Here is a 42,391-nt window from a genome sequence, read left to right on the forward strand (position 1 = left end):
GTTGCCAGACAAGAGTCTTTTACGCAGCTTATTGAAGTCCTTTCCTAAAGAAGATCAGTTGAAAGCTTTTGAGTTGCTCAATGAAGTAGGTTTGGAAAAGAAGCACTTGATGCGCAGAGCTTCGGAGCTTTCTGGAGGTCAACAGCAACGTGTTGCGATAGCCAGAGCATTTGTTTCCAGCCCGAAAGTGGTATTAGCAGATGAACCTGTTGCCAGTTTAGATCCTGCGATGAGTCGTAGTGTTTTAAATAGCTTAAAAGCTGCTGCCAAGCATCACGGTGCGACTGTCGTTTGTACCTTACATCAGTTGGATTATGCCTTGGAGTTTGCCGATCGAATTGTCGCGTTGCGTGCCGGTGAGGTGTTTTTTGATGGCTCGCCTGCTGAATTAGACAACCAAACACAACGAGCGATCTATGCCTTTACTCAAACGGAAGGGCAGGAGAAAAGCGAGCTTGCACTTGAAGAGGTAGCCGCCTGATGCAATCAAAGCAACGCCAATGGCAAGAGTGGCCCTTGCATCAAGCCGTTACGCCAAAACGTATATTTATTGTTTTCGTCGCTTTCGTGATCTTGTCTTTGTCGGCACACAATACCGAAATGGACAAAGCGGCAGTCGAAACTTCAAAAGCCATTGCATCAGCTATAGGCATCGGTGATTCGCAAGTACTAGACGGCGCTGTTCGTTTTGCCAGTAAAGCATTTCCGGTTCAAATTTCTGAAAGAACAGAAATCTCGAGAATCGATGAGTTTGATAAGGATAATCTTCCATGGTTTGCCTATACAGAAAAAGGTGAATTGAGAGAATATGACGCATTAGAAGATACATGGACGGTCGAGGAAACCGAGTTTCTGGTTGAACCAATCGGTTATTTACAGAAAGTGCTTTTCAAAATGTGGGAAACCATCGAAATGGGTTTTTGGGGCACCCTGATCTCAATTATGATCTCCCTTCCTTTGGGGGTTCTCGCAGCGAAAAACTATGCCCCTCACCGTATTTTCTACACCATTGCCCGTTTCTGGCTTAGTTTCCATCGAGCAATGCCAGAGCTAATTATCGCGCTGTTTCTCGTGCTGATGTACGGCTTTGGCCCTATCGCTGGTGTATTAGCCTTGGCTATTCATACAAGCGGTGTCTTGGGTAAGTTTTTTGCCGATGAAATTGAGAATGCACCCACGGGGCCTCAGCTAGCGCTCAAATCAGCGGGTAGCGGAAGCCTTAAAGTACTGCGTTACGCTGTGTTTCCTCATGTTCTGCCAGCTTGGATTGCGTATGTTCAGTATATCTTTGAACGAAATATTCGAACGGCAACAGTGCTTGGCATCGTCGGCGCCGGAGGTATTGGAATGGAATTAAAAGGTCGTTGGGATTTGTTTGATTACGACCATGTATCGACCATTCTTTTGGTCATTTTTATCACCGTTTTAATATTGGAATATGGCTCGCAAAAGCTGCGTAAAAAGACATTGTAGTTGGGCCTAACAACGAGCAAAAGCTTTCTTTTGCCTGGTGTTGTCTAGATATCTAGAAGAGAAATGCAAATGAGAAAGAACTTAGAACTGCCTAGATCAGAATGGATTAAAGCTTTAAGCAGGATTAAACGATCTGACTTAGTCGAGCAAGTCCAGGGTCTTGCAAAGGACTGGTTAATTAAACCGGTCAGTCCTCCTCAGTCAGGTTTAGGGGCATTGAAACTGAAAGAAAGCACATTATCTGAAGCCTTCTTTCTTGGCGAGTTTCCGCTATCAAGCGTATGGATAGAAATCACGACTCAGTCAGGTCAAGTTGTACAGGGGGCCGCCAACGTAATGCATGATGATATTGAATACGCAGAAACGCTGGCTATTTGTGATGCGGTCTTGGCGGAGGAGCTAGTCGGATTTGATCTCGTTGCTGCTTTGCTCGATGAAGGGCAGCGTCTGTTCGAAGAAAGGGAGTCAGCTCGTAGAAAAATCTTGTCGAGTACGCGCGTTGACTTTTCGCTTCTTGAAGATGCTTTAGATACTAATGACGAACCAGGCTATCAAGCTTCTGATAGGAAGGAGGAAGCATCCAATGTTGCAAGTTGATTCCTTGTGGCTGCCTCAATTACAGCAGCAACAATATCGCGAGTTACTTAATGCCATGTCTCGACCAGGGCAGCAAAACACGCTTCTTTACGGAAGGTCTTCTGAGGCTTCTCAGGTTGATTCAAGACAGACAGTCGGTGGCTTTTTGCCCTTGTTGGCGACATTGGCGGATTCTCAAGTATCGGTGTCAGATCCTGAGTCCTTAATCTCGGAAAGTGACTGGCGAATGTTGCAGGCAGATAAAACAGACCTTGAGACTGCCGACTTCATCATTGCGAAGGGGCAGCAATGTATCGTCCACGACCCTAAGTTAGGTTCACTCGCTAATCCGGAGCAATCAGCCACGCTGATCATCAATGTAACGGCCATTGGTCGAGGTGACTTAAAGCTGCAATTGATGGGGCCAGGCGTGAACGGCAAGATAACACTAGAGATTGATGGACTTGATCAGGCCTGGCTAGAGCGAAGAAATAGTTGGTGTTCCGCCTTTCCTCTCGGTGTCGATATTATTCTATGTGACCAGGAAAGCTTCATTGCATTACCACGCACGACACAAGTGGAGGTGATTTAATGGCATATGTTGCAGTAAAAGGTGGCGGCCAGGCACTTAGAGGTGCTGAAGGTGCGTTCGATTACCTTAGAGCGAGGCAAGGAGAGCAGGCGATTGATTCTGAATCGATTCGTCATCAACTAAGACTTCTGCACAGCCGCGTTATTTCTGAAGGAGGGATTTTTCACCCAGACTTAGCTTCGTTGGCAATAAAGCAGTTTCATGGCGATACACTTGAAGCATCTTTTGCGCTCAGGGCTTATCGATCAACAGTTCCCAGATTATTAGAAACACCGTTAACCGATACTAGCAGAATGCGTGTTACGCGTCGAATTTCGTCTGCCTTTAAAGATATTCCAAATGGTCAAATGTTAGGTGCCACCACCGACTATCAGCTTAGATTAATGCGAATGGAAATGTTTGATGAGTCGCCTGAAACCTTTCAAACGATTGCCAAGAAATGGTTTGCCGATATACCTGAGGCAAATGTACCGGATACCTTTCCAAAAGTGCTGGATGAACTGAGAAAGCAGGGGCTTCTTCCTCCTGAATCTGAACAGCATAGTTCTAATGATCCTTTTGATATCACGCGTGAGCCGCTGGTTTTTCCAGTTCCGAGGTCCGCGGCATTAGCCACAATGGCTAGGGCAGAGCAGGGCTCATTACTCGCCATGGCCTATTCAAATATGCGAGGTTACGGCGATATACATCCTACCGTTGCGGAATTACGTGTGGGTTATGTGCCTGTGATGCTACCTCACCCGATTACCGGTGAATTGACTGAAATTGGCGAAGTGGAAGTGACTGAATGCGAAGTCGTGGCCATGTACGAGGATGAGCAAGATGGGCAAAGGGCCAATAAGAAGGCCATGTTCACCTTAGGCTATGGCGCGTGCTTTGGGCACAATGAAGTGAAAGCAATTAGTATGGCGATCTTGGATCGTGCGCTTCAGAAAGGGATGCGAGACGGCCCATCAAATCCATCAGAAGATCCTGAATTTGTATTGCTGCATGTCGATGGCGTGGACTCTATGGGCTTTTGCTCTCATTACAAAATGCCTCACTACGTGACGTTCCAGTCAGATATGGATCGATTGAGAGCGACCCAAAATAAGCAAAGGGAGGCTGCAGAGTCATGAGTCAATACAATTTTGGATTTCTCGACGAGCATGCAAAGAAAGAAGTCAGGCGCTGTACCCTAAAAGCCATATCTATTCCTGGTTACCAAGTACCGTATTCAAGTCGGGAAATGCCAATGGGAAGAGGTTTTGGTACCGGCGGGCTGCAACTCACATTATCGCTGATTGGTGAAAACGATACCCTTAAAGTGATTGACCAGGGATCAGATGATTCAGTTAATGCGGTCAATCTTCGTGAATTTATCCAAATGACCTGCCCAGGTATCGACACAACGACGGATACAGAAGAGGCTGATATTGTTCAGTCTCGTCATCGTATTCCGGAAAAAGAGCTACGTGAGGATCAAATATTGGTCCTGCAGGTACCATATCCCGACCCGCTGGTAATTGTTGAACCCTCCGAAGACAAACGCAAGCAGATGCATGGAGAGGGTGATTACTCACGCTTGTTAGTTAAGCTATACGAAGACTTAGTGAAGTATCAAGAGATTACGATTTCACATCGATATCCTACTCGTATTAATGACTGCTACGTGATCGACCCGTCACCGATACCTCGTTGGGATGTTCCTAAGATACACCAATCAAAATCACTTATTTTGCTAGGAGCGGGTCGTGAGAAAAAAATCTATGCCGTCCCTCCTTACACAAATGCTGATCCTCTGGCTTTTGACGATGTGCCGTTTCGTGTAGAAGATTTTGATGACGAACACGGAAACCGTCGCGCCTGTAAGAAATGTGGTTCGACCAGCAGTTTTCTTGATGAATTTGTGGACTCTACAAATGGTCAAAAAGTCTATCAATGTTCAGACAGCGATTATTGTGAAAAGTTTGCAGCAGCTCGTGCCGCCAAGAATGAGTGTAGGCAAAAGGAGGCGGTGAATGGATAAGGTACTAGAAGTCAGAAATTTATCGAAAGTGTATGGCAATGGTTGTTCTGATTGTTTTGAACTAACGGGGCCTGAGGCGGATACCAACATATGCCCTAGTTGCGGGAGTGTTGTTGCGGCTCATGATCTTTCTTTTGATCTATATAAAGGCGAAATCTTAGGGATTATGGGCGAATCTGGTTCGGGCAAATCAACCTCAGTGAAGTGTCTTTATTTTGATGAAGAACCTAGTTCAGGTAGCGCTGTTTTTTATGATGAAGGTAAACAATACGACTTATTCAATTTGAATTCCGCTCAGCAACGTCAACTGGCTAGCCTGCGTTTTGGTATGGTTTATCAGAACCCCTACTTGGGATTGAACTTTGATATTTCAGCGGGTGGCAATATTGCTGAACGTTTGTTGATGTCTAGTGTTAGTAATTACAGCCATATAAGAGAGCGTGCAAGATCACTATTGCATCGTACTGAGGTGCCGACAGCAAGAATCGATGCATTGCCCAAAACCTTCTCTGGCGGTATGCAGCAGCGAGTTCAAATCGCCAAAGCCTTGTCGACGTATCCTCCACTGTTATTTCTTGATGAGGTGACAACGGGATTAGACCTATCCGTACAAGCGGCCATTCTCGACTTGATTATGGAAATACAGCAAGAGATGGAAACCGCCATGATTGTGGTGACCCATGACCTTGGCGTTATTCGTCTGCTTGCTGGGCGAACACTTGTGATGAAATACGGTCGAGTGATTGAGTCGGGCTTAACGGATCAAGTACTCGAAGACCCACAGCATGCCTACACGCAACGTCTTGTTGCCTCGGCACTATAGTAGGGGGGCGGATATTATGATCAATACTTCAATTAACCCTAATAACGACTGCTTACTTCGTGTTCAACGTTATGCAAAGAAGTTTGTCTTGCACGAACAGGGGAAAGTTATCCCGTCTTCGCAAAATGTAGAGCTTTCTGTTTATAAAGGGAAGCTTACTGCGCTTATCGGTCCGACTGGTTCAGGTAAATCAAGTGTACTCAAGGGAATTTATCGAACCTATTTACCTACCTATGGGCGAATACTCTATCAAACAGCGAAGGGTCATAAGATCGATTTAGCGAAAGCCAATGAGCACCAGATACTACAGCTAAGGCAGGATGAGATTAGTTTTGTCACGCAGTTTCTTCACATATTACCGCGCAAACCTAGCGAGTTTATTGTCGCTCAATCTCTTTTGAAACGTGGTGCAAGCATGCACGAAGCGCTGGATAGTGCTCGCGATATGCTGGCACGTTTGAATTTACCTGAACGGTTATGGAGTTTATCTCCGGCAAACTTTTCCGGTGGCGAGAAACAGCGAGTCAATCTAGCACGAAGCTTGGTAGCCAAGCCCAGATTGCTGCTGCTTGATGAACCTACCTCCAGTCTAGATCCCATTACGACCGACGTGGTGCTGGGTGAATTGCAGAAGTTGAAAGAGCAAGGCGTCGCCATGCTGGCTATTTTTCATGATCCAGCACTGGTTGAAAAAATGGCGGAGCACGTCGTTGAACTCCAAATTCCTAAATCCGTAGACCAATTACTAGAGATGACTCACGCATGAAGACACTGCTTACGAACGCTTCAATCGTACTACGCGACGAAATATTAAACGATGCCTCTTTGCTGATTGAAGACGGTTTTATTCACTCGATTAATCCTGATGAAGTCTCTGTGGAGCAAGTGATCGATTTACAGGGAGATCTCTTGATGCCTGGCATGATAGACATTCATTGCGACGCTCTGGAAAAAGAAGTTGAACCGCGCCCGAATGTTCACTTTCCTCTAGATTTTGCCTGTGCTCAGGCAGATAAACGCAATGCGGCTGCCGGGATCACGACTGTTTATCATGCCTTGTCTTTTGCGCATGAAGAACTTGGCGTGCGAAACAATGACTTTGCTGCAAATGTTGCGCGCGCTGTGCATGAATGGCAACCACATGCTTTGGTGGATAATCGTGTTCACTGCCGATATGAAATTACAGACGAAACCGGTGTGCCAATTCTCAAGAAATTGCTTGAGGAGGATGCGATGCACATGATTTCAATGATGGATCATACGCCAGGTCAGGGGCAGTTCAAGGACATGGCAGCTTACAAGAATTATTTGAGTCGCACGTATAAGAAAACTGAAGCCGAAATTGATGATATTGTTGAACGCAAGGTAAGCTCGGCTGCTGGAGCGTTTGAACGTATGAAAGAGCTCAGTACGCTTGCTCATCAACGTAATATTTCAGTGGCTAGTCATGATGATGAATCAGTTGAACGAGTAGCGACGATGAGAGAAATTGGCGCAGATATCTCAGAATTTCCGATTAACTTGGAAGCGGCCAAAGCTGCTAAATCAGCTAATATGGCAACCGTCTTTGGCGCTCCTAATATTTTGCGAGGAAAGAGTCAGTCAGGTTCAATGAAAGCGATCGAAGCCATAGAGCATGGCGTGGCTGACTGTCTGTGTGCAGACTATTCTCCTGCGGCTTTGATTGTGGCTGTGTTTGAGATTCCTAAACTAGTCGACATGTCATTAGCGGAGGCAATTAAACTAGTGACTTACAATCCGGCCAAGGCGGCAAGGCTGGAAGACCGTGGTGAAATTGCTTCAGGAAAAAGGGCAGACCTCATTGCCGTTGGGCAGCCCGGTGGTCTTCCCCAAATTTCACGTACTTGGAGCGCGGGAGACCTGGTTTTTCAGGTGCAATATGACCATGGCTAGGTTGTTTTATATCATCGGCCCTTCCGGTGCGGGTAAGGATTCTTTAATCCACTACCTGCGCCAACGCTGTCGTCCTGAGCACGGTATCGCCTTTGCTCACCGTTATATCACGCGACAAGCTGATGCTGGGGGGGAGAACCATGTCGCTTTATCGGAGGATGAATTTATACATCGCAAAGAAGCGGGATTCTTTTCTATGGATTGGTACAGTCATGGCACACACTATGGTATCGGCATTGAGGTGGAAAAGTGGTTAAGCCGCGGGATTAGTGTAGTGGTTAACGGCTCTCGCTCGTATTTATCTGTAGCGCGCAAACGTTTCGATATGCTGTATCCGATATTGATTCATGTTGATACCAACATACTGCGAGACCGCCTGGTTTCCCGTGGCAGGGAGTCTGAAGAGCAGATTGAAAAACGGCTTGCTAAAGCACAGCAAGACGAAAATCTTCTTCTATCCCAGAGCATTCCTTATGTTGAAAATAATCATTCTTTGGAGAAGGCGGGTGAGAAACTATTTGAAATGATTGTGACAAGGAAACTTTGTGCCAAAGAGGCTGCATCACTATGCAAATAACGCTCTTGGGCACGGGGGCGGCAGGCGGAGTTCCGCTGTTTGGTTGCCAATGTTCGGTTTGTAGTGCAGCGAAATCAGATCCTTCACTCAGGAGAAGGCCAGCTAGCGCATTGCTGGAAGTTGAAGGTGCGGCTTACCTTATCGATGCAGGAATCATGGATATTGGCGAGCGATTTGAAGCGTCTTTTCTGAATGCAATATTTCTAACACATTTTCATCCTGATCACGTACAGGGTTTGTTTCATATCCGCTGGGGGAAAGAGCCCAACATTTCGGTATTTTGTCCCCCCGATAAGGATGGCTGCGCTGATTTGTACAAACACCCCGGCTTGCTCGAGTTTATCCATCAAAAGAAATACGCGACTCTAAAATTGGAAAATCTTGAGGTGACTTCATTACCTCTAATTCATTCAAAACTCACCTATGGGTATTTATTCCAGTGTGCCGGGAAATCGGTGGCGTATTTCACCGACACAAAAGGCTTACCGCCTAAAGTGCTTGAATATCTCACTTCTACCGATTTGGAGTATCTGATTATTGATACAAGTTCTCCACCTGATGTTGACAATAGAAACCACAACAATCTCAACGAAACTTTGGCCTTACACGATTCTATTGGACCACGAAAGACGATCATGACTCACATTGGGCACGACTTTGATAGGTGGTTAAAGCAGCACGGAGATAAGCTGCCTAGTGATGTCATTGCTGGCTATGATGGCATGACCTTAACGTTATGAGCACATTCCAAGCACATAAACGGGTCAACTAGGGAGTAGCCCATGATCGATAATGCCTTCGCATTGTTGACGCTATCGGTTCTAATGCATGTCGCATGGAACGTAATGACTCGTTTAGCGGATCCGCGCGCAAATTTTTTGTGGTGGGGCTTATTGGCCCATACGCTTATTTTTGCGCCTTGGGCAATAACCAGTTTGGTTATCGAGGCTCAATGGAACGCTGAACTCATAATCGCCCTTTTTTTTTCCGCAGTAGCTAATGTATTTTATTTCTTCGCTCTTAGACGTGCCTATCACCTGGCTAGCGTATCGTTTGTTTATCCAATTGCCAGAAGTTCTCCAGTTTTAATAGCGCTTTGGGCATGGTTACTATTTGATGAACAGTTAGGCTTATGGGGCATGGCGGGCATTTTCCTTAGTATTTCTGGATTATGGCTATTAGCTAAGGTTGACCCGGGCGAGCGCACTGTCCCAGCGATGAAATGGGCATCACTTGCGGCGATAGGTACGAGCATTTATTCGCTGAGCGACAAAGTAGCAGTCAACTATCTACCCAGTTTTAGTGCTCAACTTGGCTATATATCGGTTGGGTATTTCGCTTCTTTCGTTTTTTTGTCAATTCAACAATTTAGAAGTATCGACACTTTTGTGCCAGAGAAAAGACCGCATTCGATATTGGTTGTATTGGGTGGTCTTTTTATTGGTGTTGCATATGCGCTTGTTGTTCGGGCTATGATCAGTTTACCTGCCTCATCGGCGGTAGCCATTAGCAATTGCGGTATTGTCTTAGCAACGGTCATTTCAATATTGGTGTTTAAGGAAAAGCAATTGGTTTTAAAGCGTTTAATATGCTCTGTATTGATATCGATTGGAATTGGCTTGGTGGTTACCGATCTATGAAATATCTCATCTCCCAGGAATTAGCAATAGCGATGTTTCCTTTATACTGATCGATAAAATCTGTTATGACACATAGTTCTCTTTAGTTGTTGACCGCATTCTAATTTTAAGCAATGAAACTACTTTTGTTGGTTTTGTCTGAATTCTTTTCGTCAGGGTTTATGCGATCTGAGGATTGAAAGAGTCGGTTCAAACAGATCTCAAAGGTTCGCTATTCGATCTAAATTTAATTGATCGTCGCAACACTCTATTTTTATATCTAAAGATGGAGGCAAAGCGATATGGTTTACAAAACTAGAATTTTTCATTCTGAAGAAATTAAAGATTTTATCTGGGATAGATACAGCGAGGGAGAATCAATAACTTCAATTAGTCGATCATCTAGCTCTGTATACAATATTTTTTCACCGACAGGAAGCATCAGACAGTCTGAGCGCAAAAGATCGCCGTGCGCCTTGTCAAAATAACAAATGGAAGAAATCTCTAAAGGTATAGTTGCCAAGTTATTCATCAGTCAAATTGCGCACAACCTTAATCGTTCCCCATCAACAATTACTCGCGAAGTTAATCGTTATGGAGGAATTAAGAAGTATCGTGCGGCGAAGGCTGATAGTCGTGCTTGGGAGGATGCTAAACGACCTAAACTTTGTAAGTTAAAAGAAAATCCTCATTTAGTACCCCCCCTTGAAAAGAAATTAGGATTGAAGTGGTCTCCTGAACAAATATCGTGCGGGCTAAAAAAGGCTTTTCCAAAGGTTGAATCGTACCAAGTGTTGCATGAAATGATCTATAAGAGCTTATTCATACAAGCTAGAGGCGCATTAAAGAAAGAGCTCCAATTGCTATTGAGATCAAAGAGATTAATACGCAGAGCAAGAACTTCATCATTAAAAGGAGAAGGTCTTGGCGGGATACCAAATGCAGTCTCCATCCTTGAACGACCTGTTTCGCTCGAAGACAGGGCTTTACTAGGTCACTGGGAGGGAGATTTAATACAAGGAAAAAAACTACGCTTTTATAGCGACGTAAGTAGAGCGTCACACTCGCTATTCAATACTCGTTAAGGTTGCTGACAGAAAATCAGATACGGTGATCAATGCGTTAATCGAGCAAACTAAAAAGTAACCTGTTGAGTTGTATAAGCCACTGACTTGGGATCGTAGCCATGAGATGAGCTCACAACAAAAACCTACGCTAGCGACCGACATTCAGATTTACTTTTGTAATCCTCAGAGCCTTTGGCAAAGAAGTAGCAACGAGAATACTAATCGCCTACTGAGAGATTATTTTCTGAAAGGCACAGACCTGCCAGTTCACTCTTAAAAAGAACTGGATAACATTGCTAGAGAGTCAAACTCTCGATACGAAAAACATTGGAGTCTGATACCCCTGCAGACCGATTTAATGAGTGTGTTGCAGCGATCCATTGAATTCAGCGATATTACAGGACCTTGTATTAAGCAATTAGGAATCGTCAGGGTTAAGCACCTGCATTACCCGAAATCTTAATCACAATCCTGCCTTGTTTGCCTTTAGCCCGCAGTCGATCAAAAGCGCTTTGGTAGTTTTCAAAGGCATACACGCTATCGACATATGGCTTTAGCTTTCCTTCTTTAACCTACTCGGAAATTTGTGTTAACTGTTCATGATCACCTCTATCCACCATCAGATAATTGGTTTTCTTAGCAGTAAAGAAACTCGCGACTATATTCAACAAATGCTTATTCGGCTCAGCCGGTATAAATCGTCCTTTTGCTTTCAGAAGATGCTTAATCTCTTTGAATAGTTTTTGATTGGACAGATCTAACAGGACATCAAAGGTTTCCGTTAAGCTTTCGATTGGCTGTTCGTGATAGTTGATGACCTTATCCGCCCCCAGTGAATTTAAGAAGGTCTCCTGCTCTGCTCCAGCGATGGCAGTCACCGACGCACCGAAGATCTTCGCCAACTGAATGGCATACACCCCCAAGCCGCCTGATGCACCATTGATTAAGACTCTCGAGCCTTGAGTTAGACCACCGATGTCTCGCAACGCGACTAGGCTAGTCAGAGCGCCCAAGGGCAATGCCGCTGACTGCTCAAAGCTCAATCCATCTGGTATGAGCGCGATATAGTCTTCACTTACTGAAATGTATTCCTGATGTGCCTTTACGCCCTTCATCAAGTTCACGTAGCCAAACACCTTATTACCTTGTTTGAACTTACCACATCCCTCTACCACGATACCTGAAAACTCAATACCCGTTTTCACCGGATAATTGCTGCCCAGTATCTTAAGTAAAAAGTCATACTTCCCCTGAATATTTTCGGCATCCAATTGATTGACGGAAGCGCAGACGACCTTAACCAGGAGCTCATTGCCTTTTGTTTTTGGCAATCTCAAACCCTCTTTAAGGCTGATACTTTTATTCTCCACAACAAGCGCTTTCATCTGTTCTCCTTTATATTCAATCAAAGAACTAGGTCATACGACCTAGTTCTGGAAAATATAGGTCGAACGACCTAAAATATCAACAATTGATTTAAAGAACTAACCGGATTCTAAAAGTGAAGCTAAACGCAAAAACTGAGAAAATAATTGATGTAGCATTGGAGATGCTTAAAAACCAAGGCAGCTTCGGAGTGACCATGCGCCAAGTGGCAAGTCATGCCGACATGTCACTCAGTAATGTTCAGTATTACTTCAAGAATAGAGACGAACTGTTAAAGGCCATGGCAGACCGATACTTTGAACAATGCTTAGATGAACTCAGAAGCATCAACACTTTAAAAGATCGGAATAGCCTAGAGGAAAAACTTTCACCTTTGATCAGCGCATTTCTAAGCCAGGGCGTCCATCTCTCTGACATGTGTAGAATCTTCAGAGAATACTGGGCAATCTCTAGTCGCAATGACGCCATCAAAAAATATATACTTGAGTACTACAAAGAAATGGCCAGTATTCTCATGGCCAAATTACTCCCCGTAGCACACAGTGAAAAAAGTGCTGCCGAAACGGTTTCATTAATTATTCCTTACATTGAAGGGTATTCAATTGCTGGGATGGCTATGCCAGAAGGAATTGAGAGGATGACAGAACTAATGGTTGTGTTTTGTGTTGGAGTGATAGATGGAGAGTCATGAAGGCCAGTATTATATACACCGTGAGAAGAATCAGGTTTGTTCAGCAATAACCATATCGCTAACGTCACCTAACCTCTTGAAGCGGGTATAGTGATCGGTGCGACACTTAGGTCGGCTAATGTCTACAAGTAAACCTCACAAATAGACAATATCGGACCTTAAGTTCGGACATCAGAATGGAATTCTGAGTATTCACTTTGTTCGAAAAGCAGACATTTATTTATAAAAGCTATCGTTCAAATAGGCTCGAAAGTAAATAGATAAATACTCGGTCAAAATGGACTAATTGCCGTTATTCCAACTTGAGCTGATAAAATCCGATTTTACGAATAGTAGCTGTCAAGTCAGACTCAATTTAAGAATTTTTCCTTTAGATCCATTTACCATCAAGTAAAGTTTTCATTCACGCTCTCCCACAACACTTTTTACCTTGATGAATTCGTCTTTGTTGTAAACTAGCCATTCACCCAGATCATGCTGCAATTCCTCAATCGAACCATAGAATATACGTCTCCAAGTAGGTTGATTGAGCTTCAACAAGATCGTTTTATGGAACCTTTCACATATTCCGTTCGTTTTTGGATGGCAGATTTTAGTTTTGGTGTGCTCAATGTCAGCACCAATAAGTACGAAAGTTTTTCGCACAAGCAGCGCGCTATACGGTGAACAGTAAATCGGTCCGAATAATATATTTGGTTCCTTTAGAGATGGGCTGAGAACTGTGTAAACAATGCAAAGGATGATGCCCGTGTGGAAAACAAAGGACACCACCAATAGGTGTGCGGATATCAACTTCCTTAACCGATGCATTTCCTCGTGCTGGCTGCGTTGAATCTTCTAAGTTCACCAAAAACCTTGTTGCGCCACCTTCAAAGTCTTCGTTAAGTAAGATGAGAAATGTCATCTGACTATATCGATCTGGATAAGCGTTATGAATAAGCTCTTCATTGACCACTCGTGAGCCAGGCCACGCTCCATCGATATGATTCTTAAAAAAGTCGCCCTCGCTATAGCGGTAAAAGCGAAATCGTGCATTAATCCCAACAGCCTCTTGGTTATCAAACATCTCTGGATTATTGTTGGTTAAGTGCTTCACACGTTCCCAGATAAGCTGATCGGTAGCCTCATCAGTCACCCAAGTAAGATTATCGTTATGTCTGATTTCTCTAGGTAGAGACACCGCCGCATCTTTTAAATAGCCTAGCGTCTCGGTAATCTCGATAAATCGCTTACACTCTTTCTCAGTAAAAACATTCAGCAGCTGAAACGCGCCTGGAACCTCTGGTATGTCTTTACGCTTCACCTTGTTAATCTCAAATAAGGTATCCAAATTAATTGGATTTGATTTACGGTTAGCCCAAGTTGGTAATGAAGGGTTTTCTGCACCCGCTTCACGCGCCACCACGTAAAAGTCACTATTCATTTCTGTACTCATTCGCAATTCTCCGAACTTCAGTCTTTACCAATCTGATTTTTTAGTAGCTCATTACTCGAACTTGAGTAAACTGACGATTCCCAGCTTTTGAGCCGTGGAAACCGAAGCCACTTTGTTTCGCACCCACCCACGGTGAGTCTCCCATTCCACCGACACCTTGGTTAACGGATACCATGCCTGCCTCAAGCCTCTCTGCGACCTCTCTGGCATTTGCACCGCCAAACACGACGGCTCCTAATCCATATACCGAGTCGTTTGCTCGCTTAACCGCTTCATCAATTGAATCAAACTCTGCAATGGCGACTACTGGACCAAAGGTTTCTTCATTCTCCAGGCGCATTTCTTTACTAAGGTTTGAGACAACTGTTGCTTCGATATAAGGCGCTTTCTGTCGAGCATATCCAAGCAAAAACCTAGCGCCGTTCGCCTCAGCATCAATTAACTGATCTACAATTTTTTGATGTTGATGAGGGTTTACAATGGGGCCAATATTTACACCAGGCTGATTCCACGGACCTGTTTGATATTGACTGGCAACCGCAACAACCTCATGTTCAAATGCTTTAGCAATACTTGCATCAACATAAACCCGCTCCGTAGAGGTGCACATCTGCCCAGCATTTTCGAATGAGCTTGCGACAGCGAACCTAGCAGCAGCTTTAAGATCAGCATTGCGCATAACAATCATTGGATCATTACCACCAAGCTCCATTACAAGCCTTTTCAGATCTAGCGCAGCACCAGCCATTATGTTTCGACCAGCCTCGAGCGACCCGGTAAAAGCGACCATATTTATCTCCGCTTTAACGAGTGCTCTACCCACTTCACCAGCACCATGAACAATTTGTACTAGGTTCTCAGGCAAGCTTTCCTGGAGCGCTTTAACAAACAAGTCCGCTACCAAAGGGGTATGTTCAGAAGGTTTGAGTATCACACTATTACCGGCAACCAATGAGGGGATAATCAAGTTATTAGCCATCGCCAGCGGGTAATTCCAAGGAGAAATTACTGCAACCACTCCTAATGGTTGGTATTGAATCTGGCTTCTTCCTCCTAATGATTCCGGTCTAAATGCATCCAGTGCACTATTGATAAAATATTCCGCGTTATGAAGCACGCCTCTTACCTCAAATCCTGCACGACGAGCATCTTTTCCCATTTCCAAACTAATGAGTTGTGATAACTGCTCCAAATAAGGACTTAACTTTGCATAAGCGCCTGTAACTGCCTCAGCTCTCTCCTTTAAAGTTTTACCTGCCCAACTTCTTTGAGCGGCTCTACTAAGTGATACCTTTTCATGTAGCTCGGTATTCGATGTAATACTGACGTGTCCTATAACCTCTTGGTTAAGGGGGTTACGAGATTCCAATAACGACATGCTTACTAATCCTCAAAGAAGGCGATTGTTCGTAATTCAATGCTGTTGCGTGCGTTTCTATATTCCTTTTGTACTACCTCGTCGGCCGCGGAGTGAGGAACACCATTTAGATCTGACGGCATTTGACTATCAAACACCTTAAGCAGAAGTGCTTCTCCTGGCTCCATATGTGAAAAATAAATCCATTGATGCTTCGGGTTATAAGAAATCGCCGCCAGCTCACCCGTTCTATCCGGGTAGACTAGTTTCAATGGGTGATAGTCTTCTCGACCAACAGTGCGCATATCCACCATAGCGAGCGGAGATTCTTCAACTTTGTGATGAACGGGAATCCACAAATTAATGAATTTGTAGCGCTTGGACCTTAACCCAAGATCTAACTTGGTTTCTTCTAAGCGTCGATAATCAGCAGATTTTGACGTGTAATCGTTATGGACTGTCTTTACCGGTGCACGATTATGAACGCTTAGATCATTTCTATTCATAGAGCGGTAAGTATGATCGAACACTTTTACAACGTTGGCGCCATGTCTTGATCGCAACCACTCTGCAACCTTTGGATATAAGACACTTTGTATAGCCTCATCATTCTCATAGTCAGAGAATCCAAGCTCAAGATTCGTTAACTCGAAACCGTTTTTGTCTAATGAGTAAGTTTCGTTTTCCAGACGCCCATCTTTTACGCTTACCACCCTGCGATCGATAGAATCAATTAACTGTTCACTACCGGGTCCAAGGTGTGTTTGATCATATACGTGATCAATTCCAGGTGTCGCATAGTTCACTCGGTATTCAGCATGCATGGTTTGAACCTCAAACAAGAAATAGATGATGCGAGTTTAAGGATCTACAGATACAATTAGAAACAAGACCTTCCGATGAGTGATACAAGTGAAACCTTTAAACAGAATCGATATCCGACAACTGCAAGTATTAAGAGCTCTGTTACAAGAAAGAAATTTGTCTCGCGTGGCTGACCAGCTGGGAGTCACGCAACAAGCCGTGAGTGATCAACTCCGTAAGTTACGCGATACGCTAGATGATCGCTTATTTGTGCGAACCAGTAACGGCGTGATCCCCACGCCATTTGCAGAATCACTCCAGTTAAAAGTGGAACACATTATTGAGTCAATTGAAGCGTTATTAGAACCTGAAACTTTCGAGCCTAAAACTGTTACACGAACTTTCACTTTGAGTTCAACGGACCTTGAACAGAAAGTGATATTGCCTCAGCTATTAAGAATAATTCGCCTAGAGGCGCCAGGTGTAAAGCTATCAGTCAGGAAACTTGAGATCGATCAGATCACCAATGCCTTATTAACCGGAGAAGTAGACTTAGTCATTAGCAACCCTTCCTTCGTACCATCAAACCTACCAACGCTTAATTTGTATCCTGAAAGCTACACCTGCGTGGCTTCAAAGAATAATGCGATGGTAAGTAAGAAAATGGCTATTTCTGACATTGCAAAAATCCCCCAGCTAGTTGTCTCGCCTTCACGCGGTGACTTTGTAGGTGCAGCAAATGATTGGTTTGAACAACAGGGGCATCCGCGAAACGTTGTATTGTCTGTACCTACGTTTACCGCCGCAAAAGCCTGTATAGCTGAGAGTGATTTGTGCGGCTTTATTCCATCTCGACTACTACCTGATAACGACCTAAAAGTAATTGAGCTTGATAGGACAATTCCAGGGTTTGATGTCATTGCGGCCTGGCACCAGCGTAGTAATCAAGACCAGCTACATAAATGGATTCGCAATAAGTTAGTTAGTGTCTGCTCCCGATAAAATTGGTCATTGCGTGCTAGGTCACCAAAAAGTAACTAATTGTTTTTCTGTCGAAGCCACCAATAATAGTTTTCACTAGTCATCATTATTGGAGGCCAAATTCATGAGCACATACAAGTTTGAAGCTGGAGCAACTTTTCCATCGATCACCAAATCAACTCTCGAAGGCACAACACGGGACCTAAGCAAACCTTTAGAAGGAAAAGACTGGCAAATGCTTGTCGTGTACAGAGGTAGACACTGCCCATTGTGTACACGTTTCCTCAATCAATTGACGGTATATAAGCCACGCTTAGAAGCAATAAATATCGATCTGGTCGCTATATCAGGTGATAGCAAAGCGCAGTTAAAGGAGCACACGAGTAGGCTGGATGTAGATTTCCCGATGTTCTACGGCTTATCTTTAAAAGAAATGAAATCTCTGGGGCTTTACATCTCACATCCCCGCTCAGATCAGGAAACGGATCACCCGTTTGCTGAACCGGGGCTCTATGTCATTAATGAACATGGAACGCTTCAAGTAGTGGACATATCGAATAATCCTTTTGTACGTCCTGATTTAGATAATCTTATTTCGGGCCTAGAGTGGATTCGTAGCAATAACTATCCGATTCGCGGAACCTTTTCTTACGATAACTAACACCTTATTGCCACACACAAAGACTTAGAAAACAACATGTGGCTGCCTGATTTGCGTCATCCTAGGCCCCTACATGTTGCGTATTAGAGAGCAATTTTCCTATGGCATTACAAGATCACCCAATGTGGCGAAAGCCCCAACACCATCATGATTTAGATCATGCTCATGACCACGTACATTGGGTAGAGCTGTTCTATGACTTGATTCATGTGGTCACAATCTTTCTTCTCGGAAATTACTTATCACACCATTTGAACATAGATGGCTTCTTGGTGTTTTGTGGAATCTTCATTGCATTGTGGTATGCCTGGGGTGAGCTCAGTATTTTCAACTCTATTTATGTCAGCACGGATATTTGGCATCGTATCATTATGTCAGTAATGATCTGTACATTGATGTTTATGGCCGCAGCGATACCCGCAATTGAAGGGAAAGGATGGGCTTTCTTTGCACTGGGATTTGCCGCGAATCGAGCAATGCTCGCCATGCTATATGTAAGAGCTCGGCGAAACAATTCAGAAACACACTCGATGTGCAATGAGCAGATCCGAAACTTATCAAGTTTCGCCATTATATTTGCCATTACGGCATTTCTGCCAAAACCCTATGCTTTCTGGGCCTTTGCGGCGGCTCTGGTTGCCACGCAAACGCTTTACATGATTCCGAAAGTCTCTGTACTACGCCATGAACGTTTTGCTCCTCGACTCGGTCATATGGCGGAACGCTTCTCTCTACTCACACTTATCATTCTCGGCGAAGGCTTTTTTAAGTTAGTTATTACACTTTCCGAAAAAGGTATCTATAAAGTTTCCTCCGACGTGCTTGTCAATTTCGTTATTGGCGGAATATCCATGTTCATCATGTGCTGGATCTATTTTGATTTTGTCGGCAACGGAAAGACCAAGGACGATAAGCTTTCGACATTAGTCAAATGGTGGCTTGCGCATTTAACACTCATGATTTGCGGGGTAATGGTTGGCGTAGCACTCGCTGCCGAAGTAAAAGTTGGTTTCTGGGAACCCTACCCAACCAAATATGCGGCTATTGGGTGCTTCGGGCTAGCGGGATATATTGCCATGTTGTGGGTACTAAAGAACGTCATCGAGCATCGTGTCGCATCAGACCATGGTCGTTGGGATGTCCGATTATTTGGAATTATTGTTGCTGTAGGATGTTTCTTTATTGTCCCTCACGTACCCTCAATTGTCGCCAACCTGATATGGGGGACTGCATTACTATCACAAATAGTTATTCCCGTAACGCGCGCGTGGATGACTTTCCGCCATGAGTGATATTTTAGTATCTAAAAATAAACTTCGGGCAAAGATCTATTGGTGGTTGGAACGGCCTGATAGAGAGGCTTGGGGGCCCAAACTTCTGGAAGTTGCCCTCGTTGTGCTGATCATACTCAATGTCGGCGCCGTTATTTTGGAAACGGTTGATTCCATCTACCAAAGCTGGGAAGGAGCCTTTAATGTATTTGAAGGCATTTCCTTATGCATCTTTATTTTAGAGTACCTGTTGCGCTTATGGATCGTACCTGAAAAGCAAGATTCACCTTCTCGTATATCATGGATGCGATCGCCGATTGCGATTATTGACTTGCTTGCTATCTTACCTGCGTTGCTCTATCTGTTCATTCCAATCGATCTACGCATTCTACGTACCTTCCGTATGCTTCGTCTTTTGAAGCTCACACGTTACTCACCTGCTCTGGGAATGTTGCTCGCAGTATTTGAAGAAGAGGCGGGAGCTTTCTTTGCTGGATTTTTCATTCTCATGCTTATGCTTATCTTTGCTGCAAGTGGTGCATGGTTAGCAGAACACACTGTACAACCCAATGCGTTTGGTTCAATACCCCAAGCCATGTGGTGGGCCGTGGCCACACTTACTACAGTGGGTTATGGCGATGTCACTCCAATCACGGTTGCAGGCAAAATCTTCGGAGCACTTATCACCGTGATTGGTATCGGCATGGCAGCCTTACCCGCAGGCATTATCGCAAGCGGCTTGAATGAGCAAATTCATCGCCGCCGTTCCAGCCTCCAAAGAGAGTTTAGAAAAGCACTGGAAGATGGCATAATCTGTCAACAGGAAGAGGAAGACATTGAGGCATTGAGAAAGCAACTAGGACTTTCGCGCAGAACAGCTGATCATATTCGTGAAGCTGTTCATAGCGAAAAGGAAACCAAAATTGGCGCTACATGCCAACATTGCGGCAAACCATTCAAGGCACCTTAGATGTTATTAATCAATAAAGGAGTAGTTCATAGGAAGTCTGAATTCCCCTTTATTGATTATATATATCTTATCGCTGTGAAGGATGTATCCAAGCATATTTCTTAAACGCATCATCTGGCTCAGTGTGTGCCAATGCGTTGGTAAAATTGGAGATCAACTTTGCCGATAAACCAGTTAATACTTCCAATGCCTGGCGCTTTGTATAACCCGCTTCAATAAAGTCTTGTAGCTTTTCATCTCCAATGTGACCACGCTTATCTAGTAGTGCTTTAGCATAGTCGTGCAAAGCTTGAAGCTTAGCGTCAGGTATCTCAGTACCCTCACGTAATGCTTCGATAACTTCCTCAGGCATTTTCGCGGAATGCATCATCCAGGTATGGCCCGGCACGCAGTAGTGGCAGTTATTTTCGAAGTTCGCAGTCATAAAAACTACCTGCTGCTCAATCGGCGACAGGGTTGTGTTTTTCATGAATAGGCTAAATACAGTATTGTAAGCCTCATAAGTAGCAGGTGCTTCTGCCAATATCTTGTGCAAATTAGGTATCATGCCAAAACCTTTCAACGAAGCTTCCATTAACGATTTCGACTCTTCTGGCGCAGTATTGGTTTCATAGTATGTAAACATAAAAATTCCTCTGTTCTATGTAGTTCTGTCTTTAGGATGCTGTAGTTAAAGCTTCGCGGTAGGTTTCGGTTTCTTGAGCACCTTGTAGAACTTCTTCACCGTTAATAATCACTACCGGCACTCCGTGAAAACCTCCAGACAGCCACTTTCTCTCAATCTCGACCAACTCAGTTTGAAAAGTAGGATTATCTAAGACGTCTTCGGCTTCGCTTTTATCTAGGCCTAAACTAGCGACTATTTGCAGCAAAACCTCCTTACTTGAGATATCTTTGTGGTCCGAAAAATAGGCTCTGAAAAATGATTCGGCTAATTGAGTTTGCTTGCCTTTCTCTTCTGCCCACCTCAACAGCAAATGCGCCTTGCGAGTGTTAAACATGCGCATATCATCGAAGTAGTTGAATTGAAAGCCCACCTCTTGGCCCAAAGCCGTCAAACGCTTACGTGCCTCAATACTTCCGTTAATCGTCGTTCCATATTTAGCTGCAAGATGCTCTCTGAGATTCTCACCTTCTTCCGCAATAGAGGGATTCAGTTCGAATGGATGCCACCGTATGGAGACTTGGTCTTCGATACCCAGGTCTTTGATTGCGGCCTGAATTCTGTAATACCCTATAACACACCAAGGACATACAGCATCAGATAAGATATCGATCATAATCTGTTTGCTATTGCTCATGGCGGCTTACCTTTGATTCAACGATAATTGCGACTACTTCAGTATCACCCGTATTGCTAACTTGATGTGCCCATGCTTCGTGCCACATCACGTGCCCATCAGGAACATTTGCGACAAAGGACTCTCCGTTTTCTTCGGTAATTGTCAGCTGGCCACCTTTTTGAAAGTAAACCGTCTCGTTGTGATGACGATGAGGCATATCAGACTCTCCTGGCTGTAGCACCATTCTAAGCACCAGTACGTGTTCGTTTTCCAACAGCACATGGTAGTACTCGGGTGAAGAGACGTGCGCTAAAGGAACCTCCTGAGCATCCGAAACTGAGGCGGACGAAAATAGAACCAACCCCAGAATGGTCTTTTTAATTCGCGTATTCATAAGGAATTACTCCCGATTGGATTAAAAATTCTCTTCAATGTGCTTAGAGAAACGCTTGAAGTCACTCTCAGCTTCCGCATTTTTCATCACATCGAAACTCGCAAAAGTGGGAAGCGCTTTCATACCAAAGAAGCGGAAGTTCATATGCATCGGGAAAAACAAGTCATCGACGCTTTTGCCTTGGAATAGATATTCATTTTCGTCATCAAATGACTCTTTTGGTGCGTTAAAGGTCAGAGACAACATATAATTTTTACCCGTGAGCGTACCGCCCGCACCATAGTTTTTCTTGGGAGCATCCTCATGACGACCGTCACCGTTGCATAATTGTCCTCCCATGCCTGCGGTATAGACTTCATCCATATATTTCTTAAAGGTCCAAGGTACGCCCATCCAGTTCACGGGTGATTGAAGAATTATCGTGTCAGCCCATTGATGGTTTTCAAGCTCAGTTTCAACATTCCACTCTTCATCGATGTTTACAATTCGTGCTTCATGCCCTTTTGCTTTTAATAGTTCATCTGCCATTTGGACCAGAGCGCCATTTAATCGACCTTCTGAGAATGGATATTTATGGTGTGCATTGATAATCAAGATATTACTCATGGCTTCTTTCCTCGCTGTGTATGGACTGTTGGATAAGTAATAGTGGTTAATTAATCACTTTAGGTATATTATTGTTACCTACCTCCCCATATCAATTAGTATACTTTTAGTAACCTGCTTAAAATGAGTAAAGAAACATGAAAAGCCGCGTAGAAACAGATAGTTATGGTCGAAAAAAAGTTTATGATGCGTGTGTCGAGCCTTGTGCGATAGAAAAAGGCATGCGCTTCATTGGCGGGAAATGGACCGGATCAATTGTCTATCACCTCAAAGATGGGCCGGTACGATTTAATGACCTAACTCGAATGTTAGGCGGTGCAAGTAAGAAAATGATTGATCAAAGGCTTAAGGAATTAGAGGCTCGGGACATGGTCGTTCGAACGGTGATTAGTGATCGCCCCATAGCCGTAACCTATGAGCTGACAAACTTCGGACGCTCAGCATTGGATATACTGGACCAGCTTCGTATCTGGTCGGAGTCAAATCAGTTATAGTGGTGTGAGGTGGTCGCGACGACGCCAGCTCTCACCGGTAAAATGACCTCCAGATTCAACCGAATGTTACCGATTCAATCTTTCTCAGTTTTGTTTAATAAGTGAATGTCTGCCAATCGCTCAACCAAGAACAAGTATCTGTCGATATACAGCTAAACCTAAGTCAAAATGTTTGCTTTCTCAGGAAAGTGAATGCCCGTGAACCAAGATTTCTTTCCTGACTTAACGTCCGCTAACACATTGAAGCGGGCATTGTGTTCAGAGAGCCGCCAAGGTCTGCTCTTGTCTATTTCCGTGCATTAATCTCTAAAAAATAGACAGGTTGATAGGGGAGTTCGATCACTTATTGACTTGAAAGCTCTACCGTCACGGCCAACTCCACACTTGCCCCAGCAGGCAGACTATTGCAGCCATGTACGGTTCTAATGTGTCTTGCTTGCTCACCTAATACTTTCGCAAATAAGTCTGAAGCGCCATTTAGCACGTCGGCATGTTGTGTGAATGAGTCTGTGGCGTTGATAAAACCGTCTAAGCGAATGATTTTGCTAAAACGAAACGGCGTATCTTTGAGTGCAGCATCAATTTGGCTCAATACGTTTAGTGCGGCTATGTGTGCGACTTGCTTGCCTTGTTCTAGAAATAATGTGTCGCCGAGTTTTCAGATGTGAAGCATTTGCCCTTGATCAAAGGGGAGTTGTCCTGAAATATAAAGCAGGTTTCCGCTGATCAATGACGCGCAATAATTGCCGACAGGTTGAGGAGGGCTTGGAAGTACCAAGCCTTCTTTTTTATAGCGTCACGAATGTTCATCATCGTCCTATGCTGAATGTGAGCCTGCAGTAATGCCACCATCTACAAAGAAGGTATTTGATGCCTTTCAGAATCAATCCATTAACCCTGAGACGATCATGCAGATCGAGCGGGACGATTTTGTGTTGCCGTTGGTTGCCGCGAATGTTGGTGTGTCGATTATGACGAATCGAACAACCCCTTATGATCTGAACTTTATCCCAATCGAAGATTTTGATATCAACCGCACGATAGGTTTGTGCCTGAATAATCAAGATGAGCAAGCGCTCAGCGTTCCCATTAAGGCCTTTATTCAATCGATTGAGTCTGAGTTTAAGGTGGAGATTTTGCATCATTAGGGACGATTATTAGCTTTTTTACATTTATTCACTTTTATGACTCAACGCAAATATCGTTTACAGCGTATTTCTTTTTGCGAACTGATCCTACTTTGAACGAGGGTAAGCGTATGAAAGACACGTATTTTGTGGCAGACGATTTAGACGAAGTTGAGCTAATTCAAAACGAGTTGATGGAAGCTGGAGTAGAGAAGGATAGCATTTCTGTTTGGAGCGGCGACGCCTATGGCGTCGACACGCATCATCTCAAGGCTGAAAACGAGTTACTGAAAACGGATGCGATTCCGTCGATGCGGTCAGGCTTAATATGTGGTTTGATCCTGTCCGGTGTCGCGCTTTTCGGTTTTTTAGGTCTGGGTTTAATGAGTTCAGAATACATGAGCGCAGGACTCATTTTTTGCGGACTTGTGATTGGCTTCTGCACGTGGGAGGCAGGGCTATTGGGTTTACGTCGAGTTCACCGCGACTTTACTCAATTGGGTCGTTATGTAGCGCAGAAGAAACACATCATTCATTTGCATCTTGGTGACAAAGCTGAGAAAGCAGCAAATAAAGTGTTATTAAAACATCCTGCGATCACGTCTGTCCGAATGGGCTAGGGCATTTCGCGAGAAGAGATTAGCTTTGACCTAGTTTTTAGCTTCTAGTTCTTAGTTTGATCTCGAGAGACCGCTTTAGGAGAGTGGCCAAACCAACGCTTGTAAGCCTTGTAGAAGCCGCTCGTCTCTTTAAAGCCCAGATGCAAACTCAACGAAGACAAGCTCACTCCTCGATCTAGTTGTTTTGCTGCTTCCTCTTTTCTTATTTGATCGAATAAAGTTTTAAAATCGCTGCTCTCTTCTTTTAGCTTCCTGTAGAGCGTTTGTCTGCTCATTCCCAGCGAGGCGCTAATTAATTCCGTACTAACTGGTTCTGAGCTTTTGATTCTTTCTTCTATGCGTTTTTTTACTTTTTCTTGGGTCGAGCTTGTGCCTTGAATATCTGATAGTAGCTCTGAGGCTTTCGATTGAATTATCCCTTTCACTAACGAGTTGCTGCTGACGATTGGGAGCTCAAGTGCTTGCGCTTTGATCGAGATTCTATTTGATGAAGCGTTAAATCGAATTGAGTGACCAAAAATCTGTTTAAATTGATGAGCGTAATCAGGCTCTGGAAAACTGAATTCGGCTTTTTCTATCGTAAGTTCATTACCCGTCAGTGAATATGCCCACGCCATCACGGCGCTCATACTGCGTTCGATCGCGATGGTAGGATATTGTTGTTTACTTCCGATATTAAAGGTCAAACTAACAAGGCTATCTTGCCTGTGCACGGTGATGTTCTCCGAGGCATTCATGAGCACAAGATTGTTTGTAAATACTTCTAATGCCTCGCCTAAATTACTACATTGACTAACCCAACTTGCTAATAATCCCTTGGCGTTTGGATTAATTGTTTGTCCAATGCGTAAACCAAGGCCTCGTCCTTTATCGTGCTTGTCGATCTCTTGCCATAAAGAGATCAGAACCGATTCTGGTAGGCGCGAGTCAGGGCTATTGCTCCATGACCTATCCCATCCCAGCTCACTCAGTGTTTTCGTCGATAAAATGTCTAACTCAAGACATATATCGACTAGGTCTTGCGCTGCTGCGCATGAGACAGTGTTACCAATAGACATAAACGTGTTACCGAAGGACCTAGGTTGCTGTTTGGCTTACTTTTAACATTCACATCTTCAATCATAACCCCACAGGACTGAATTGTGATGCGAATTTTTAGCGCTTGCGTTCTCGTACTTAGCGCACTTCTCAGTGCGTGCAGTCAATCCATCGACCCACAAGTATTAGAGCAAAAATATACCAACTCATCTTCTTCATTTATGGAGCTCGATGGAAACCGTATTCATTATCGGGATGAAGGAGAGGGCGATGTAATCGTTTTGATTCATGGTACGGCATCTTCACTGCATACTTGGGATGCATGGACTGAATCATTGAAACAGCATTACCGCATTATCCGTATGGATTTACCTGGTTTCGGCTTGACCGGTCCTGACCACAAAGACCGCTACGAAGTGTCAGACGATGTGACCTTTTTAAAGCAATTTCTTGGGCATTTGAATATCGAATCGGCACATTTCGTGGGCAGTTCATTAGGTGGGCGCATTGCATGGCAATACGCGCTAGAAAAACCTGAGCAGGTTGCAAGTTTAACTTTGATGAACTCACTAGGTTATCCTCAAGAGCGCTGGCCACCACCTATTCAGCTCGCACAATGGCCGGTGTTCGATACGATAATGAGCCATTTTTCTCCTCGATTTATGTATGACATTGGCCTAAGGGATGTGTATTTCGATTCAGCCTTGGTTGATGAAAAGCTAGTGGATCGATATTTTGAGTTGTCCCGTTATCCGGGTAATTTAGCGGCGTTCCCAAAACGTGTTAAAGCGCGTCTAGACCAAGACTCACAGTTAATTTCTGATGTAAGCGTTCCAACGTTTGTAATGTGGGGACAAGAGGATCTTTATTTTCCGGTAGCCAATGCTTATCGGTTTCAAAAAGAAATCGCTCAAACCCAAATGTATATATTTGAAGACGTTGGGCATCTACCGATGGAAGAGGTTCCTGATGCATCTGTGAAGGCGTATCGCTCTTTTCTAACTCAAATTTCGTATTAACGACTAGTTTTCTCGGGTGCCTAGTTAACGCGAGGTGCTTGAACCTGCAAAGAATCGTGCTAAATCTTACTAGCCAAAAAAAATGAACTTTAGAGGGATGCGCGCGTCCCTACTTTTACATTGCTAAGAGCATTTATTTCAATTGGCGAAAGTATGAGCAAGGTGCTAATTCTTAATGGGCATCATCCTTATCCTTTTTCAGAAGGTCGATTAAACAAAACCATGGTGGAGCTGGCAGAGGCTCGTCTACAAGAAAAGGGACATGAAACGCGCGTTGTAAATTCTGCAGAAGAATATGATGTGGATGAACAAGTTGCGAATCATGTTTGGGCTGATGTTGTGATTCTTCAAACGCCTGTGAATTGGATGGGCGTGACATGGACATTCAAAAAATATATTGATGAAGTCTACACGGCTGGTATGGGTGGCTAGTTGTGTAACGATGATGGGCGTACCCACGAAGAACCTAAGAAAAACTATGGCGGTGGAGGCATAGCAGCGGGTAAAAAATATATGCTGTCATTAACTTTCAACGCACCCGAAGAAGCGTTTAATGACCCAGGTGAATATTTATTCCAAGGCAAAACGGTTGATGATTTGTTCTTCCCGATGCATGTGAATTTTCGGTTCTTCGCAATGGAGCCGCTTGAAACGTTCGTGGCCTATGACGTGATGAAAAAACCAAGCGTCGATGACGACCTTAAACGATTTGAAGCACATTTAGATCGCATTTTTTAGAGCACTGTTTGGGGCCTCTATTTTAAAGTGGGGGCCTTAATCTGAAACTTCATAGAAACCATTTCGCGATTGTTTTAGAAACTTTTCATAGTCCCCAGATTTTCTCAATTTCGTTAGTCCTTTATTGAATGCTGACATGATACTTTCTGCGTCTGGAGTGAGCTTACTAATCAATAAATGGAATGTGGTCGGCTGATAAGAGGGACGCATTTGAGGGGTGTAAGTTAACTGATCAATTTCTTCTTGCGTGAATTCGCTTTGCAACAGCCCATAACCGGTGTTTAAGCTTGCTGGGAAAGCACCTATTCGTCCACGCAGTAATTTTTTGAAGTTTAATGAATCTGTTTCTGATCGCTCTACCTGAATCAAACCCTCTGTTTCATATTTTCTGAAGTTCGATAGATAGGTATATCCGATCGTCGCCCCGACTTTAATGTCTTTTAGACTTTCCCAGTTCTCAGCTTCCCAAGGAATCGGTGCATCTTTTTGATAGAACACAACCGGAACATCCGTAATAACGGTATCGCTATACAAAAAGTCCGCAAAGCGTTCATCTTTTTTGGACCACACGAATGTCCCATCAATGCTTGCGTTTTTAGCAAGCAAATAACCGCGCTTTCATGGGTAGTATTCCAGCTCCATTTGTATGTCTTGCGTTTTAAAATGCTTGGCTAACGATGCGCGCCACGACACCGCCGTGTTTGAGGTTTTGTGACTGGAATGGCAGCCATTCGCCACTGCTTAACACAACGGTCTGTTGGGCTTTTAATATTGCACTGGCTAATAGTAAAAATAGCCCAATGAGTTTGTATTTATTTTTATTCATCTGGGTGTATCTTTTTGAATTGTGTTAACTAAATTAGATTAATCGAGTACGTATAACAACATCTAAATAGATGATTTAGAAGATCGCTTTGAAGACGATTAGCAGGTAGGAAGAATGAAAGTGCCGCAGCTAAGCGATACGGCACTTAATTTTGCTAGAATAGGATGTTGTATAAGAAACCTGCTGCAATCGCCATTGATAAAATGACGAATAGGAACGCAGCGATCAGCTGATTTTTAAACAATGATTTCAGTAAGATAACTTCGGTAAGACTTGCTCCCGCACTGCCAATAATCAATGCCATAACTGCGCCGAGCGCCATGCCTTTTTCAACCAATACTGCACTCAATGGGATGACGGCTTCTGCGCGAATATATAGGGGAATACCGATCACAGCAGACACAGGAATTGCCCAAGGGTTTTCTTTGTTCGCAACAGAGCTGACGAATTCAGTAGGCATAAATCCGTATATCAACGCGCCCAATGCAATGCCTCCAAATAAGTACGGTGCAACTTGTTTAAAGTCTTTCCAAGTTGAGTCCCATATTGCTTTCCATTTATTGATAGGTGCTTTGGAGCCACATCCACTTCCGTAAGTTTTAGCGGGTTCCACATAAGCTTCTGGTTTTACGAAGCGTTCAAACCCCAGTTTTTCAAGCAGAAAACCTGCAATAACGGATACACCCATCGCGATAATGAAGTAAAAAATAGTGACTTTTATGCCAAAGGTGATCGCAAACAAGCCAATGATAATTGGGTTTAAGAGTGGGCTTGAGAACAGGAATACCATCATTGTGCCAAAGCCCGCATTTGCGCGTAACAAACCCTTCAAAAATGGAATGGTAGAGCAGGAGCAAAATGGTGTGATCGCACCGAGAAGGCTAGCTACAAAATAGCCTTTTCCGTTCTTACTACTAAGAATGGCTTGAATCTTCTGAGGTGGAATACGTTCTTGTAAAACACCAACGCCATAACTAATCAGCAAGAATAAAACAGTGAGCTCAACAGCGAGAAAAGCAAACATGCCTAAGCTTTCTCGCAGCATATCTAGTGTAAAGGTCATAATACTTCTCCAGTCAATCTATATTTCTAGAATAATCGAAATATAATGGTGTAATTTGAGTGCGTCAAGATATTTCTGGTAATATCGAAATATTATTTTGTTTGGTTGAATACAGTATGGACTTAGATAAAGCTGCAAAGGCACTAAAAGAACTAGGGCACCCAATTCGCTTGGCGATATATAAACGATTAGTGAAGGGCGGAGAGGCTGGTGTTCCGGTTGGTGTACTAAAAGATGAGCTAGATGTTCCTGGGTCAACGCTAACGCATCACATCAGCGGTTTGGCCTCTGCTGGCTTGATCGTTCAGCGAAGAGAAGGGCGAACGCTATATTGTGTCGCCCAGTATGCGGAGTTGGATGGCTTGATTACCTTCTTACAAGAGGAATGTTGTCAGGGCTAAGTGGCTACTCGCGATATTTTGCAGCGGTAATAAATTCCCCAAAGCTCTCGCACCACACCAAAACTGTGGTGTAGTCCTCAAGTACTACACCACTAGGAATATCCGCGATGAATCCGTCAAAGGTTTTGATGTCTGCTAGTTGAGGAGAGTTGTCTTTAATCGCCTCAAATTCGGCTTCGGTTTCAACAAATTCTTTCGTTAGATAAAGCTTGTAGTCGGGGCCGGGGGCCAGCTCTCCTTGAAAAGTGATGGTTGTAGGAGACAGTGAAACGTCGCCATCCCCCCAGTGAAAACGATCACTGCCTTTTAGTTCGCGTACAAAGGTAGCGGTGTAGCTAGCCGATTTGCTCGACTCAACAAGTTCTGCCTCTGAGGGAGCCGGTGGGGCAGTTAAAATTGGCAAGAAATAAATGCCTAAGCCGAAGCCAACGCCACCAACAATGATGTGGGTGACGAGCAAAATGGGGATGAGTGCTTTTTTCATAGTTGGTCCGAATAAATCATTGAGAATCGTCTAGACGATATAGACCCTAAATCTTCAGACTTTTATTCTAGCTTAAGTTCGCCAATTTAGATTTAGCGCTCAGCTTGGTTTTCACTAGCTCTCTTAATACATCACGCTTGATTGATTTATTAGTGAGTGCCGGCGCTTGCCACCACCAACCGGCATGTTGCATGGCGATTCCTGCCGCAACCATGCGTTTGATGACGGTTTCGAATTCCTCATCGCTGTAATTATGACTAAAGATAAAGCGTCCCGTGCCAATCCAAGGTAGTAGCAAACCTTCCGCTCTTAGATAGTATTGATACATCCAGTTGTAACGACTTGCTTGCGTGTACATCGGCACAAATACAGAAGCCATGTTGGCGACTTTTATCGGAATACCCGCTTCTTGAAACACTTCGTTCATTACGCGCGCTCGGGTATTCCATTGTTTGTCTAAGCGCTCTGGTTCGATCAAGTACTTCGGCTGTTCTACGCGTTTTAGAAAAGCATTCATGGCGCCCATGACATATGGGTGTGCGTTGAAGGTTCCTCGCGCAAAACATATATCCGTCGGCTTGTGTTCTTTATAGCGTTTCATTAGTTCTGCTTTGCCGCATACGACGCCAACGGGCAAACCGCCACCGAGTGTTTTTCCGTAGGTGACCATATCTGCTTGGACGCCAAAATACTCTTGAGCGCCACCTTTCGCTAAACGAAACCCAAGAAATACCTCGTCCATGATCATCACTATGTTTTTCTTGGTGCAGATCTCACGAAGCGCTTTCAGCCATACTGTGTAGGCTTCTTTATCAAAATGCGCTGAGCGGTCGCTAGCTATCAGCATCGAATCGCTACTGCTTCCGCCATTTGGGTTGAGCGCTTGCAGCGGATTAACTAAGACGCAGGCTATGTCTTTTCGTGTTTTAAGTACCCTGAGCGTGTCGTTAGACATTTCTTTTAAGGTATACACATCGTGCACTTTTCGTGGATTGCCTATGCCGGGTTGAACCCCGTCCCACCAACCGTGATAAGCACCGCAAAAAACAACGGTTCGTTTCTTACCTGTGTGGTAATGCGCGAGACGAACTGCTTGCATTACTGCTTCAGTGCCCGACATATGATAAGACACTTCGTCTAATCCGGAGATGTCTTTGAGCTTATCGGTATTGTTGATGATTAAGGGATGATATGGGCCAAGCGCTGCGCCAAGTTCGCGTGTTTGAGCGATTCCTTCGTCCATGCATTCTTTGTAGAAATCGTAACCGTAAAGATTAACGCCGTAAGCACCTGTTAAGTCATAACTCCAGTTGCCGTCTAAGTCGCGAATCTGCGTACCGCTCGTTGTATCGGCCATCAGACCGATAGGCATTTCATTATGCATAAAAGCACGAAACTGAAATGGCACGCGATAACGGTTAGTGAAATCGACATCCGATAACTTTCCTTCCAGTTTTTTGCTTGCAGCGATTGAGTTAGGAGATAGACGTGTTAAGCGTTCTTTAAGATCGTTAAAACTGGCTTGGCGTTGTGCTGCAATATGCTCCGGCGCATTGTCACAACTAAAGACTCTAGCGTCGTTATATCGATAGTACGGGAGAAGTTTAGCTACCTGCTTTGACATCTTTGCGTGCCCACGTAGAGACGGGTGCTTTGCTTTGGATAATTGCAGACGGATGGCAATGCGATAGAGCGAGTAAATAATCACTAATGCAATCATTAGCAGCACAAATTGCTCGTGATTCCATGAGCTTGTAAGTTCAGTCATTTTTGATTACCTCTCTGTCGCATTGTGAACAGATCTGAATCCTTAGCTTCGAGCATCGCAGTCTTGATCTATTTCGTCTGGATGGCTTGATACGGCGTGGGTCATTGGGTCCATTAGCTGACCGCGCATTAGATAAATCGGAGACTTCATGTAGATTTTGCAGTCATGGAAAGGGTCGGTAAGAATTTTCACGCACCATGCGATGCCGGTTTTTACATCACGAATAAAAAATAAATGGAAGGTTCTAAAGAGCAGGGCTGTGACGCCTAAAATTAGCCATGCGATGGCCATGTTATTCAGAAAACCATTGAAGTCAGTGTAGGCGGTCATCGTGCCGAAAAACGTTGGGTCAAAGTACAGTGCAATTGGAATCGCTGCCCAGATGCCGTGAAGTACGCGTTTACGGTTTAAGTTGTAACCCACTTTGATTTCTTCTTTGTGTTCATGGGTAGCTTTGTTGATATGGTCATAATCGCGAGGTTCAAAAAAGAAATGGCCACTTTGGCGTGACACCATACCGATTCCCCAGCCAATCAGCGCTGCCACACCTGGATTGATAAAGAGCATCACATAAGCCGTTAGAAAACTAATTGAGCTAATAAAGTGCAATGTTTGGTTTATGCGGCTTTGATGATAATAGCGATGATCGTCCCATCGAAGTTCATTCAACTCGGCGAAGAAAGATGCGACGGCACCTTGCGGCGTAGGCTGGTTCATTGGGTTCATGACATTTGACCTGTAGATGGTTGAGCGTGAAAGTGATTTGGGCGCATTAGCGCTTGCCCCATGCGAATAATCTGCCCTTCTTCCATGTCTGGCATGAAGGTGAAATGCTTACTGGTGAGCATGACAATTGTTGAGCCATGCTCGAAATTTCCTAGGCGCTCTCCACGTGTGAAGTGCCGCTCGAAAGGAATCTTGTTCGCTCCTTTGCATTGCAGCGCTAAAGGAAAATCTAAATCTGAAAAACGCATGCTTGAGACCAGAATGGCTGCGACCGGCACTAATGCTATTCGAGCATGTGCATCTTCAGGGTTGAGCTCGATGACAGCGCGTTCGTTTTTACAGAACAATTTTTCGATGCGCCTAAGTGTGGGTGGATTAACGTTCCATGTATCCCCAGAAATGTAATGGATGCTCGATGTGTCGCAATCTGTTGGCGCGTGCATGTGATGATACATGCTCGATTTGAGGCGCAAGGTGATGTAATGGCCATCACGATAGGGTGCAAGATCAATCGCGCCTTGAGTTAACTCGTTTAGTGAATAAGGCATTCCTTTGATTTGGAGTAACTCTAGATTTTTTAGCTTTCCGTGCGCCCCGATTACAGCGTCACAAGGGCTGGTGATCAGTGTTTTGTCTTCGGGGAATGGGCGTGTCTCGGGCCGTAATGTTCGTGTAAAGCATTCATGCAGACTTTGGAAGTGTTGCTGATTGGCTTCGTGTAAGCGCATATCATCACTCGCAAATTGCCATAGCTTAAGAGCGACTTTAACGAATAAAGGATTTTCTATTTTGCTTAGTCGTCGCATCAAGCGTGTGCTCGCTGCGCGTGGAATGTAATTGGTTAGCCAAAAGTTAAGCGTTTCTATCAGAGAGAACGTTTTAACGTTCTTTGTATGGGTGAGTTCGTTTTGCATGGGCTTAATGTAGGTGTCAAAAAAGACAGCTACATGAACGATTTACTACATTATTGTGACGCTAGGTATTTTGAAAAACAGGGATTGTGAAAAAAGGGCTTATGAAAAACTAAGCGGCAACATGAGTAGTAAACACCCGTATCCAGCTAAACCTAAAGCAAGGCCTAGTATGGCTCCGACTAATACATCGCTTGGGTAATGCAAGCCAAGTACTGGTCGAGACAATGCAATCAAAGCAGTGAAAATCCAAAGCGGGGTGCCCAATGCTGGATAGGTGAGCGCTAAGATTGTCGTAAAACTTACGGCATGGAGTGTATGTCCAGAAGGGAAGCTATAGCGATCGAGCGTGGCACAAACTTGAAAAATATGGGTGTAAGAAATGAATGGCCGTTCGCGCACCCATGTTTTTTTAAGTGTTTTATAAAGTAAAACACCTATCAAACCTGTGATGATGTAAGTGATCAATACGGGAAGCGCATTGAGTCCATCAATGTATAGTAAAGATAAGCCAGCAAGATACCAAAAAACACCATTGCCTAAGCGGCTCACTATCGTAAAGAAAATACCAATCCAAGGTTGTCTGCAGAACCCGTTTAGCATTCTGCATAGTTGTATGTCAGCGGCTTGAGCTTTCTGGCTTAAAACGAAGGTTCGATCTATTTGCATGTGCTTTACCGTATTGAGTCGATTGCGATTTTTCGAGTGTTTTACAGAATTGCTGAACTAGTTTTTGCCAGTTCAGTCGTTGTGCTAGAACAACTGAACTCATTGATAGATTTTTGCGAAGATCGGTTTTCTCATAAGCTGCGATTGCATTTTTGATGAACTGGCGATCATCGCCAAGGTCAGCAAGAAAAGCTGATTGGCGGTTATCTAAATGCTCTTTCGCCGCGGCATCATCAAAGGCACAGATACAACAACCGCTCGCCATTGCTTCAGTGACAACATTGCCAAACGTGTCTGTTTGACTGGGGAATAGGAAGATGTCGCCGGAGGCATAATGTTGTGCAAGTTTTTCGCCTCGCTTCACTCCTGCAAAAATTAAAGCAGGGTAGCGTGCAGCAAGACTTGGTTTGAGAGGGCCATCACCTACCAACACGAACTTAGCTTTGGGGTATTTCTCGCTAATGCTCTCGTAAGTGTCTGCAAGGAGTTCTAAGTTTTTTTCAGCAGCGATACGACCTACGTATAAAAACACGGGCTCGTTTTCAGAAGCTCCCCATTGATCGCGAAGCTGTTGATTTCTTTTTGTCGGAGAAAACAGTTCGCCATCGATACCGCGCGAGACCACTTCAGTGTTCGTAAAACCTTTGTGTTCAAGCATTTGTTTTTGTTGTTGTGTAGGAACAAGCGTGCTTGCACTCGTGTTATGAAACCATCTCATATACTTCATGATGAGAGGCTCCAAAAAACCAAAGTTGTAAAACTTAGAGTAGCTTTGGAAGTTAGTATGAAAGCCCGTAACTGCGCCTATTTTAAGTTGCTTTGCTGCTTTTAATGCCGCGTAACCAAGGGGACCTTCTGTTGCAATATAGATTGCGCAGGGTTTGATTCGTTGAAGCTGGTGCTTCATCCACTTTTGAGAGACTAAGCCAAACTTCAGATCAGCATAACCAGGGATAGGTAAGCCAAATACAAGCTTTTCTGACTCTCTATCGAAGGTTCGAGAATCTATAGCTTTGTCGGCTGAGTGTTGCTTGGGACGAATCACCGTTACCCGAATACCTAAGGCCAGCATGCCGTCAACCCATTTACCGAGCGTTGTTGCTACACCGTTGATTTCTGGGCGATAGGTTTCTGTCACCAACAAAACATTTTTTAATGTCATTACATAGCCCCTCTCTGTCTCATGGGGCATACATTGATCGGCGAATATTACAGTTAGGCTGCAAAGTGATGACGAAAATATGAACAATGCGCTTTTGTCTTTTTGGTTTAGAACAAACTCGGGTTACACTTTGCGCGTTAAAATTTCTAGACGAAGGTATCTGTATGTCGCGCACTGTGTTTTGTCGCAAATACCAAGAAGAGCTCCCTGGTTTGCCTGTTCCACCAATGCCCGGTGCAATAGGGCAAGATCTGTTCGAAAATATTTCACAGAAAGCATGGCAAGAATGGCAAGGTCATCAAACCATGCTGATCAATGAAAAGCACTTGAATATGATGGACCCAAGTGCGCGTGAATTTTTGCGCGAACAGATGCAAAAATTCCTTTCGAATGAAGCTTTTGAGCAAGCTGAAGGCTATGTTCCGCCTACAAAATAACCAACTTTAATTTACTTCACATTTAGTTGATAAAACTGCTTGACTCACTAAAACGAAACGGGTTTAATACGCCCCCGTTGAAGGCAAGACCTCAACGAAAAAGCTTGGTGAGAATATGATCAAGCCAGTGAGAAAACACTGTAAAAAATAAGCCCGGATAGCTCAGTCGGTAGAGCAGGGGATTGAAAATCCCCGTGTCGGTGGTTCGATTCCGCCTCCGGGCACCATTATCCAAAAAGGCCGCTTTTCAAGCGGCCTTTTTCGTTTCTAACCTTTGGCGCTTTCCATCTCTTCATTAATGTATTTGCCAGCAGCAAGGAACTGCCAGATAGCAATAATACTGAATACAACGGAGACACCTAGTACTGCATAGCCCACTGATCGCGTACCGAAATCTGCACTTAGCTGATCACTGATAATACCGACAAGCACAGGGCCTAAGCCTAGGCCAAGAATATTGATCGCGAAAAATAAAATGGCTGAGGCGAGTGCGCGCATTCGCACATTGACCAGTCCTTGTACCATGGCCAAGCTTGGGCCCATATATACCGTTGCCATGGTGGCTGGAATAGCAAACAAGCAAAGCACTAAATAAAGTTCATCGAGCATGTAAACAAGGAACAAAAACGGGAGTGCTATCGCTGCCGAAACAGCAGGTATCCAGATATACCAGCGCTTGTCCTGTACACCTTTTTTATCCGCTAGATAACCTCCGTATAAGGTTCCGGCACCACCTAAGATACCACTGATGAGCGCAAGCCAAGTGCCGAGTTCGCCAGTTTGAATGTCAAAGTTACGCAGCGTATAAGGGGCAAACCAAATCGCGCTGCCATACGCGATAAGCGCAAGACATGAAGCGCCGAGAGAGATATGTCTGAAAGATTTTTTGCTCCACAGCGTTTTGATCGATTCCTTAAATGACACCGCATCCTCGACCTTTTCAATCGCGTCACGTGCGCCGCGAATCGGTTCTTTAATCGTGGTTTGAATGAGAATGCCAATTAAGATGCCTGGTACGCCGACCACAATAAAAGCAACACGCCAGCCAAAGAATTCGTTAATCCAGCCGCCTAGTAGAAAGCCGAATAGAACACCGATATTGATGCCAAGAGAGTAGATCGATAAGGCAGTACCGCGTTTTTCGGCAGGGTACATATCCGAAATCATGGAATGAGCTGGCGGACTGCAGCCTGATTCACCCACACCAACCCCGATGCGTGCGAGTAGTAGCTGAGTATAGTTTTGAGCAAAGCCGCTAATTGCGGTGAAAAAACTCCATGTGGATATGGCGATGCTCATGATGTTTCGCCGTACCCATTTGTCAGCAAGTCGCGCGACTGGAATGCCCATCATGACGTAAAAGAAGGCGAATGCGATACCCGTGAGTAAGCCTAACTGAGCATCACTCAGCAGCAATTCTTGCTTGATTGATTCCTGAAGAATCACAAGAATCTGTCGATCAATAAAATTGAAGGCGTAGGCCATGGTCAACATGAACAATACATAGTTTCGGTAGCGTGTATTGTCGTATGGATTCTCGGTAGAGGAAGGGAGGATTTCTGCGCATGGCGCTGTTTTAGTGTTTTCGTCTGGCATGGCCGACGAAGTGGTTTCTGTAATGGAAGACATGGATGTGTACCGTGGTTTGTTATTGTTGTACTACGATATTGCGAACGCCTGAATCGCGTAAGTGGATTTATGTTGTTTATTTTTTGCTCAGCTAGAGTAAATGAAGTGGGTGTGCTGCACAATGCTCCGAGTATCGTAGAATGATCTCTTCGCATGTCGGCATACTGTAAGGTTGATTGGCACTTCAGCGCGAGTTATCGCTCTTCGGTGCAGTTCTCGAAGTGTGGGAGCTTATGTGGTTTCTAATGTAAGACTAATAAGAACCACAGTTTTGCGAGCGCGCAAATTATCTTAGGGGTGGACAGTGTTTCTTATAGTCGCTCTTGGTCGAAGCACGCGTTCAACCAAGAGCTTCTTGAACGTTTTACTTGGCTTCTGCGCGACCAGTGAACTTGCGTTCTTCTACGTTGATCTTGATCCGATCGCCAGTAGAAATATGCTCAGGCACCTGAACAATCAAACCTGTTGATAGAGTCGCTGGTTTGGTGCGTGCACTTGCTGAAGCGCCTTTGATAGATGGGTCTGTTTCGACAATTTCCAGCTCAACAATCAATGGGGTTTCAACGGCTACTGGATGGTCATTTAAGATCAGAACCTGTAGGCCTTGAGATGCATCGGTGATAAACAGCAACTCTTCTTCAATGCTGGCTTTTTGCAGTGAGTAAGACGAATAGTCTTCGCTATCCATAAATACATATTCGTCGCCATCGTTGTATGAAAATGTGACGGGACGTCTGCTCAAGTCGGCGAAATTAAGCATGTCAGAATCTTTGAAAGTTTCGTCAATCTTCTGGCCAGTTGTCACGTTATACATGCGCATACGGTAAAGGCTCCCTCCCGCTCTGCCTTGCGGAACAGAACGCTCGATGTCTTTTACAAAATACGCTTCGCCGTTGTACTCAATGGCTGCATTCTTTTTTATTTCGCTAGCTTTTGGCATGTCTTTACTCTCTTTGAATTTATTTTGGAGCCTATTATAAGGAGCGAAATGGAATTGATAAGTGTTTTATGTGCAGAAGAATAAAGGTGATTGTTTTGTTATGTGTGATACAAAACATAATAACGCGGTTGCGCATCGAGATAGAGCGAAAGCGTGAGCTGAGTCTATTCCTTTAAATGCTGTCGCAAGTATGGGAGCTATTTTTTAGTTCATGTTTACTGAAAGCGTCAGGATAATTTACATTTCTCTTTTTTTTATATTCAGGTTTTATGGTTAAGTTATTGATATCAGATGGTTCATAAAAAATGGTTGGATATTTGCTGCATTCACCGAGCCGAATTGGTGACTTTATTTATAAGATTGGAGATTTGCAGATGTATACACGGATGACTGCTTTTGTTGTGGCTATGTTGCTCGCAGTAAGTGCGCAAGCCGCTATTATTTTTCAGGATGATTTTGATTCTGAGGGAACTCAGACTTCTCACCTTAACTACAATGGGTTTACTAACTGGACTGTCAGCGAAGGTACTGTTGATTTGGTAGGTACGCCAAACCCGTGGGGTATTGGATGTGTTGGTGGCGCTGGTAAGTGTGTTGATTTAGATGGGACTACTCGCAATGCAGGCGTATTCTCTAGTTCATCTATTTTTCTTGCCGCAGGTACTTACGAGTTGAGTTTTGACATCTCAGGAAATCAGCGAAACAGTGGTGGCGATACAATGGCTGTTACCTTGGGCGGATTCTTTGATCAGAACTTCTCTTTGAACAGCTCTGATCCATGGCAGACAGTCACTTATCAATTTATTGTTGGCAGTGACACAAGTGATTCGATTATTTTTAATCACGCTGGCGGCGACAATATTGGCATTATGTTAGATAACGTTGTTCTTAGCTCTGTTGATGTTCCAGAGCCTGGTTCGTTAGCTCTTCTTGGGTTGGGCTTGCTCGGTTTGCGAGTAGCTAGAAAGCGTTAGTTTCAGGCACTTTCTTATTGTAGGAAGCCCGCTATTAAGCGGGCTTTTTCGTTTCTGCCTCAAGAAAACTTTCGTCTTCGCTTCTGTCTTTCAGTTGAACACCAGAGAGCTTTTTGATTCGTGCTTCATTTAATAAATAAGTCGCTTTTTGAGCTGCCTCTGAATAGCCCATTCCGGCTTGTCGAATGTTTGAAATACAGTTTCTGCTAGCATCAGTTAAATTGAGTTTTGGAGACCAAGTTAGGTAGAGCCCCATGCTGTCAGGAGAACTTAAACCGGGGCGTTCTCCAATCAAAACCAAGACGCTTTTTGCATTTAAAAGTGTGCCGATATGATCTCCAATCGCGACGCGACCTTGTTCAACGATACAAATTGGCGCAATGTTCCATGACTCTGAGGGGGCTTCTCGCGCTCCTAATCGAGGTAATAACTCGGCTAGAAATGGCGCAGCATTTTGCTCGATGGCAAACGCAGACAGACCATCAACAACGACAATCGCTAAGTCGTAGTCGATGTTTTTGTTGCCTTGGTCTTGATTGAGTAATTCGCATGATGGCTCATTTAAGAGTCGGCCAAAATCAGGGCGTTGCAGGTATTCTTGGCGATTTTTGGCTTGGCTATGAAGCGCTAGAGTGCCGAAATCACTAACTTCCTTAAGTGCGTTTAGATCTGTTGAAATGTTTTCAAAGCTCAATGGGGTATGCACGGCATCTTGTGCTTTTGCATGTGCAAGCTGAAAGGCTAATGAGTGCTTCGTTGGTATGCTGATGCCCGCACGCCCTAGTCCAATTCTCGCATCTGTAAATGCACGTAGTCGCTCCCAAGGATTGTCAGTAACTGATGCTTCAGAGTTTTTTGCCGTTTGAGCTTGTTTGCTCTGTTCGTCTTTGCTCATCTTAACTTCCTGCGAGGCGCTTAATGGAGTCGTTAAACAGAGCAGGGACATGACTGTTCAAACTAAAGCTATTGTGATCGTTCGCAATCTCTAACTTATGCAGCCACGCCTCAAATTCTGGCGCAGGCCTAAGGCCCATAGCGCGTCTTGCGTATAAGGCATCATGAAATGAAGTGGTCTGGTAATTCAGCATGATGTCATCTGATCCAGGAATTCCCATAATGAAATTGCAGCCAGCGACACCGAGCAGTGTCAGTAAATTATCCATGTCGTTTTGGTCTGCATCAGCGTGATTGGTGTAGCAAACGTCACACCCCATTGGTACGCCGAGAAGCTTGCCGCAAAAATGGTCTTCTAAACCTGCACGTATGATTTCTTTACCGTCGTATAGGTATTCTGGACCGATGAATCCGACCACCGTATTGACCAGAAGCGGATTGAATTTTCGCGCAACTGCGTAAGCTCTTGCTTCACATGTTTGTTGGTCAACCATATGGTGTGCATTTGCAGACAATGAACTGCCTTGGCCTGTCTCAAAATACATGACGTTATTGCCTATCGTTCCTCGATTTAGCGATAGTGCTGCATCGTGTGCTTCGGCAAGAGTGCTTAGATTAAAGCCAAAGCTGTCATTTGTAGCTTGCGTGCCGCCAATAGATTGAAACACCAAATCGACAGGAGCGTTTTTTTCTATGGCTTCGATCGTATTTGTTACGTGGGTAAGAACACAGGATTGCGTTGGTATTTCGTAGCTTTCGATGAGTTCGTTCGTCATATCGAGTAATCGACAGGTCTGAGTGACATTATCAGTGGCGGGATTTATTCCGATGACTGCATCGCCATTGGCATAGAGCAATCCATCAAGTATGCTCGCTGCGATCCCCGTGAGATCGTCAGTAGGGTGATTTGGTTGAAGTCGGGTTGATAAGTGGCCGGGGAGTCCAATGGTATTTCTAAATGCGGTACTGACGTGGCACTTTTTAGAAACCAGTATCAAATCTTGATTACGCATTATTTTACTGACCGCGGCGGCTATTTCTGGCGTGATGCCTGAGCGAATTGTCGTTAGCATTTCGGTGCTTGCGAGATCACTAAGTAGCCAGTTTCTAAAATCTCCAACCGTAAGATGAGATATGGGTTCGAAGGCTGCTTTATTGTGCTCATCAATGATCAGTCGTGTTATTTCGTCATCTTCGTAGGGAATGAGCGTATCTTCTAGAAATCGTTTAAGTGGTACTTCCGCGAGCACCATCTGTGCAACAACCCTCTCTTCAGCATTACTCGCTGCGAGTCCAGCTAATCGATCACCAGAGCGAGCAGGAGTTGCTTTCGCCATGAGCTCTTTTAGATCGTTGAAGTGATAGGTTTTTGACCCGACGCTGTGATGAAACGAATAACGACCTTTATTCATGTTTTGTTCTCTAGGATCTTGTCGTTTTTATTCATTGTTCTGTGTACCCAAAAACTCCCTCTCATGCAGTGATGAACCACAAGAGAGGGAGGGCGCGGAACTTAGTTAGTTGTTTTAAAGCTTCTCTTTAATAATCTGCTCTTCTTTTTTTGAAGCAATAGTTTGGCCAAGTAATGCGGTATTAGAGTGCTTGTTAATGTTTTGTATACGGCAATTGAACTTGATGCTAAGTATAGCGCTGAGGCACTCTATAACGCCGTGAACTGTGATGGCGATTATTGCACATTGCTATGTATAGGGTTTGGGGCCGCTCACGACTTTTATACAAGAGCATCCCTCTGTTGCTGAAATAAAGTAAGGATATTTTTAGTGTTTTGGGAATTTTTTTGTGATGAGACTGCTTGGGCGTGCTAGATGCTGGACAGCGTATTGTTTCTATTGATTTACTCAAATAGCGCCCACTTATAGTGCGTTTATATAATTGCTCAGTAAATTCATTTGTTTTATGTTTTTATTAATCGGTTTTATCGATGAATAAGCCTTAAAATAACTGAACAACTTCATAAATGTC

General features: G+C 44.2%; 45 protein-coding genes, 1 tRNA gene and 5 pseudogenes. 27 read left to right on the forward strand and 24 right to left on the reverse strand.

Translation table 11 applies throughout. The annotated features are described in order from the left end of the window. The 13 genes and pseudogenes from A3739_RS17470 to A3739_RS17530 all read left to right on the forward strand — a co-directional run. Positions 1-481 (forward strand): phosphonate ABC transporter ATP-binding protein (locus tag A3739_RS17470; protein ID WP_156502657.1); only part of this gene is annotated, 481 nt, incomplete at its 5' end. Beyond that, complete coding sequence (phnE, locus tag A3739_RS17475) at positions 481-1,473, forward strand: phosphonate ABC transporter, permease protein PhnE (RefSeq protein ID WP_068482030.1); 993 nt, start codon at positions 481-483, stop codon at positions 1,471-1,473. The genes A3739_RS17470 and phnE, both read left to right, overlap by 1 nt. 69 nt (positions 1,474-1,542) lie before the next feature. Next, a complete protein-coding gene (gene phnG / locus A3739_RS17480) occupies positions 1,543-2,070 on the forward strand; it encodes a phosphonate C-P lyase system protein PhnG (RefSeq protein WP_068502217.1) in 528 nt (175 codons plus the stop codon). Then, complete coding sequence (phnH, locus tag A3739_RS17485) at positions 2,057-2,641, forward strand: phosphonate C-P lyase system protein PhnH (RefSeq protein ID WP_068482036.1); 585 nt, start codon at positions 2,057-2,059, stop codon at positions 2,639-2,641. The genes phnG and phnH overlap by 14 nt, the downstream gene beginning before the upstream one ends. Then, positions 2,641-3,759, forward strand: a complete 1,119-nt coding sequence (locus A3739_RS17490; protein ID WP_068482039.1) for a carbon-phosphorus lyase complex subunit PhnI — start codon at positions 2,641-2,643, stop codon at positions 3,757-3,759. The genes phnH and A3739_RS17490 overlap by 1 nt, the downstream gene beginning before the upstream one ends. After that, positions 3,756-4,649, forward strand: a complete 894-nt coding sequence (locus tag A3739_RS17495) for an alpha-D-ribose 1-methylphosphonate 5-phosphate C-P-lyase PhnJ (protein ID WP_068482042.1) — start codon at positions 3,756-3,758, stop codon at positions 4,647-4,649. The genes A3739_RS17490 and A3739_RS17495 overlap by 4 nt, the downstream gene beginning before the upstream one ends. Then, positions 4,642-5,472, forward strand: coding sequence for an ATP-binding cassette domain-containing protein (locus tag A3739_RS17500; protein ID WP_068482045.1), 831 nt, complete (start codon positions 4,642-4,644; stop codon positions 5,470-5,472). Before A3739_RS17495 ends, A3739_RS17500 begins: the two co-directional genes overlap by 8 nt. Positions 5,473-5,488: 16 nt before the next feature. Then, positions 5,489-6,238, forward strand: coding sequence for a phosphonate C-P lyase system protein PhnL (gene phnL / locus A3739_RS17505; RefSeq protein ID WP_068475048.1), 750 nt, complete (start codon positions 5,489-5,491; stop codon positions 6,236-6,238). Next, positions 6,235-7,386 carry an alpha-D-ribose 1-methylphosphonate 5-triphosphate diphosphatase gene (locus A3739_RS17510; protein ID WP_068482049.1) on the forward strand — a complete coding sequence of 384 codons (1,152 nt, stop codon included), beginning with the start codon at positions 6,235-6,237 and terminating at the stop codon, positions 7,384-7,386. Before phnL ends, A3739_RS17510 begins: the two co-directional genes overlap by 4 nt. Beyond that, complete coding sequence (phnN, locus tag A3739_RS17515) at positions 7,379-7,963, forward strand: phosphonate metabolism protein/1,5-bisphosphokinase (PRPP-forming) PhnN (protein WP_082869340.1); 585 nt, start codon at positions 7,379-7,381, stop codon at positions 7,961-7,963. The genes A3739_RS17510 and phnN overlap by 8 nt, the downstream gene beginning before the upstream one ends. Then, positions 7,954-8,703, forward strand: a complete 750-nt coding sequence (gene phnP, locus A3739_RS17520; RefSeq protein WP_068502221.1) for a phosphonate metabolism protein PhnP — start codon at positions 7,954-7,956, stop codon at positions 8,701-8,703. Before phnN ends, phnP begins: the two co-directional genes overlap by 10 nt. A 42-nt stretch (positions 8,704-8,745) precedes the next feature. Then, positions 8,746-9,603 (forward strand): EamA family transporter, encoded by an 858-nt coding sequence (locus A3739_RS17525; RefSeq protein WP_068502224.1) that lies wholly within the window; start codon positions 8,746-8,748, stop codon positions 9,601-9,603. A 281-nt stretch (positions 9,604-9,884) separates the two neighbouring features. Continuing rightward, a pseudogene (locus tag A3739_RS17530) lies at positions 9,885-11,033 on the forward strand (IS30 family transposase). A gap of 50 nt (positions 11,034-11,083) precedes the next feature. Here A3739_RS17530 and A3739_RS17535 read toward each other — a convergent pair. Beyond that, positions 11,084-12,034: pseudogene (locus A3739_RS17535) on the reverse strand (NAD(P)-dependent alcohol dehydrogenase). A gap of 116 nt (positions 12,035-12,150) precedes the next feature. On the opposite strand from A3739_RS17535, the gene A3739_RS17540 reads away from it, so the two are divergent. Continuing rightward, positions 12,151-12,726, forward strand: a complete 576-nt coding sequence (locus tag A3739_RS17540; protein WP_197472401.1) for a TetR/AcrR family transcriptional regulator — start codon at positions 12,151-12,153, stop codon at positions 12,724-12,726. 403 nt (positions 12,727-13,129) lie between these two features. Here the strand turns inward: A3739_RS17540 and A3739_RS17545 are convergent. The 4 genes and pseudogenes from A3739_RS17545 to A3739_RS17560 form a co-directional block, all read right to left on the reverse strand. Then, positions 13,130-13,341, reverse strand: a pseudogene (locus A3739_RS17545) (integrase core domain-containing protein); the annotation flags it as partial. 40 nt (positions 13,342-13,381) lie between these two features. After that, complete coding sequence (locus A3739_RS17550) at positions 13,382-14,161, reverse strand: 2OG-Fe(II) oxygenase (RefSeq protein ID WP_068502230.1); 780 nt, start codon at positions 14,159-14,161, stop codon at positions 13,382-13,384. A 40-nt stretch (positions 14,162-14,201) separates the two neighbouring features. Further along, positions 14,202-15,539 (reverse strand): aldehyde dehydrogenase, encoded by a 1,338-nt coding sequence (locus tag A3739_RS17555; protein WP_068502233.1) that lies wholly within the window; start codon positions 15,537-15,539, stop codon positions 14,202-14,204. Between the two features lie 5 nt (positions 15,540-15,544). Further along, positions 15,545-16,342, reverse strand: a complete 798-nt coding sequence (locus A3739_RS17560; RefSeq protein ID WP_068502236.1) for a CmcJ/NvfI family oxidoreductase — start codon at positions 16,340-16,342, stop codon at positions 15,545-15,547. An 88-nt stretch (positions 16,343-16,430) separates the two neighbouring features. On the opposite strand from A3739_RS17560, the gene A3739_RS17565 reads away from it, so the two are divergent. From A3739_RS17565 to A3739_RS17580, 4 genes are all read left to right on the forward strand, one after another. Continuing rightward, the gene (locus A3739_RS17565; RefSeq protein WP_068502261.1) at positions 16,431-17,324 is read left to right on the forward strand and encodes a LysR family transcriptional regulator; all 894 of its coding nucleotides are present in this window, start codon (positions 16,431-16,433) and stop codon (positions 17,322-17,324) included. Positions 17,325-17,427: 103 nt separating this feature from the next. Beyond that, positions 17,428-17,964, forward strand: coding sequence for a redoxin domain-containing protein (locus A3739_RS17570; protein WP_068502088.1), 537 nt, complete (start codon positions 17,428-17,430; stop codon positions 17,962-17,964). A gap of 122 nt (positions 17,965-18,086) precedes the next feature. Further along, positions 18,087-19,256 carry a low temperature requirement protein A gene (locus A3739_RS17575; RefSeq protein WP_231877099.1) on the forward strand — a complete coding sequence of 390 codons (1,170 nt, stop codon included), beginning with the start codon at positions 18,087-18,089 and terminating at the stop codon, positions 19,254-19,256. Continuing rightward, positions 19,249-20,205: an ion transporter gene (locus A3739_RS17580; RefSeq protein ID WP_068502241.1), complete on the forward strand. Its 957-nt coding sequence runs from the start codon at positions 19,249-19,251 to the stop codon at positions 20,203-20,205. Before A3739_RS17575 ends, A3739_RS17580 begins: the two co-directional genes overlap by 8 nt. Before the next feature lie 67 nt (positions 20,206-20,272). Here A3739_RS17580 and A3739_RS17585 read toward each other — a convergent pair whose 3' ends face one another. The 4 genes from A3739_RS17585 to A3739_RS17600 are packed head-to-tail and all read right to left on the reverse strand — an operon-like array spanning position 20,273 to position 22,488. Next, positions 20,273-20,830: a carboxymuconolactone decarboxylase family protein gene (locus tag A3739_RS17585; protein WP_068501481.1), complete on the reverse strand. Its 558-nt coding sequence runs from the start codon at positions 20,828-20,830 to the stop codon at positions 20,273-20,275. Positions 20,831-20,861: 31 nt separating this feature from the next. Continuing rightward, positions 20,862-21,506: a DsbA family oxidoreductase gene (locus A3739_RS17590; protein ID WP_068502244.1), complete on the reverse strand. Its 645-nt coding sequence runs from the start codon at positions 21,504-21,506 to the stop codon at positions 20,862-20,864. After that, complete coding sequence (locus A3739_RS17595) at positions 21,496-21,882, reverse strand: cupin domain-containing protein (RefSeq protein ID WP_068502247.1); 387 nt, start codon at positions 21,880-21,882, stop codon at positions 21,496-21,498. Before A3739_RS17595 ends, A3739_RS17590 begins: the two co-directional genes overlap by 11 nt. Positions 21,883-21,903: 21 nt before the next feature. Then, positions 21,904-22,488 carry an NAD(P)H-dependent oxidoreductase gene (locus A3739_RS17600; protein ID WP_068502250.1) on the reverse strand — a complete coding sequence of 195 codons (585 nt, stop codon included), beginning with the start codon at positions 22,486-22,488 and terminating at the stop codon, positions 21,904-21,906. Positions 22,489-22,625: 137 nt separating this feature from the next. Between A3739_RS17600 and A3739_RS17605 the strand changes: the two genes are divergently transcribed. Beyond that, positions 22,626-22,982 carry a helix-turn-helix domain-containing protein gene (locus A3739_RS17605; protein WP_068502254.1) on the forward strand — a complete coding sequence of 119 codons (357 nt, stop codon included), beginning with the start codon at positions 22,626-22,628 and terminating at the stop codon, positions 22,980-22,982. Positions 22,983-23,325: 343 nt separating this feature from the next. Here A3739_RS17605 and A3739_RS28220 read toward each other — a convergent pair. Then, positions 23,326-23,625: pseudogene (locus A3739_RS28220) on the reverse strand (RidA family protein); the annotation flags it as partial. A 199-nt stretch (positions 23,626-23,824) separates the two neighbouring features. Here A3739_RS28220 and A3739_RS17615 point away from each other — a divergent pair. Next, positions 23,825-24,130 carry a LysR family transcriptional regulator substrate-binding protein gene (locus tag A3739_RS17615; protein WP_068477135.1) on the forward strand — a complete coding sequence of 102 codons (306 nt, stop codon included), beginning with the start codon at positions 23,825-23,827 and terminating at the stop codon, positions 24,128-24,130. A 110-nt stretch (positions 24,131-24,240) separates the two neighbouring features. Next, positions 24,241-24,729, forward strand: coding sequence for a hypothetical protein (locus tag A3739_RS17620; RefSeq protein WP_068502257.1), 489 nt, complete (start codon positions 24,241-24,243; stop codon positions 24,727-24,729). 44 nt (positions 24,730-24,773) lie between these two features. Here the strand turns inward: A3739_RS17620 and A3739_RS17625 are convergent, their stop codons facing one another. Then, the gene (locus tag A3739_RS17625) at positions 24,774-25,787 is read right to left on the reverse strand and encodes an AraC family transcriptional regulator (protein ID WP_068477131.1); all 1,014 of its coding nucleotides are present in this window, start codon (positions 25,785-25,787) and stop codon (positions 24,774-24,776) included. 87 nt (positions 25,788-25,874) lie between these two features. On the opposite strand from A3739_RS17625, the gene A3739_RS17630 reads away from it, so the two are divergent. Then, positions 25,875-26,786 carry an alpha/beta fold hydrolase gene (locus A3739_RS17630; RefSeq protein ID WP_068477129.1) on the forward strand — a complete coding sequence of 304 codons (912 nt, stop codon included), beginning with the start codon at positions 25,875-25,877 and terminating at the stop codon, positions 26,784-26,786. Between the two features lie 153 nt (positions 26,787-26,939). After that, positions 26,940-27,524, forward strand: a pseudogene (locus tag A3739_RS17635) (NAD(P)H-dependent oxidoreductase). Positions 27,525-27,560: 36 nt separating this feature from the next. Here the strand turns inward: A3739_RS17635 and A3739_RS17640 are convergent. The 3 genes from A3739_RS17640 to A3739_RS17645 form a co-directional block, all read right to left on the reverse strand. Further along, positions 27,561-28,130, reverse strand: a complete 570-nt coding sequence (locus A3739_RS17640; RefSeq protein WP_068477127.1) for an ABC transporter substrate-binding protein — start codon at positions 28,128-28,130, stop codon at positions 27,561-27,563. Positions 28,131-28,182: 52 nt separating this feature from the next. After that, positions 28,183-28,350 (reverse strand): hypothetical protein, encoded by a 168-nt coding sequence (locus A3739_RS28865; protein WP_156502658.1) that lies wholly within the window; start codon positions 28,348-28,350, stop codon positions 28,183-28,185. Between the two features lie 154 nt (positions 28,351-28,504). Then, positions 28,505-29,413 carry a permease gene (locus A3739_RS17645; RefSeq protein ID WP_068477125.1) on the reverse strand — a complete coding sequence of 303 codons (909 nt, stop codon included), beginning with the start codon at positions 29,411-29,413 and terminating at the stop codon, positions 28,505-28,507. A gap of 59 nt (positions 29,414-29,472) precedes the next feature. On the opposite strand from A3739_RS17645, the gene A3739_RS17650 reads away from it, so the two are divergent. Continuing rightward, the gene (locus A3739_RS17650; RefSeq protein ID WP_369819776.1) at positions 29,473-29,814 is read left to right on the forward strand and encodes an ArsR/SmtB family transcription factor; all 342 of its coding nucleotides are present in this window, start codon (positions 29,473-29,475) and stop codon (positions 29,812-29,814) included. A gap of 4 nt (positions 29,815-29,818) precedes the next feature. Here the strand turns inward: A3739_RS17650 and A3739_RS17655 are convergent, their stop codons facing one another. From A3739_RS17655 to A3739_RS17680, 6 genes are all read right to left on the reverse strand, one after another. Next, complete coding sequence (locus A3739_RS17655; RefSeq protein ID WP_068477123.1) at positions 29,819-30,298, reverse strand: DM13 domain-containing protein; 480 nt, start codon at positions 30,296-30,298, stop codon at positions 29,819-29,821. 67 nt (positions 30,299-30,365) lie between these two features. Then, complete coding sequence (locus A3739_RS17660; protein ID WP_082878473.1) at positions 30,366-32,066, reverse strand: aminotransferase class III-fold pyridoxal phosphate-dependent enzyme; 1,701 nt, start codon at positions 32,064-32,066, stop codon at positions 30,366-30,368. A 42-nt stretch (positions 32,067-32,108) separates the two neighbouring features. Then, positions 32,109-32,792 carry a hypothetical protein gene (locus tag A3739_RS17665; RefSeq protein WP_197472403.1) on the reverse strand — a complete coding sequence of 228 codons (684 nt, stop codon included), beginning with the start codon at positions 32,790-32,792 and terminating at the stop codon, positions 32,109-32,111. After that, on the reverse strand, positions 32,789-33,706 hold the full coding sequence (gene asd / locus A3739_RS17670; RefSeq protein ID WP_068477121.1) for an archaetidylserine decarboxylase: 918 nt from the start codon (positions 33,704-33,706) through the stop codon (positions 32,789-32,791). Before asd ends, A3739_RS17665 begins: the two co-directional genes overlap by 4 nt. Before the next feature lie 99 nt (positions 33,707-33,805). Then, positions 33,806-34,372, reverse strand: coding sequence for a phosphatase PAP2 family protein (locus A3739_RS17675; RefSeq protein ID WP_068477119.1), 567 nt, complete (start codon positions 34,370-34,372; stop codon positions 33,806-33,808). Then, positions 34,323-35,534, reverse strand: coding sequence for a glycosyltransferase family 1 protein (locus tag A3739_RS17680; protein WP_068502259.1), 1,212 nt, complete (start codon positions 35,532-35,534; stop codon positions 34,323-34,325). Before A3739_RS17680 ends, A3739_RS17675 begins: the two co-directional genes overlap by 50 nt. A 164-nt stretch (positions 35,535-35,698) precedes the next feature. Here A3739_RS17680 and A3739_RS17685 point away from each other — a divergent pair, with 164 nt between their 5' ends. Then, positions 35,699-35,971: an oxidative damage protection protein gene (locus A3739_RS17685; protein ID WP_068476069.1), complete on the forward strand. Its 273-nt coding sequence runs from the start codon at positions 35,699-35,701 to the stop codon at positions 35,969-35,971. 151 nt (positions 35,972-36,122) lie between these two features. Further along, a tRNA-Phe gene (locus tag A3739_RS17690) sits at positions 36,123-36,198 on the forward strand. Between the two features lie 40 nt (positions 36,199-36,238). On the opposite strand, the gene A3739_RS17695 is transcribed toward A3739_RS17690, so the two are convergent. Both A3739_RS17695 and yeiP read right to left on the reverse strand, forming a co-directional pair. After that, positions 36,239-37,600 (reverse strand): MFS transporter, encoded by a 1,362-nt coding sequence (locus A3739_RS17695; RefSeq protein WP_197472404.1) that lies wholly within the window; start codon positions 37,598-37,600, stop codon positions 36,239-36,241. A gap of 364 nt (positions 37,601-37,964) precedes the next feature. Further along, on the reverse strand, positions 37,965-38,540 hold the full coding sequence (gene yeiP / locus A3739_RS17700; protein WP_068477116.1) for an elongation factor P-like protein YeiP: 576 nt from the start codon (positions 38,538-38,540) through the stop codon (positions 37,965-37,967). 305 nt (positions 38,541-38,845) lie between these two features. Here yeiP and A3739_RS17705 point away from each other — a divergent pair, with 305 nt between their 5' ends. After that, positions 38,846-39,514, forward strand: coding sequence for a PEP-CTERM sorting domain-containing protein (locus tag A3739_RS17705; protein WP_197469039.1), 669 nt, complete (start codon positions 38,846-38,848; stop codon positions 39,512-39,514). Between the two features lie 34 nt (positions 39,515-39,548). Here the strand turns inward: A3739_RS17705 and eutC are convergent, their stop codons facing one another. Together eutC and A3739_RS17715 are read right to left on the reverse strand one after the other, a co-directional pair. After that, entirely contained in the window at positions 39,549-40,409 is an 861-nt protein-coding gene (gene eutC / locus A3739_RS17710) for an ethanolamine ammonia-lyase subunit EutC (protein WP_068477113.1), read from the reverse strand. 1 nt (position 40,410) lies between these two features. Further along, the gene (locus A3739_RS17715) at positions 40,411-41,820 is read right to left on the reverse strand and encodes an ethanolamine ammonia-lyase subunit EutB (RefSeq protein ID WP_068477111.1); all 1,410 of its coding nucleotides are present in this window, start codon (positions 41,818-41,820) and stop codon (positions 40,411-40,413) included. Between the last annotated feature and the right edge of the window lie 571 nt (positions 41,821-42,391).

It is taken from the genome of Oleiphilus sp. HI0067, assembly GCF_001635735.1.

Bases quoted from the DNA above. Each gene is read 5' to 3' on its own strand.
- phnE (WP_068482030.1), top strand. From the start codon at position 481: ATGCAATCAAAGCAACGCCAATGGCAAGAGTGGCCCTTGCATCAAGCC.
- phnG (WP_068502217.1), top strand. From the start codon at position 1,543: ATGAGAAAGAACTTAGAACTGCCTAGATCAGAATGGATTAAAGCTTTA.
- phnH (WP_068482036.1), top strand. From the start codon at position 2,057: ATGTTGCAAGTTGATTCCTTGTGGCTGCCTCAATTACAGCAGCAACAA.
- A3739_RS17490 (WP_068482039.1), top strand. From the start codon at position 2,641: ATGGCATATGTTGCAGTAAAAGGTGGCGGCCAGGCACTTAGAGGTGCT.
- A3739_RS17495 (WP_068482042.1), top strand. From the start codon at position 3,756: ATGAGTCAATACAATTTTGGATTTCTCGACGAGCATGCAAAGAAAGAA.
- A3739_RS17500 (WP_068482045.1), top strand. From the start codon at position 4,642: ATGGATAAGGTACTAGAAGTCAGAAATTTATCGAAAGTGTATGGCAAT.
- phnL (WP_068475048.1), top strand. From the start codon at position 5,489: ATGATCAATACTTCAATTAACCCTAATAACGACTGCTTACTTCGTGTT.
- A3739_RS17510 (WP_068482049.1), top strand. From the start codon at position 6,235: ATGAAGACACTGCTTACGAACGCTTCAATCGTACTACGCGACGAAATA.
- phnN (WP_082869340.1), top strand. From the start codon at position 7,379: ATGGCTAGGTTGTTTTATATCATCGGCCCTTCCGGTGCGGGTAAGGAT.
- phnP (WP_068502221.1), top strand. From the start codon at position 7,954: ATGCAAATAACGCTCTTGGGCACGGGGGCGGCAGGCGGAGTTCCGCTG.
- A3739_RS17525 (WP_068502224.1), top strand. From the start codon at position 8,746: ATGATCGATAATGCCTTCGCATTGTTGACGCTATCGGTTCTAATGCAT.
- A3739_RS17550 (WP_068502230.1), bottom strand. From the start codon at position 14,161: ATGAGTACAGAAATGAATAGTGACTTTTACGTGGTGGCGCGTGAAGCG.
- A3739_RS17555 (WP_068502233.1), bottom strand. From the start codon at position 15,539: ATGTCGTTATTGGAATCTCGTAACCCCCTTAACCAAGAGGTTATAGGA.
- A3739_RS17560 (WP_068502236.1), bottom strand. From the start codon at position 16,342: ATGCATGCTGAATACCGAGTGAACTATGCGACACCTGGAATTGATCAC.
- A3739_RS17570 (WP_068502088.1), top strand. From the start codon at position 17,428: ATGAGCACATACAAGTTTGAAGCTGGAGCAACTTTTCCATCGATCACC.
- A3739_RS17575 (WP_231877099.1), top strand. From the start codon at position 18,087: ATGTGGCGAAAGCCCCAACACCATCATGATTTAGATCATGCTCATGAC.
- A3739_RS17580 (WP_068502241.1), top strand. From the start codon at position 19,249: ATGAGTGATATTTTAGTATCTAAAAATAAACTTCGGGCAAAGATCTAT.
- A3739_RS17585 (WP_068501481.1), bottom strand. From the start codon at position 20,830: ATGTTTACATACTATGAAACCAATACTGCGCCAGAAGAGTCGAAATCG.
- A3739_RS17590 (WP_068502244.1), bottom strand. From the start codon at position 21,506: ATGAGCAATAGCAAACAGATTATGATCGATATCTTATCTGATGCTGTA.
- A3739_RS17595 (WP_068502247.1), bottom strand. From the start codon at position 21,882: ATGAATACGCGAATTAAAAAGACCATTCTGGGGTTGGTTCTATTTTCG.
- A3739_RS17600 (WP_068502250.1), bottom strand. From the start codon at position 22,488: ATGAGTAATATCTTGATTATCAATGCACACCATAAATATCCATTCTCA.
- A3739_RS17605 (WP_068502254.1), top strand. From the start codon at position 22,626: ATGAAAAGCCGCGTAGAAACAGATAGTTATGGTCGAAAAAAAGTTTAT.
- A3739_RS17615 (WP_068477135.1), top strand. From the start codon at position 23,825: ATGCCACCATCTACAAAGAAGGTATTTGATGCCTTTCAGAATCAATCC.
- A3739_RS17620 (WP_068502257.1), top strand. From the start codon at position 24,241: ATGAAAGACACGTATTTTGTGGCAGACGATTTAGACGAAGTTGAGCTA.
- A3739_RS17625 (WP_068477131.1), bottom strand. From the start codon at position 25,787: ATGTCTATTGGTAACACTGTCTCATGCGCAGCAGCGCAAGACCTAGTC.
- A3739_RS17630 (WP_068477129.1), top strand. From the start codon at position 25,875: ATGCGAATTTTTAGCGCTTGCGTTCTCGTACTTAGCGCACTTCTCAGT.
- A3739_RS28865 (WP_156502658.1), bottom strand. From the start codon at position 28,350: ATGAATAAAAATAAATACAAACTCATTGGGCTATTTTTACTATTAGCC.
- A3739_RS17645 (WP_068477125.1), bottom strand. From the start codon at position 29,413: ATGACCTTTACACTAGATATGCTGCGAGAAAGCTTAGGCATGTTTGCT.
- A3739_RS17655 (WP_068477123.1), bottom strand. From the start codon at position 30,298: ATGAAAAAAGCACTCATCCCCATTTTGCTCGTCACCCACATCATTGTT.
- A3739_RS17660 (WP_082878473.1), bottom strand. From the start codon at position 32,066: ATGACTGAACTTACAAGCTCATGGAATCACGAGCAATTTGTGCTGCTA.
- A3739_RS17665 (WP_197472403.1), bottom strand. From the start codon at position 32,792: ATGAACCCAATGAACCAGCCTACGCCGCAAGGTGCCGTCGCATCTTTC.
- asd (WP_068477121.1), bottom strand. From the start codon at position 33,706: ATGCAAAACGAACTCACCCATACAAAGAACGTTAAAACGTTCTCTCTG.
- A3739_RS17675 (WP_068477119.1), bottom strand. From the start codon at position 34,372: ATGCAAATAGATCGAACCTTCGTTTTAAGCCAGAAAGCTCAAGCCGCT.
- A3739_RS17680 (WP_068502259.1), bottom strand. From the start codon at position 35,534: ATGACATTAAAAAATGTTTTGTTGGTGACAGAAACCTATCGCCCAGAA.
- A3739_RS17685 (WP_068476069.1), top strand. From the start codon at position 35,699: ATGTCGCGCACTGTGTTTTGTCGCAAATACCAAGAAGAGCTCCCTGGT.
- A3739_RS17695 (WP_197472404.1), bottom strand. From the start codon at position 37,600: ATGTCTTCCATTACAGAAACCACTTCGTCGGCCATGCCAGACGAAAAC.
- yeiP (WP_068477116.1), bottom strand. From the start codon at position 38,540: ATGCCAAAAGCTAGCGAAATAAAAAAGAATGCAGCCATTGAGTACAAC.
- A3739_RS17705 (WP_197469039.1), top strand. From the start codon at position 38,846: ATGGTTGGATATTTGCTGCATTCACCGAGCCGAATTGGTGACTTTATT.
- eutC (WP_068477113.1), bottom strand. From the start codon at position 40,409: ATGAGCAAAGACGAACAGAGCAAACAAGCTCAAACGGCAAAAAACTCT.
- A3739_RS17715 (WP_068477111.1), bottom strand. From the start codon at position 41,820: ATGAATAAAGGTCGTTATTCGTTTCATCACAGCGTCGGGTCAAAAACC.